Origin of the sequence: Paraburkholderia sp. A1RI-2L (assembly GCF_048957375.1) — a bacterium.
Classification (GTDB): Bacteria; Pseudomonadota; Gammaproteobacteria; order Burkholderiales; family Burkholderiaceae; genus Paraburkholderia.
This window is the reverse complement of sequence record NZ_JARBTA010000002.1, coordinates 631,699-688,177: the sequence shown is the minus strand read 5'-3', so window position 1 is coordinate 688,177 and position 56,479 is coordinate 631,699. Positions and strand designations below refer to the sequence as shown.

Below are 56,479 nucleotides of genomic sequence, written 5' to 3'. Positions count from 1 at the left end.
TGACGCCGACCGTCGCATCGGTGTTGAGGTCAGTCGTCATGAAGGTCACGAAAGCGAGCGGCGCGCCGTTCTGGCGCACCAGCAGCACGTGTTGCGCGGCGAGGTAGTCGTCGTCGAAGGCGGCCACCGAGAAGCTCTTCTCGCGCACGTCGCGCTCCTCGAGCCACGCGTCGGAGATCGCGCGCAGCACCGGCAGGCTGTCGCTCATGCGCGCAGGATCGATGTGCTCGAACGTAAAGCCGTCGCGTTCGCCGCGCTTGAGCGCATAGCGCAGATGGGCGCGCTGCGGTCCCTTGAGATCGAACTCCTGGAGCATCACGCGCGCTTCCTCGCCGAGCTTCATCAGCGTGAGGCCGGCGTCGAGATAGAGCGGCAGGGCGTCGGCGCGAACCTGATAGAACGCGGCGCGGCCGCCGTGCGCGTGTGCGAGCGAGACGAACTCGCGAATCAGCGCGGGCCATTCATTGCGCGGGCCCACCGGATCGTGCAGCGCGGCCCACGTGCGCCCGCGCTTCGCATACATGAGGAACGCGTTGCGCGAGGACGAGAACAGGAAGCTCTTGTCGCCCATGAGCGCGAGGCCTGCGTCGCTGCGTTCCTGCGCGCGCACGATGCGCGCGGCTTCGGCCAGATCCTCGCTCGCGGGAATCACGAAGCGGCCTGCGGCCGGACGCAGCAGTTGCCACGACGCGAGCGCCGCTGCGAACACGCCCGCGCCGAGCGTCGCGCGCAGCGCGCGCGGCGCGCGTTCGTCGAACGCGAATTGCCACCAGAGATGCTGCGAATACTCGACATCGCGGAAGGCGAAGAACAGCACCCACACGGCGAGCGCGATCACGCAGCCCACCGAGGCGAGCCAGGCGGGTGTGAAGGGTTCGGCGAACAGCGACGAATGACGGTTGAAGCGGCGGCGCGTGGTGAGCAACAGCGCGATCAGCACGCACAGCACGCCGGCTTCGACGAACGCGAGGCCCTTGGTGAGCGAGAGCGCGAGGTTGGCCACCGCGAGCATGAGAGCGAGCCACCAGGCGGCGTCGAGTCGGCGCAGCAGGCCGCGCGCGACGAACAGCAGCAGCACGCCGAACAGGCTGCCGAGCAGTTGCGAGCTTTCGAGCACCCAGAGCGGGATGAAATTCTGCAGGAGTTCTATGCGCTTGGTGAACGCGGGCGTGGCGCCCGAGATCACGAGCATGCTGCCGGTCACGAAGGTGACGATGGCGAGGAACAGCGGGGCGAGCTGCGAGACGCCATGGACGCCGCGCCTCGCGAAGTCCGTGTTGAGCGGATTCTTGAGCGCGCGGCCTTCGAACGCGGCGAGCAGCGCAGCCGAGAGCGCGAGCGGCGCGCCGAAATAGATCGCGCGATAGGCGAGCAAGGCAGCGAACACTTTGGGGCCCGGCACGCTCTCGCCGAGTGCGAACACCATCGCCGCCTCGAACACGCCGATGCCGCCGGGCGTGTGGCCGATCAGGCCGAGCAGCATGGCGACGCTGTAGACGGTGAGGAAGTCGGCAAAGCCGATATGTGCGTGCGGCATCACCGACCACAGCGCGAGGCCCGCGCCGAGCACGTCGAGCGCTGCGAGCAGCAATTGTGCGACGAGGTCGCGCCGCGCGGGGACGGTGAAGCGCAGCCAGGCGCGCTTGAACGGCGCGGCTTCGCGCGCCTCGCTGGGGCAGGCCGCGATGAGCCCCGCGCCGAGCGCGAGCACCACGCCGCCGATCCAGCGCAGCGCTTCGGGCGAGAGGTGCAGCAGGCCCGTGAGCGTGTCGGCGGCGCCGACCATGCCGAGCGCGCTCATGAGCGCGAGGGCGAGCGCGAGCGTGACGCTCGTGAACACCGTCATGCGGCCGACTTGCGCCGCCGTGACGCCCGCGCCGCCGTAGACGCGGCAGCGCACGGCGCCGCCCGTGAGCGCGCCGAAGCCCGTTACGTTGCCGAGCGCCGAGCCGGCGATGGCGCCTACCCACAGCGCACCGCGCGAGGCGCGCGCGCCGAGGTAGCGCAGGCCGACCGCGTCGCGGCCCACGAGCGCGACGAAGCTGATGGCGGTGGCGCCGAGCGCGCCGGTCCATTGCGCCGGGCTCAGGTGCCAGAGCTGGCGAATGACCGAGCGGTAGTCGACGGACTGCGAGAGGTGCTGAAACACCAGCAGCAGCAGCGCGCAGATGCCGATGGCGAAGGCTGGCGCCACGAAGCGCTGCAGGCGCAACGCGCGGGCGCGGCGGCGCAACGCCACGGCGGCGGGGCGCGCAATGCGCGAAGGGGGCGATCCAAACATGGGTTGACCTGGCGATTCTCCGATGCCGCGCGGGCGCCGTGGTTGGCGTCTTCAGGGCGGCATCGCATAGTGTTTGTCGATGGGTCCGGCGGTTGCGCGTTGCCGCGGCAGGCAGCGCAAGGGGCCGTGGGGCTGGCCTTTACGGCGAGCCAAAACGTAAACGTTTGGTAAATGACTGGTAAAAATACAAACGCGCGGAGTGACCTGATGGTTGACCCTGTGCCCGAGAAACATCGAGGGAAGCCTCAAAGGGCCGGATAACCCAAAGAGCGGAGCGGGGCATTGTATCGTCCGCAACCCAATGATGTTTACGGCCGGATTGGGTCCTTTCTGAAACCACTGTGACCAATTCGAGACACGCTTTTTAATTCTTTTACTTCGGGTGTCGGTGGAGGTAGTCTGATTCGGTCACCTGCTGTTTGACTGCGGAAGTTCGACTGCGTCGGCGTTGCATGGGGCCTGAGTGAGTGCTTCAGCACATACTCAGGCCGACAGGAGAAAGACGTGAAACGACTCGCCCTGACTTCGCTTTCGTTCGTCGCGCTCGGCGCCGCCGGCGTCGCGCATGCGCAGACCAGCGTGACGCTGTACGGCACCCTCGACACGTCCATTACCTACGTCAATCACGCCAACGGCAACAAGAATCTCTGGGCGCTCGGCAACAGCAGCTACGGCAATCTGTCGGGTTCGCGCTGGGGCCTCAAGGGCGCCGAGGATCTCGGCGGCGGCCTCAAAGCCATCTTTCAGTTGGAGAGCGGCTTTAATCCGTCGACGGGGGCGTTGGGCCAGGGCGGCCGCCTGTTCGGCCGCCAGGCATACGTGGGCCTGACGGCAGCGCAGTACGGCTCGCTCACGCTCGGACGCCAATATGACCCGGTGATCGACCTTGTTCAGGGCATCACCGAGGACAACTACCTGGGTTCCGTATTCGCGACGCCCGGCGACGTTGACAACTATGACAACAGCTTCCGCGTCAACAACGCCGTCAAATACACCACGCCAGTCTGGAACGGCCTGCAGGCCGCCGCCATGTATTCGTTCGGCGGCATCGCCGGCTCGACCGGGGCCGAACAATCGTATTCGGCGGCGGTGGCGTACAACCGCGGACCTGTCTCGCTCGCGGGTGGCTACTTCTACGCGGCCAACAGCCAGGCGGGCAGCGGCATCCGGACCACCGGATGGAGCAGCACCTCGGACGGCACCTTCGACAGTTCCATCAACCGCGGCTATGTGAGCGCTCACTCGCTTTCCATTGCACGCGCGGCGGCGCAATACTCGCTCGGCCAATTCACCTTCGGGCTCGGCTACAGCAACGCGCAATACGCGCCGGACGGCAGCTCGGTATTCCACGGCACCGAGAAGTACAACACGGGGCAGGGCTTCATGAACTATCACCTGACACCGGTGCTCCTGCTCGGCCTCGGCTATGCCTATACGCATGCCAATGGCGACACGAACGCGAATTACCACCAGGTGTCGATCGGCGCGGATTACAGCCTTTCTAAGCGCACCGACATCTACATGACGGCGGGCTGGCAGCACGCAAGCGGCGACCAGGGCGACGGCCTGGGCGGCTCGATGCCAGCCGAGGCGTCGATTGGCTCGTACGGCTATAACGGCACGGCGACGCAGACCATGTTCAATCTGGGCCTGCGGCACAAGTTCTGACGCGTCACGGTGCTTGATGAAGGTCGGGAGCGCTGCATGGGCGGCGCGTCCGGCCTTTTTTCATGGTGGCTGCGGCGGGCTCGATGCGGCGTCCACCCATACTGCGGCGGGCGCCGGCGCCCGCCGGACTTGTCGAGGCCGCTAACGGGCAAGACGGCGTGCCGTGAGCAATGCGAACCAGTTGACGCAACGCCCGGCGGCGCTCCGCACCGTTGCAAACGGCGGCCGCCATGCGCTCGTGAGCGTCACGCACGCAGCGGCGCCCGGCGCGGCGGCGCCCGGCGCAGCGGCGCTTGGTGCGGCGGAGTTTCCGGCGTCTACGCTAAGCCAGAGGCGTTCGCCGCGATAGACCCGCAGCGTTTCGCCCGGATTCAGCCAATAGTCGTAAGGCGAGCGTGCGCGCGTGAGCCAGATACGCGCGCCGCGGACGTGCAGTGTCCCGTCCGCGCGCACGCGCCATGTGAATGTGCTGGCCTCGGGCACGGCAAAGTGGATTGACAGGGCTGGCAGCACCTCATCGTGCGCGAAGGCGGCGAAGGGAGTGAAAGCACGGAAAGCACCAGAAGCGCCTTCCCGATCGGCCTGCTGCGAAGCGGAATCCATCGTGTTCTCCATGATGAGAAGCCGACGGACGGGACACAGTCACACACAAAACAACAGCCCCGTCGATGCCGGCGGGGCTGTGATTTGCGTACGACAGACTGGACTACCCGGATTGCTCGTCCGCACACATTCCCCATGCCATGCCTTTGGGCATATGCCACGGGTGATTCATCGCGTTCGCGTGGATGAAGTTGACGAATGTGTGCATGGGTCGAGTGTGCGGGGGGCACGCTTGCACTGTCAACAAGATTTGTAGGACAAGTCGTACTCGACGGTAGAGAATCGATGTTCGCAACCGCTTCGCCTGGTTCCCGGTCCGTCGTCGCGCCCCTTGTCGCGCGCGCCGGTTTCCGTCAGGATGGGCTCTTTTCTCATGCGGAACGATTTTGGCGGTCTGAGGACTCGGAGAGACGTGCCGCGAAAAGACAATAGAGTGAATATTTGTATCTGATATACCACATACGAAATATTGATTTTTGTGGCGCCGCAGCATATGATTGAGTCATTCGATGATTCAATCTTGTGGAGCTTCAAATGGATTTCATATCTCTCGCAGTCTTCGGTTTGTCAGTTGTCGGCTTAGGCGCGGCGGCAACGGTTATGATCGCCAAATGGCTGCCGCGGGCGGCCATCGAGCAGGCGGCCGAGCATGGCCGTTTTGTCGGCCTCGGCCTCGGCCTCGGCGTGGCGCCGCGCGCGAAGCTGGACTTGCATGCGGAGCGCCGCCCGCTGGTCGGCGTGCGAGTTGTTAAAGAGGCAATGAATGTCGTCAGAACACACTGAAGCAGTCGCTACCCGGGAAGCCGCGTCGCTCAAGCTGGCGCTGCAGCCCATCAATGCCACGCTGAGCCTGCGCGATCAGGCTTACGCGATGTTGCGCCAGGCCATCGCCGACGCGGATATCTACCAGACACGCGAAGAAATCCGGCTGGACGAGCGCGTGCTGAGCGAGACGCTTGGCGTGAGCCGCACGCCGGTGCGCGAGGCCATGACGCTGCTGGAGCAAGAAGGCTTCCTGCGCATGGTGCCGCGTCGCGGCATCTATATCGTGCGCAAGAGCAAGCGCGAGATCGTCGAGATGATCCAGATGTGGGCCGCGCTCGAAAGCATGGCGGCGCGCCTCGCGACGATCCACGCAACGGACGCGGAAATCGCGAAGCTGCGCCACATGTTCGACAATTTCCGCGACAGCACGCCGGCCGAGCATATCGCCGAGTATTCGGACGCCAACATCGCGTTCCATCAGGCCATCGTCGAGCTTTCGAAGTCGCAGTTGATCCTCGATACGATCAAGAACATCTTCGTGCACGTGCGCGCTATCCGGCGCATGACGATCTCGCAGAGCGACCGGGCATCGCGCTCGATCGTCGATCATCTGCGCATTATCGAGGCTCTCGAAAAGCGCGATACCGAGCTTGCAGAGCGGCTCGTGCGCCAGCATTCGCTCGATCTTGCGGCTTACGTCGAGAAGCATTGCGATTTTCTGGACTGAGCGCAGCAGGGCAGTCATTCACTTGAAAAAGGCGGGCGACCATAAGGTCGCCCGCCTTTTTTTGCTTGGGCACCGGTCATCGTGGGAGAGGAAGGCGAGGAGGCCTGCCGGCGAGACTTTATGCGCATCAAGGCAGGAGGCCCAATCCCGCGCACGGAATCTGAAATATCTCGGCACTATCGACTCGGGGTTTTCCCTTGCTCCTTGTACGCCAAAACTGCATAAATTCCTTCAAAGCCTTGCCAGGTAAGGACTTCGGCTGATTCAACCTGCATTTGCACGCGGTAAAATCCCCTCTTGCTTCGTTGTGATATATCACATACTGTATTGAACAAGGACGCAGCAAAGCAGCAACTGCGGACGCCCAGGCGCTCCCGCAGTCCACCGATTTTTCGAAACTCGCCCGGCCACGACTAACCAAGGGAGACATGACATGGGCAAGGCACTGGATGGGGTGCGCATTCTCGATTTCACGCATGTGCAATCGGGCCCGACCTGCACGCAATTGCTTGCATGGTTCGGCGCCGACGTCATCAAGGTAGAGCGCGCCGGCGCTGGCGACATCACGCGCGAGCAGCTGCGGGACATCCCCGACGCGGACAGCCTGTACTTCACGATGCTCAACGGCAACAAGCGTTCGGTCACGCTCGACACGAAGAATCCGCAAGGCAAGCGCGTGCTCGAGCGGATGATCCGCGATTGCGACGTGCTCGTCGAGAATTTCGCGCCCGGCGCACTGGAGCGCATGGGCTTCAGCTGGGAGCATATCCAGACCCTCAACCCGCGCATGATCGTGGCTTCGGTGAAGGGCTTCGGCCCGGGCCCCTACGAGGACTGCAAGGTCTACGAGAACGTCGCGCAGTGCGTGGGCGGCGCCGCCTCCACCACGGGCTTCGACGACGGCCCGCCGGTCGTCTCCGGCGCGCAGATCGGCGACAGCGGCACGGGCCTGCATCTCGCGCTCGGCATCGTCACGGCGCTGTATCAACGCACTCACACCGGGCGCGGGCAGAAGGTGCTGGCCGCCATGCAGGACGGAGTGCTCAACCTGTGCCGCGTGAAGTTGCGCGACCAGCAGCGGCTCGATCGCGATGGCGTCATGAAGGAGTACCCGCAGTACCCGAACGAGAGCTTCGGCGACGCCGTGCCGCGCGCGGGCAACGCCTCGGGCGGCGGCCAGCCGGGCTGGATTCTCAAATGCAAGGGCTGGGAGACCGATCCGAACGCGTATATCTATTTCATCGCGCAGGCGCCCGTGTGGGACCGCATCTGCAAGCTGATCGGCCGCGAGGAATGGATCGACGATCCGCTTTACGCCACGGCCAGCGCACGCCTGCCGCATCTCAAGGAGATCTTCGCCGAGATCGAGCGCTGGACCATGCATCGCACCAAGTTCGAAGCGATGGCGGTGCTCAATCGCCAGCACATTCCGTGCGGCCCGATTCTATCGATGAAGGAGATTGCCGCCGACGAATCGCTGCGCGCAACCGGCACGATCGTCGAGGTCGACCATCCGGTGCGCGGCAAGTACCTCACGGTCGGCAACCCGATCAAGCTCTCGGACAGCGCCACCGAGGTCACGCGCTCGCCGCTGCTGGGCGAGCACACGGACGAAGTGCTCGCCGAATTCGGCTACAGCGAGGCGGATATCCGTTCGCTGCGCGCTTCGGGCGCGATCTGAACTGCCGGTATGTGAAGCAGCACGCGAAGATCGATGCGGGCGCAACGATGCGCCCGTGCCCATGAACGACTGAATCTTTGAACCGACGGACCGCGCGCCGCCAGCGTGCCGCGCGCCACGCAACGATGGAGCGAAGCATGGACACATGGATGCGCTTGATGGCGAACGACGGCAGTATCGTGTTCGGCCGCGTAGAGGACGGTTATCTGCATGAATACGAAGGGCTCGATCAACCGGTGCCCACCGGCGCAGTGCTCTCGCTGCGCACGCTCACGCCGCTCGCCCCCTGCACGCCGGGCAAGGTCGTGGCGCTCTGGAACAATTTTCATGCGCTTGCGTTGAAGCTCGAAAAGCCGGTTCCGGAGCATCCTCTCTTTCTGATCAAGCCGAAGGAGTCGGTGATCGGATCGGGCGTGCCGATTCGCCGGCCCGCTCACTATGCGGGAAAAATCGTCTTCGAAGGCGAACTGGGCATCGTGATCGGCAAGCGTTGCCGCAATGCGAGTCTTGCCGAGGCAGAGGACGCGATCTTCGGCTACACGATCGTCAACGACGTGACCGCGGCGGGCCTGCTCGCGGAAAATCCGCACTTCCCGCAATGGTGCCGCGCTAAAGGTTTCGATACATTCTGTTGCCTGGGGCCTGCGATCGTTTCGGGTTTCGACTGGCGCAGCGCGCGCGTCGTGACGCGGCTCGATGGCGTGGAGCGGCAGAACTATCCGCTCGACGACATGGTGTTCACGCCCGCGCAGCAAGTGAGCCTGATTTCGCAGGACCTCACGCTCGAACCCGGCGACGTGATTGCGTGCGGGACATCGTTGGGCGTGGGCTCGATCGGCGATGGCGCGACGGTCGAGGTCGCGATTGAAGGCATCGGCACGCTGGTGAACGCCTTGGGTGCGAAAGCCGGCGCCGCGCAGGATCCGGCGCACGCGGGCCGCGAGGCGATAACGGCGGCATAGCCGGACAACCAGTCCGGGACCAGCAGGAGAACGCTCGCGCGTGTCGCGCGATGCACGACATGATGCATTGCGCGACGAGACGAACGATTGGGTCGCAACGAAAGGCGCGCCGCAAGCAGGCATTCGAAGCGCGAACGGATTACGTGCGCGGCATGAGTGCCGCGTGCGAGGAGGAGAGATGCCGGAGCAACTGGCAGGCGACGTGGCATGGCTTGGCGGCAGCCTGCTGTACGCGTGGCTTGCATGTGTATTTGCACAATTGGCGGCGCTCGCGCCGGCATGGGCGCGGCGCGCGCCCGAGCGCGCGAAGCCGCGCTGCAAGCATGCGCGCGAGGTGGCGCCACGGGTGCGCACCGCGCTCGCCATATCGTTCGTACTGCTACTGACGGTGCCGCCGGGCTTGCTGGCGGCGCTGGTTGCGTACCGGCCCGATGCGGTGGGCGCTGCGGAATGCGGCGTGCTTGCCGGTTTATGGCTGGGTGCGCGGCACAACCTCGCGAAGCGCGCGCGGGCCACCGCAGTGGCGGGCTGCGTGGTGGGCGCGGTGTCCATGGGCATCTGCCTTGTCAGCTTCCTGATGATGCCGGCGCTGTCCACGTCGGGGCGCGCTGCGCTTTACGTCACGGCAACGCTGGGCGCGCTGCTCGCTGGCGCGGCCGCGAGCGCGTTCGCATATGGCGCAAGTGTTGGCATGAGCGGCGGCGCAGGCATGAACGAGCGCCGCCGCTTGCCGTTCCGGCCGGGCGATCGTGTGGTGCATGCGATTGCGTTCGTTCTGTTCGCGATACTGGGCTACGGCTTTGCGGCGGTGCGCATTCTGGCCTCCGCTGAATTAGGGCTTTCCGTGCTGGTGGCCGCCTGCGTGCTGGCCGCCGCATTCGGCGTGCGTCTCATGGGCGGCGCGCGCCGCCCGATTGCGCCGCGTCCGGGCATCGTGCGTGCGTCTGCCGGTGAGCAGGCCGACGCGGACGCGCGGATCGCGTCGAAACCGCCTGCTCGAGCCCGCTTCGCAGGCGTGCCCAGTGCCTGGCTCGCGGCGGCTTGCGGCCGCTGCGCGCTCGAACCCGCGAGTCTCGACCTCTGGCTGGCGGACTGCGAACCACCGTTCGAAACGCCACGCACGCTGCACCACGCCTCGCAGGATTTGCCGCGCCGCAGACGCAATCGCAGCCGCGAGGGCGCGCTCAGGCTGCGCCAGGGGCTGCACCACGGATTGCACTGAGGCAACCCGTTCAACAATTCGGGGGAAAGGAGCAAACGATCAGGCTTGCCTGATGGATGCCCATTGACCCATCACGTCTTACTTATGCAGTGACGACTCGGACACCCGGGTGATGTCTTCGATGAGCTGTTTGCCTTCCTCCAGCAGGAAGCGCTTGAAGGCGAGCGCGACCGGCGGCAGGCGCTTGTTCTTGCGGTGCACGAGGTACCAGTTGAGCATGACCGGGAAGCCCTCGACGTCGAGCACCGTGAGGTGTCCGACCTGCAATTCGAGGCTGACCGTGTGCGCCGAGAGAAACGCGATGCCCATGCCGGCGATCACGGCCTGCTTGATCGTCTCGGTGCTCTGGATCTCCATTGCGATCTTCAGGTTCGTGATCTTGCCCGCAAACCCTTCCTCCATCGAATTCCACGTATCCGAGCCGCGCTCGCGCACGATGAACGCTTCGTTCGCGAGTGTGCTCAGCTTGATGTTGCGCTTGTTCGCCAGCGGGTGCGAGGGCGCCGCCACGATCACGTAGGGGTGCGGGGCGAAGGCTTCGTTGATGGCATCGGTCGTGTGCGGCGGGCGCACCATGACCGCCAGATCGGTCTGGTTGGTCGAAAGCTGCTGCAGCAATTGCTCGCGGTTGTGCACCGAGAGATTGAGCTGCACGCCCTTGTAGCGGCGCGTGAATTCGGCGAGCAGGCGAGGAAAGAAGTAGTCGCCCGCGCTGATCACGGCCACGTTGAGCTTGCCGCCGGAGATGCCCTTCAGCTGGCTCATGGCCTCGTCGACTTCATGGAACTGCTGAATGATCGCGCGGCTGTAGTGCAGCATTTCGGAGCCGGCAGGCGTGAGATAGATCTTCTTGCCGAGCTGCTCGAACAGCGGCAGGCCCGCGTGCTCCTCGAGCTGCTTGACCTGCGTGGAAACCGCCGGTTGCGTGAGATGAAGCTCCTCGGCGGCACGCGAAAAACTGAGGTGGCGCGCCACGGTCTCGAAGACTTTCAACTGGCGCAGCGTGGCGTTTCGCATGGTCATGGCTGAACCATAAAGGATACTGAATCAACATAATAACAAACTTTAATTATGAGTAATCGAGTAATCACCCTAGCATGAGTTGAAAGGCGTTCGAATGCCGTGCTTTGACATGCGGGTTAACGCCTGGAAAAGCGATAAATAGCGGGAAAACCCGTAATAAAAGGCTGGCTGGACGGACTTTTCAGGCATTTTATGAATTCGAGGAATGAAAGGGGAATTACGTATTTTCATTCGAATTTTTATGTGCCGATGAGAATAGGAATAAGCGGCAAATCAGGGTGGATTCGAAGTCTATAAGTGGATGTTTATGCAAGCCGGAAAAGCGGCTGCAATTCTTGATCGGATAGTGGAGACAACCGAGATGAATGCAATCAGTCAAAGGAGCGAAGGTGGTCCGTTTTGGACGAACCGCTGGGGTCAACTGGTGGTGGGCATGCTATGCATGGCGCTCGTTGCCAACCTGCAGTACGCGTGGACGCTCTTCGTCGCGCCCATGAACGCGCGCCATCATTGGGGCGAAGCCTCGATTCAGCTGGCGTTCTCGATCTTCATCCTGACTGAAACCTGGCTCGTGCCGATCGAAGGCTGGCTCGTCGACAAGTTCGGCCCCCGCCCGGTCGTCATGGGCGGCGCGGTGTGCGCAGGCCTCGCATGGGTGCTTTACTCGTATGCGACCACGCTGCCGATGCTCTATGCAGGCTCGGTGCTCGCGGGCATCGGCGCGGGCGGCGTGTATGGCACCTGCGTGGGCAACGCGCTCAAGTGGTTCCCGGACCGTCGGGGTCTCGCAGCGGGCCTGACCGCGGCGGGCTTTGGCGCGGGTGCGGCCGTCACCGTGATCCCTATTGCGAACATGATTTCGCGTTCGGGCTACGAGCACACGTTCTTCTTCTTCGGCATCCTGCAGGGCGTGGCGATTCTCGTGCTCGCGCTGCTGCTTGTGAAGCCCGCTCCGCGCGCCGCCATGGCAGCGGGCCGCCGCCTCGTCTCGCGCGTCGACTACACGCCGGGGCAGATGGTCAAGCAGCCGGTATTCTGGGTAATCTACGTGGCGTTCGTTGCCGTTGCCGCAGGCGGCCTGATGGCGACCGCGCAGATCGGGCCGATCGCGAAGGACTGGGGTCTTGCGCGCATGCCGATGACCGTGTTCGGCGCGACGCTGCCGCTGCTCACGCTCACGCTGTCGATCGACAACATCTGCAATGGCTTCACGCGTCCGCTGTGCGGCTTCATCTCCGACAAGATCGGCCGTGAGAACGCCATGTTCTTCATCTTCGTGGGTGAAGGCCTCGCGCTGCTCGGCATGATGGAGTACGGCACGAACCCGTATGCGTTCATCACGTTCGCCGCGCTCATCTTCCTGTTCTGGGGTGAGATCTTCTCGATCTTCCCGGCAATCTGCGCCGACACCTTCGGCAGCAAGTACGCCGCCGCCAACGCAGGCACGCTCTATACCGCGAAGGGCACGGCCGCACTGCTCGTGCCGGTGGCCTCGGTGCTCTCGGCAGCGGGTGGCTGGAGCGCGGTGTTCATCGCAGCGGCGATCATCACGATCGCAGCGGGCATCGGCGCGAAGTTCATCCTCGCGCCCATGCGCCATCGCCTGATCGAGCGCAGCGACGAGCATTCGGCCTCGCTCTCGGCAAATCCGGCTGGCCTGCAGACCGGCGAATGAGCCGCGAATATACGCTGACACGGGCCAGACCATGTCGATGAACGTTTCGCTGCAGCAACTCAAGGTATTCGTCGCGGTCGCGCGTGAGCGCAGTTTCACGCGTGCCGCGCGCGAATTCGGGCTCACGCAGTCGGCGGTGAGCCGCTGCGTGCGCGATCTCGAAGAGGCCATCGATCTGAAGCTGTTCGATCGCACGACGCGCCAGGTCGAACTCACGCTCGCGGGCAGTGGGTTCGAGCGGCGCATCGGGCGCTTGCTCGACGAGATCGAAATGGCGTTGAACGAAGGCCGCGACGCGCATCATGAATATAGCGGCGTCGTACTCGTGGCGAGCAATCCAGCGCTGTCCTCAGGTTGGGTTCCCGCCGCGTTCGCACGTTGTGCAGCGGCGTTTCCTTCGTTGACGCTGCAATTGCGGGACTTGCCGCAAGCCGCCGTTTTGCAGGCCGTCGAGCAGGGCGAAGCCGATTTCGGCGTGATCGCCGAAGCCATGCCGTTCACGAGCGCCAACTTCGAGATGCAACCGCTTGCCGCCACGCCGTTGTGTGCCGTGCTGCCCTCGCATCATCCGCTCGCGCTGCAAGGAGCGCTGCGCTGGGACGAACTCGCGCGCGAGCCGCTTTTCACGCTCAATCGCGATGCAGGCTGCCATGGTGCGGTGATGCGCGCGCTCCAGGGGCTGCGGCCCGAGGGACGTCCGGTCCAGGAGCTTGCGCATGTCGAAGGCGTCGCGCGCATGGCGCAACTGGGCATGGGCATCGGCATTCTGCCCATCAGCGACGACGGCGCGCGCGCGAAGCACGGCGACGCATCGGGCGCGGCGTGCCATTGGCCGGTGCCGGCGGGACCGCTCGTCGCGCGCGTGCTGCAGCCGGTCGTGATGGTGAGCACGATGCTCGTGCGGCGCCGCAATCGCTCGTTGCGTCCTTGCGCTCAAGCCGCGTGGTCACAGTTCGCCGCGGACGGCCAGATTGCAGAAGACCACGCCGCCACCGCATCGACGCATGTCACGCACGACGCCCGCGTCGCGCCGCGTTTCGAACGCGAAACCGCCGTGCTCGCGCGCATCGGCTGACTTCTTTCGGGCGCTCCTCGCGAGCGCTTTGCCTTTCTCTTTCGTGTTTCAAATGCAAAACGGGCCGCGCTTTTCGAGCGCGGCCCGTTTATTTCACGCTACTTATTTTCAGGCCGCCCGTTGCGCCATGCGTTCGCGCTGCTTGATGAGCGCGAGCACAGTGTCGATGGCCGGCGTGGCTTCGCCCACGAGTTGCCCCATCTCCTGCACGACGGTCAGCAACGGATCGATTTCCATCGGCCGGCGCTGTTCCAGATCGACGAGCATCGAGGTCTTGTGCGCGCCCACCGCGCCCGCACCGTTGATGCGCCGCTCAACGTCGACGCGGAAATTCACGCCGAACCGCTCGGCAATGCGCTGTGCTTCGAGCATCATCGTGCGCGCGACGGCGCGCGTGGCCGGGTCTTCGGTGATGATGTCGAGCGTGGCGTGCGTGAGCGCGCTGATCGGATTGAAGCAGAGATTGCCCCACAGCTTGAGCCAGATTTCGTCGCGGATGTTCTCGCGGATCGGCGCGTCGAAGCCGGCGGCCGTCATGACTTCGTGCAGTTGCACGATGCGCGAGGTCCGCTCGCCCGAAGGCTCGCCGATCGGAAACTTCTTGCCGTACACGTGACGGATCACACCCGGTTCTTCGATTTCGGCGGCAGGATAGAGCACGCAGCCAATCGCGCGCTCGGGCCCGAGGCGCGTCCATTGCGAGCCGTCCGGGTCGATGCTTTCGAGCCGCGAGCCCTCGAACTTGCCGCCGTGGCGGTAGAAGTACCAGTAGGGAATGCCGTTGGTGCCCGTCACGATGGCAGTGTGCTTGCCGATGAGCGGCTGCATCGAATCGATCACGCCCGCCACCGAATGCGCCTTGAGCGTGATGATCACTACGTCCTGCACGCCCAGCTCGCGCGGATCGTTCGTACAACGGACCTTGGCGACGTACTCCTCGCCGTCCATCAACAGACGTGCGCCGCGTTCGCGCATGGCGGCCAGATGCGGGCCGCGTGCGACGAAGCTCACGTCGGCGCCCGCGCGGGCCATCTGCACGCCCATCATGGCGCCAATGGCGCCCGCTCCAAAGATGCAGATCTTCATGGATTCCCCCCAATGACGTTGAAAACCGCGTGCCCGCGCGCGATGCGAGTGACAGGGTGATTCAGGCCACTCGCCGCACGCGCAGGCGATGGTTCGAGCATAGGGGCTGCCGTCGATTAACGACAGTTAAAGTTTGTCGGCGCAATCATCAGGAAAACATTATGGACTACGTGTTTTCCCGGGGTTTGCAGCGATTTCGCGAGATCAGCAGGGATTGGGGCGGGCGTGGATCAGGAACGGCGGACCAGCAGGAAGCTCATGCCAATGATGCCCAGAAACGCGCCGCACGCGCGATTGAACCAGCGGCGCACGCTCGCGCGCGTGAGCCAGCGGCCCAGGTACATGCCTGCGAGCGAGTAGAGCGCGATGGCCACGCATTCAAGCACGAGAAAGCTCGCGCCCAGCACGGCGAATTGCGGCAGCATAGGCTTGGCGACGTTGACGAATTGCGGCAAGAACGCGGTGAACACGAGGATCGCCTTCGGGTTGCCCGCCGCCACGAGGCACTCGCGCCGGGCGATGCGCGCAAGCGTGGCATCGCCGTCGAGCTTCATGCCGATCGGGGCGGCGTCGCTGCGCCAAAGCTGCACGGCGAGCCACACCAGGTAGGCCGCGCCCGCGAGCTTGATCGCGAAGAAAATGGCTTCCGACGCGCGCAGCACGAACGCGAGCCCGGTTGCCGCGAGCCCGATCATCGCGGCGAATGCGACCAGCCGGCCCGTGCCGCCCACGAGCGCGCGCATGAAGCCGTGGCGCGCGGCCACGTTGATCGACAGGAGGTTGTTTGGCCCCGGCGCCATATTGAGCGCGAAGCAGGCGGGCAGGAAAAAGAGCCAGGCAGTGAGGGACATGATCGGGATTCGGCACGGTGCGCGCGCCCAGTGGCGCATTGCGCGATTCTAGCGCGAAGCGTATCCGCCACGGGCCGCGAAATCGCGCGCCGGTCCGCTTGCGCAAAAAAGGGCCGCACGCTTAAACACGCCAGTCGCGTGCGGCCTTGCTGAGCGGCCGGTGCGGAGTGCATCCACGAACATCCCCGAGAACTGGAGCCGTTCATGAATGGAAAGACCGTTGCCGAGCGCGAAGCGGCTGGCCGCGCCGCGCGCGAACGCGCCAAACGCTCGAGCCACAAGCAGGTGGGCGAGCTCAAGCGCGACCCGGTCGCGCTGCTCAAACAGAGCAGCGGGGGGCGCGTGCCCAATCTCGTGCCGCTGCGCTACGGGCGCATGATCGTCTCGCCCTTCACGTTCTTTCGCGGCAGCGCGATCCTGCAGGCTCACGATCTCGCCCATGTGCCTGACACGGGCATGGCCATGCCGATATGCGGCGACGGCCATCTGCTCAACTTCGGCGGCTTCGCCACGCCCGAGCGCCAGCTCGCGTTCGATCTCAACGATTTCGACGAGGTGGCTTCCGGCCCTTGGGAGTGGGACCTCAAGCGCCTCGTGGCGAGTTTCGTGGTGGCCGCGCGTCATCTGCGCTTTTCGCGCGGCGTGGCCGAAGATCTCGTCATGGCGACGGTGAACACGTATCGCGACCGCATGCGCGAGTACGCGAATTTTGGCGCACTGGAACTCTGGTACGACAAGATCACGTTCGACCGCATGGTGGAGACCGCGCTCACGCCCGAGGGCCGGCGCCTGATTCGCCGCGGCATGGAGAAGGCCGCGGGCCGCACCCACGAGAGCATGCTGGAAAAGCTCGCTGATCGTCACGGTCGCAGCGATCCGGGCAATGGTGAAAGCAGCGAAGCGCCCGCCGCCCCGCACTGGACGATCCGCGACGCCCCGCCCGCGCTCTTTCACGTGCACGGCCCGAACTCGCTTTACGAGCACGAGGACAACTGGCTCACGCACAGCGATTGGCGCTCGATGATCATGCCGACCTACGAGGCTTATCTGAAGACGCTCGCGCCCGACCGCCGCGAACTGCTCGAAAACTTCGCGATCCAGGATCTCGTCTTCAGGGTGGTGGGCGTGGGCAGCGTCGGCACGCGCTGTCTCGTGATGCTGCTCGTCGATCATCACGACAAGCCGCTTTTCCTGCAGTTGAAAGAGGCGCGCCAATCCGTGATTTCCCGGTATTTCAAGGGGCCCGGATTCAAGCACGAGGGCACGCGCGTGGTGCAGGGGCAGCGTTTGCTGCAGGCCGCGAGCGATCTGTTTCTCGGCTGGTCCACAGGCCCCTCGGGACGCCATTTCTACTTTCGCCAGTTGCGCGACATGAAGCTCTCGGTGGACCTCGAGTTGCTCGACAGCACGTTGCTCGCGGGCTACGCGCGGCTGGGCGATGGCGCGTGCGCACGCGAAGTCGGGCAATGCGGCCATCGAGATCGCCTCATACATCGGTCGCGGCGACGCGTTCGCCGAAGCGCTCGCGGGCTATGCGGCCAGCTACGCGGATCAGGTGGAGCGCGACTACGAAGCGTTCGTCAAGGCCGCGCGCAGCGGCGAGATCGTGGCGCGCAGCGACGAGGACATGGCCGCCGATTTCCGCGTCTGAATTTGGCGGGCCTGGGGGCTGGCGCGCCGAATCCGTCGAGTTCAGGGCTGATGCGGTCCCGCACGCGCGTTCGCATGGTCCCGTATACTGGGCGTGCCGAATTGCCACATCGCCACGCATTCATGCATTTGCCTTCCCATTCCGAGGACGATCCGCGTCCATCGCCGCCCGAACGGCCCAATGATGAAGACTGCTGCCAGAGCGGCTGCAGTCCCTGCATCTTCGATCTCTACTATGAAGAGATGGACCGTTGGCGCGCCGCGATGAAGGCCTGGGAGGCGCGCGAGGCCGCGCGCCGGCCGCCTGATCGCTGATCCCGTACCCCCGCCAGACCATCATGTTCGATCCCGCTTTGCCGCTTGCTGCCAGCCAGCCCGACTCCGCCGCGCTTGACGCGCTGCACGCGTTCGCGGAACGTCACCCGCGCCTGTTCGTGCTGACCGGCGCGGGCATCAGCACGGACTCGGGCATTCCCGGCTACCGCGATGAAAACGGTGCGTGGAAGCGCTCGCCGCCCATCACGCTGCAGGAATTCCTGGGCTCCGAAAACGCGCGCCGGCGTTATTGGGCGCGCAGCATGATCGGCTGGCCGACCGTCGGCCTTGCGCAGCCCAACGGCGCGCATCGCGCGCTTGCGCAACTCGGCGCGGCGCAGCGGATCGCCGCGCTCGTCACGCAGAATGTCGACGGCCTGCATCAGCGTGCGGGCAGTTCCGATGTGATCGAGCTGCATGGCAGCATCGGCCACGTGCATTGCCTCGATTGCGGGGCGCGATACACGCGCGCGTCGTTACAGCCGCGTCTCGAAGCCGGCAATCCGGCACTGGCGGACGCCTACGCCGAGCCCGCCGCCGATGGCGACGCGCATCTCGACTTCGACGGCGAGCAGGCCTTCGATATTCCCGCCTGCGAGGCGTGCGGCGGCGTGCTCAAGCCGTCGGTGGTGTTCTTCGGCGAGAACGTGCCGCGCGAGCGCGTGGCGGCGGCCTCGGCGGCCCTCGACGAGGCGGATGCGGTGCTGGTGGTCGGTTCGACGCTGATGGTGTATTCGGGCTATCGCTTCTGCGCGTGGGCGCAGCAGCGCGGCAAGCCCGTGGCGGCGATCAACCTCGGCAAGACACGCGCCGATCCGCTGCTCGCGCTCAAAGTGGCGGCGCCGTGCGCGGCCACGCTCGAAGCGCTGGCCGCGCGCCTGAATGCGGCATAGGCGCCACGATTAGCGCCACGATTTCAGGCAGTGCGCGAGGGGCATCAGCATCGCAGCACCATGAAGCCGTCGCGAAGCAGCGACACGGCCATAAAGCAGCCACAAGGAAGCCACAAGGAAGCCCTATGCCGAACACGATCGCGGAACTCGAAGCCTACTACGGCGCGCCGAACGAGCGCTCGCTGCGCAAGGAAATCGATCATGTGAACGCGGACTACCGCCGCTTCATCGAACTGTCGCCGTTCGTGGTGCTCGCGACAGGCGGCCCCGAAGGCCTCGACTGCTCCCCGCGCGGCGACGCGCCCGGCTTCGTGCGCATCCTCGATTCGCGCACCCTGGCCTTGCCCGACCGTCCCGGCAACAACCGCGTCGATAGCCTGCGCAACGTGGTGGCCGCGCCGCAGGTCGGCCTTCTGTTCATGGTGCCGGGCGTGGGCGAGACGCTGCGCGTGAACGGCCGCGCACGCGTGAGCCTCGACCCCGATCTGCTCGCGAGCTTTGCCGTGGATGGCAAGCCGCCGCGCTCGGTGCTGCTGATCGACGTGCAGAGCGTGTACTTCCACTGCGCGAAGGCGATCGTGCGCTCGAACCTCTGGGATCCGGCGCGCCGTGTCGAGCGCTCGCAGCTGCCGAGCGCGGGCGACATGCTGCGGCGCGTGAACGCCGAGCAATACGGCGAGACCTTCGACGTCGAACGCTACGAGGCCGACCTTGCCGAGCGCATGAAGAAGAGCCTGTACTGACCGATCCACGCAATTCCACGCATATCCACGCAACCCGAATCCACGACACGATGAACGATCCCGAGGATCACGATATCCACCGCCTTACGGCGCCCGCCGCCGCGCGCAACGCCGCGCCGATCCTCGACGTATTGCGCAGCGCGCTGCCCGCGCGCGGCACCGTGCTGGAGATCGCGAGCGGCACGGGCCAGCACGCCGCGCATTTCGCGGCTGCGCTGCCCGGCATCGAGTGGCAGCCGAGCGACGCCGATCCGCGCGCCCGCCTGTCCATCGCCGCGTGGCGCGCGCATGCGGGCCTCGCGAACCTGCGCGAGCCGCTCGATCTCGACGTGCGCCGCGAGCCCTGGCCCGTGAATGCCGTGGACGCCATCGTCTGCATCAACATGATTCACATCGCGCCCTGGGAGGCGGCTGTTGCGTTGATGAAGGGCGCGGGCGCGCGCGTTCCTGCGGGCGGCGCGCTGGTGCTCTATGGTCCGTACCGGCGCGGCGGCGTGCACACGGCACCCTCGAACGAGGCCTTCGATGCCGATTTGCGCGCGCGCGATCCGTCGTGGGGCGTGCGCGACCTCGAAGCCGTCGAAGTGCTCGCGCAGGCCGAAGGTTTTACCTGCGAGGCCGTGGTGCCGATGCCGGCCAATAACTTCAGCGTGGTCTTTCGCAAGCAGGCGGCTACGGCGAGCCAGTAGGCGATGGCCGCACTCTTGCGCGCTCCGGCACGCCGCGGGGAGGAGGATTCCCTTATCCTTGCACGATCGATGCCGCGCAGCATTGTCCGATCGAAGCCGCGCGGCATTGCCCCAATCGATTGAAGTGGAGATTCAACATGAGCAAACAGCCAATCGGCGTGGTGGGTCTGGCCGTGATGGGGCGCAATCTCGCGCTCAACATCGAGAGCCGCGGTCATGCGGTGTCGGTGTTCAACCGCACCCGCGAGAAAACCGACGAGCTGATCGCTGAGTACCCCGAGCGCAGGCTCGTGCCGACCTACACGCTCGAAGAGTTCGTCGCGTCGCTCGAAAGGCCGCGCCGCATCCTGATGATGGTGAAGGCCGGCGAGCCCACCGACGCCACCATCGCCGCGCTCAAGCCGCTGCTGGACCCGGGCGACATCCTGATCGACGGCGGCAACACGCATTTCACCGACACCATCCGCCGCAACCAGGAGCTCGCGAAGGCGGGCCTGCACTTTATCGGCACGGGTGTCTCGGGCGGCGAGGAAGGCGCGCTCAAGGGCCCGTCGATCATGCCGGGCGGCCCGCGCGACGCCTACGATCTGGTTGCGCCGATCCTCACCGAGATCGCCGCGAAGGCGCCCGATGGCGAGCCGTGCGTCGCGTACATGGGTCCGGACGGTGCGGGCCACTACGTGAAGATGGTCCACAACGGCATCGAATACGGCGACATGCAGTTGATCGCCGAAAGCTACGCGGTGCTCAAGCAGGTGCTCGGGCTCTCGAACGAGGAGCTGGGCCAGGTCTACACGGAATGGAACCAGGGCGAGCTCGACAGCTACCTGATCGAAATCACCTCGAAGATCTTCGGCAAGAAGGACGAGGAGACGGGTCAGTATCTCGTCGACGTGATTCTGGACCGCGCCGCGCAAAAGGGCACCGGCAAATGGACGAGCCAGAACGCGCTCGACGTGGGCGCGCCGCTGCCGCTCATCACGGAAGCCGTGTTCGCGCGCGTGCTCTCGTCGCTCAAGACGCAGCGCGTGGCCGCGAGCAAGGTGCTCGCGGGCCCGGACGCCAAGCCGTTCCCGGGTGAGCGCAAGGCGTTCGTCGAAGCGGTGCGCCGCGCGCTGTACTTCTCGAAGGTGATCTCGTATGCGCAGGGCTTCGCGCAACTGCGCGCGGCCTCGGACGAGTACAAGTGGGATCTGCAGTACGGCACGATCGCGAAGATCTTCCGCGCGGGCTGCATCATCCGCGCGCGCTTCCTGCAGAAGATCATGGACGCCTATGCGAAGGCCCCGCAGCTCGACAATCTGCTGCTCGATCCTTATTTCCGCGACGTCGCCGCGAACTACCAGGCGGCGCTGCGCGAAGTGGTGGTTCAGGCGGTGAACTCGGGCGTGCCGGTGCCGGCGTTCTCGTCGGCGATCGCGTACTTCGACGGCTATCGCTCGGCGCGCGTGCCCGCGAACCTCGTGCAGGCGCAACGCGACTTCTTCGGCGCGCATACCTTCGAGCGGGTGGACAAGCCTGGCAACTTCCACGCCGACTGGTCATGAGGCGCACAAGGGCTAACGCTTGCTGAACGCTGTTGAGAAAAAAAGGGAACCATCGGGTTCCCTTTTTTATTGACATTTATGCAACGATGTTTTGCGTAATTGGGGTTTACCCTGGTACGGGTAAACGCCTAGACTTACATCAAACGCTGACGAACAAAGAGTTCGAAGCGGACACAAAACCAGATGGAGGTCAAATCATGAAAAAGTTCTTCCCTGCAGTTGTGTTGGCCGCAGCACTCGCTATCCCGGCCGTTTCGTTTGCACAGTCGAGCCAGCAAGGTTTGACCCGCGCCCAGGTGCGCGCAGAGCTCGTCGAACTCGAACAGGCCGGTTACAACCCGGCGGATAACCAGGTGAACTATCCGCAGAATCTGCAGGCCGCGCAGGCCCGCGTGACCCAGGAAAAACTCGCGCGTGGCGATACCAGCGGTTACGGCGCGCCGGCTGTGGGCACCTCGCAGGCGGGCGGCCCGGCAGTGCAGCCGCGGCAAGTCGCCCCGTCGCAATCGGTTTATTTCGGTCACTAAGTGGTTAGTGGCCGCAGGTTGCAAGCGAAGTCGCGCAGAGTGGCTTCGCGCAGGTGGCGGTTGGAAAGTGTAGTGCGTAGTAGAAGTTGTTTTATGCAGCAGGTAGTGGAAGTGGTAGTACGCAAGAAGAAGGTGTAGCAAGCAAAGAGGTGTTGTAGTTGGCAGTTGGAGTAAGCAGTACGTAGTAGATGTTGTTTTACGCAGCAGTCAGCAGTGGAAGTTGCAGTGCGCAGTAGAAGGTGCAGTTAGCAAAGAGGTGTAGTTGGCAGTTGCAGTACGCAGCAGGCAGTAGCAACACGTAGTCAGCAGTAGAAGGTGCAGTTAGCAAAGAGGTTGCATTAGCAGTTGCAGTACGTAGCACGAAGTTGCAGTACGCAGTAGCAGTATGCAGTCCCAGCGCGGCCCGGTATTTTTCCGGCCCGCGCTTTTCTTTTGGGCATGCGGTTCATGCGATTGGCAGGAAGGCTTCAACGGCCCGGCAGATGCGGCACGCCTTCGTTGCTCGCCACGCTCAGTTGATGGATCGTTCGGTGCGCCTTGTTCAGCTGCGCCTGGGCGGCGATGCGTTGCGCTTCGAGCTGCGCCACGTCCTTGCGCACCTGATGCTGGCGTGCGCTCACGCGGTGCTCCTGCTCCGCATGGCGCTGCAGGTCCACGCGCAGTCGTTCGGCCTGCGTTTCCGCCTGCTCGATCTGCTTTGTGAGCATCGCGTTTTGCGCCGCCAGTTGGGCGAGACGAGTTTCACCACCGGCAAGGCGCGTGGCCTGGTCTTCGAGATGATGAAACGCCGCGCTGGCCGAATCGAGATCGGCGGCCCGCAAGGCGTGCCAGAGCGTATTGTCCTGATGCAGGGTCACGAAGTAAGAGAGCGTGGGGCCATGAAACAGCAGTGTCACGACATAGTCGAAGCTGCGGAACACGCGGAAAGTGATGAGTTCGCCGGCGGCTGCGAGCGCTTCGAACGAAGCGCCCTCTGCTACTTGCACGGGCCGGTTGCTCAGATGTGCGGGCACGGCCGGCACCGCGTGCAGCGTGGAGACCGGGCGCGCCATCGGGCCGGCATCGGGCGAGTTCGGAGCAAGCGTTTCGGCGCCGCTGGGCGCGCCATCGTCGATGACGACGCCTCCACCGGCGGCGTGCGCAGCATCGCTCTCGGGTGCGGCTTCGGGTGGCGTGCCGGGTTCGACGGCGACGAGATGCGAGGCGCCGTTGGAGAGCCCGGCGCTGCGGCGATTCAGGAACGATTTCACGGCGTTTCCCCCAAAATGTCACGTCACGCTTCGTGGCGCGCGGCCGGGGTGGCCTGCGCTACGCGCCGCTCAATGCAGCAGGCGACGCTGGCGTGCAATATCGTCGAAAAGCGTGTGGCCGGGTTCGAGCGCTAACAGCCAGGTTTCGTCATAACCGCTCAGAGTGTCGAGCGCGTCGCGCAGGCGCTCGACCACGATGGCCGGAATTTCGACCGTGGCTTCCAGGCCGCCGGAAAGCCGCGCGATACTGGCGTGCTGGATCAGTTCGTCGGCGGCTTCCGCGACGTCGGCAGCAAAGACGAGATGGTTATTCAGCAATTCGACGAGGCCAGGCGAGGCGGCGACGTCTTCGACATTGATCTGCACGGAAAGGAAAGTGGCTTTATTCATCCTGGTGTTCCTCACGGACGTTGCACCACAGCGAGAGGCCTTTCGCTTAATTGTCTGATTGTCTGATGAGAGCAGCAGGACCCAGTATAGGCGAGCACGCAAGCGAATGGGCCGGGCGTGCGCGAGCCTGGGCGGGCAGCGCCGCTGCCCATGCGCGGCGCTCGCGGCTGCGCGCGAAAGAAGAGCGCCACGCATGGGACGATATAATGGGGGCCGTTCGCCAATTCCGGCTTCGCAGGGTATCGCAGGCGAACGCCAGCGGCCCCACGCGCATCCCGGATACGTATCCGCGCCGTACGTGGCGTGGAAACAGCGAGGAACCAGCGAGGTACAGCAAGATGAATCGACAACGGCGAAACCCGGGCGCGTACGCGGCATTGGCCGCGCTCACGCTAGCCTGTAGCGCCTGCAGCACGGTCATGCCCCCTTGGGAGAGCAATACGACTCCGGCACCCCCCGTGACCTCCACCGGCGTGCCGGCCGGCTACTACCGCGTCAACCCCGGCGACACGCTTTCGCGTATCGCCAGCGCTTATGGCCAGCGTCCGCAAGACCTCGCGAGCTGGAATCAAATGCCGCCGAACGCGCAAGTGCTGCCGGGCCAGGTGCTGCGCGTCGCGCCCCCGCCGGGCTACACCAACGCGGCTCCCCAGCCGCCCGCTTACACCAGCGCCGCGCCCGCGGCCGCCGGCGTTGCTGCACCTTCGCCCGCACCGGCTGCGCTCGCGCTGGCGTGGCCCGTGCGCGGCCCGATCCTGCAGCGTTTCTCGCCGGGCAAGTCCAACGGCATCGTGATCGGCGGCAGCCAGGGCGAGCAGGTCAGGGCCGCCGCCGCGGGCCGCGTGGTCTACGCGGGCTCGGGCATCGAGGCCTATGGCCCGCTCGTCATCATCAAGCACAACGACCAGACCGTGACGGCGTACGGCCGCAACGGCAGGCTGCTCGTGAAGGAAGACGACGTCGTTTCGCAAGGCCAGCCGATCGCCGAAATGGGCGTCGACAACGACGGCATTCCGGGCGTGGTGTTCGAAGTGCGCAGCGACGGCAAGCCGGTCGATCCGCTGCAACTGCTGCCGCGCTAGGCACGCGGCGGGCGGACCATTGCACACCGGGGCCATGCGCCCCGGTTTCGTTTCAGGCTTCCGTGTTTCAGGCTTCCTTCGCAAGCCGTTTGAAAATACACTCGATGGTTTCCACGCCGCGCAAGGCGGCGGAACGCGCCGTGCGCGCACGGCCATTATGAGGAACCCATCCGCATGATCGATCTGCGTAGCGACACCGTTACCCGCCCGAGCGCCGCCATGCTTGCCGCCATGACCAGCGCCGAAACCGGCGACGACGTCTGGGGCGACGATCCCACCGTCCTGCGCCTGCAGGCGCGCGTGGCCGAGGAAGCCGGCAAGGAGGCGGGCCTGTTCTTTCCCAGCGGCACCCAGAGCAACCTTGCCGCGCTGATGGCGCATTGCGCGCGCGGCGACGAATACATCGTTGGCCAGGCGGCTCACACGTACAAATACGAAGGCGGCGGTGCGGCGGTGCTCGGCAGCATCCAGCCGCAGCCGCTCGACAATGCCGAGGACGGCACGATCCCGCTTGAGCGCGTCGCCGCAGCGATCAAGCCAATCGACGATCACTTCGCGCGCACGCGCCTGTTCGCGCTCGAGAACACCATCGGCGGGAAGGTGCTGCCCGCGGCCTATGTCGCCGAGGCCACGCAGTTCGCGCATGGCCGCGGGCTTGCCACGCACCTCGACGGCGCGCGCGTGTTCAATGCGGTGGTTGCCTCGAACCAGTCGCTCGAGGCGCTGACCGAGGGCTTCGATTCGGTGTCGATCTGCTTTTCGAAGGGTCTGGGCACGCCGGTCGGTTCGGTGCTGGCGGGCAGCAAGGCGCTGATCGATTCGGCGCACCGCTGGCGCAAGATGCTGGGCGGCGGCATGCGCCAGGCGGGCGTGCTCGCGGCGGCATGCCTCTACGCGCTCGATCACAACGTGGCGCGCCTCGCCGACGACCACGCAAACGCCGCGCGCCTCGCGGCCGGGCTCGCGCAGATCGATGAAGTGAAGGTGGCGTCGCAGGCTACCAACATGGTGTTCGCGCAGTTCCCACAGGCCGATTGCGCGCCGCTGGAGGCGTGGCTCAAGGAGCGCGGCATCCTCACGCAAATGCTTTATGCGTCGCGCTTCGTGACGCACCTCGACGTGAGCGCCGCCGATATCGATACGTTCGTTGCGGCGGTGAAGGGTTACTTCACGCGCTGAAAGCCAAAGCGAAGCGCGCCGCGCCGGCGGCGCGGCCGCCGCTCACCGCGGCTCCTCATCGCTTGATCGCGCGGTGCGACGGCGCGAACAGCCGCAACCCGCTCGCCACGCTCGCCGCCGCGGCGAATATGGCGCCGAGGCCCAGCGCCAGCGTGGGCCCGTGCGCGCCCGCCACGCCGAAGCACAACGCCACGAGCGCCGCGCCCGTCGCTTGTCCGAGCAGGCGCGAGACCGCGATGGTGCCGCTCGCGCCGCCGCTGCGCTCGGGCGGCGCGGACGACATGATCGCCTTCAGGTTCGGCGACTGGAAGAAGCCAAAGCCCGCGCCGCAGATCGACATGCGGATCACGATGTCGAGCACGTTCGGATGCGCGGGCAGCATCGCCAGCGACGCCATGCCGGCCGCGAGGATCGCGAGGCCGACCGCGCCCAGCAGGCCCGGCGGATAGCGGTCGGAAAGCCGTCCCGCAATGGGCGCGGCGGCGGCCACCACCACCGACCACGGTGTCATCAGGAAGCCGGTCTCCACCTGGCTGCGCATCAGCACGGTTTCGAAATAGAACGGCAGCGAGACGAACGCAAGCCCCTGGGCCGCGAACGCGCACATGGCCGTAATCGAAGAGAGCGCGAACACGGGGCGCTTGAAGAGATCCACGGGCAGCATCGGCGCGGGATGGCCGGCCTCGCGGCGGATCAGCAGCGCGCCGAACCCGAGCGCGGTGAGCGCCGCCACGATCACTTCTTTTGCCGGCGCGCGCTGCGCTGCTTCGCCGAGCGCGAAGATCAGCGCGGAGAAGGTCACGAGATTGAGCAGAGCGGCGAGCGGGTCGAACGCGTGCTTGCCGCGTTCCGTGTGCGGCAGCGCGGGCAGCGCGAACACGAGCGCGACCGCGCCGAGCGGCACGTTGATCGCGAACAGCCATGGCCAGGTGCCCGCCGAAAGGATGATCGAGGCGACGGTCGGCCCCACGGCGAACGAAACCCCCACGACCAGCGCGTTCATGCCCACCCCGCGCCCGAGTCGGTGCGGCGGGTACAGGAAGCGGATCAGCGCCGTGTTGACGCTCATGATCGCGCTCGCGCCGACGCCCTGCAGCACGCGTGCGCCCGCGAGCGCCGTGAGCGTGGGCGCGAGCGCGCAGGCGAGCGAGGCTACCGTGAAGATGGCGAGCCCGCTGATATAGATGCGCCGATGGCCGATGATGTCGCCGAGCGCGGCGAGCGGCAGCAGCGTCGCCACCATCGCGAGCTGGTAGGCGTTGATGATCCAGACCGAGGCGGCGGGCGCCGCGTGCAGATCGGTGGCGATGGCGGGCAGCGCGGTGTTGGCGATGGCGGTGTCTAGCGTCGCGAGCGCGACGGCAAGCATGATGGCGGCCATCGCGCGGCGGTTTTGGGGCGACATAGGCGCGTCGGCGCGCTCGATGAGGCTTTGCGCGGTGCGGGTATCGGACACGGCGGGTCACGGGCGATGCGAAGCTGGGGCAGGGAAATACGCGGACGCAGCAGGCGCGGCGCGCGCAAATTGGCGATTGTTGCAGACCCTGCGCGATTCTGCAGCGGATGCTTCAAAGGGGACAGGGCCGGGAGGCATCGCCGGTAGCAATGCAACTAACTGCCAAGTATGCGCAATCCGCGCGAGCCGCCGCCACGCTGCGCATTCACGCGCGCCGCGGCGCGCGAAGCCAATGGCGCAGCGCCGCACGCTACCCAAAAATGTCCTACTCTGCAAACTGACTCGTGGCGGTCGGGCTGCTGCATTGACGTCAGCATTTGCCCTGTCCGCCTCCGCTCCGCCCGCCGTTTTACGGGAGACATTCGATGACAGCAGTGGGTCTTGAATTCGACCAATTGAAGAGCAGTGCCGACGCCCTGCGCCGCTCCGTGTCGAACCGCCTGATGTACGGCGTCGGCAAGGACGCCGTGACCGCGCGTCCGCACGACTGGCTGCATGCCGCCGCGCTGGCCGTGCGCGACCGCCTCGTCGAGCGCTGGATGGTGACCACGCGCAGCCAGTACGACCAGGACGCCAAGCGCGTCTACTACCTGTCGATGGAGTTCCTCATTGGCCGCACCTTCTCCAACGCGCTGCTCGCGCTCGGCATTTACGAGCCGATGAAAGAGGCGCTCGCGAGTCTCGGCGTGGACATGGAGGCGCTCATCGACCTGGAGCCCGACGCCGCGCTCGGCAACGGCGGCCTCGGGCGGCTAGCCGCGTGCTTTCTCGATTCTATGGCCACGCTCGGCATTCCGGGCTTCGGCTACGGCATCCGCTACGACTACGGCATGTTTCGCCAGCAGATCGTCAACGGCGAGCAGGTGGAGGAGCCCGACTACTGGCTGCGCTCGGGCAACCCATGGGAGTTTCCGCGCCCCGAGGTGCAGTACCCCGTGCACTTCGGCGGGCGCACCGTGCAGCGCAACGGCACCGTCGAATGGATCGAGACGCACACCGTGAACGCGATGGCCTACGACACCATCATTCCAGGCTATGCGACGAGCGCGACCAACACGCTGCGCCTGTGGTCCGCGCGCGCCTGCGAAGAACTCGATCTTTCCGCGTTCAACCAGGGCGACTATCAACGCGCGGTAGAGGCGCGCAACGTCTCCGAGAACGTCTCGCGCCTGCTCTATCCCGACGACTCGACCATGGCGGGCCGCGAGTTGCGCCTGCGCCAGGAGTACTTCTTCGTCTCGGCGACGATGCAGGATCTGATCCGCCGCTATCTGCGCACGCACAGCACGTTCGGCCGCTTTTCGGACAAGGTCGCGGTGCACCTGAACGATACGCACCCGGTGCTGGCGATTCCCGAACTGGTTCGCCTGTTCGTGGATGTCCACCACATGCCCTGGGAAGAAGCGATGGGCCATATCAAGCGCGTGTTCTCGTACACGAATCACACGCTGATGCCCGAAGCGCTGGAAACCTGGGATGTCGAACTATTGGCGCGCCTGCTGCCGCGCCACCTCGAAATCATCTTCGACATCAACGCCGCGTTTCTGCGCGAGGCGAGCGAGAAAGGCCCGCACGATCTCGACTTCATCCGCAGCATTTCGCTCGTGGACGAATACGGCCAGCGGCGCGTGCGCATGGCCTATCTCGCGATTGTCGCGAGCCACAAGGTGAACGGCGTCTCGAAGCTGCATTCCCAGTTGATGACGCGCGATATCTTCGCTGACTTCGCGCGGCTCTATCCCGAGCGCTTCACGAACGTGACCAACGGCATCACGCCGCGGCGCTGGCTCGCCCAGGCGAGCCCGCCGCTCGCGCGGCTCGTGGACGAGACTATCGGCACGCAGTGGCGCAAGGATCTGTTCGAGCTCGGCGCGCTGCGCAAGTTGGCTGGCGACGCTGCGTTCGAAGCGGCATTTCGCGCGGCCAAGCGCGAGAACAAAGTGCGCCTCATCAGGCGCATGACCGCGCGCACCGGCCTCGCGTTCAACCCCGACGCGTTGTTCGACATGCAGGTCAAGCGCATCCACGAGTACAAGCGGCAATTGCTCAACGTGCTTCATGTGATCACGCGCTACAACCGCATCGTGCAGTCGCCCGAACAGGACTGGGTGCCGCGCGTCGTGCTGTTCGCGGGCAAGGCGGCCTCGGCGTACCGCATGGCCAAGACCATCATTCGCCTCATCAACGATGTGGCCGCGAAGGTGAATCACGACCCCGTCGTGGGCGATCGTCTCAAGGTGGTGTTCGTGCCGAATTACGGCGTGAGCGTAGCCGAACTGCTGATTCCTGCCGCCGATCTTTCCGAGCAGATCTCGACAGCGGGCACCGAGGCGTCAGGCACCGGCAACATGAAGCTCGCGCTCAATGGCGCGCTCACGATGGGCACGCTGGACGGCGCGAACATCGAGATCGGCGAGGCCGTGGGCGCCGACAACATCTTCATCTTCGGCAATACGGCCGATCAGGTCGACGCGCTGCGCGGCGCGGGCTATCGGCCGCGTCAGATCTACGAGGAGAATGCCGAGTTGCGCATGGCGCTCGACCAGATCCGCCGCGGCTTTTTCGCGCCCGACGATCCGGCGCGCTACCAGGAGATCTTCCACACGCTCGTGGACTGGGGCGATCACTACATGGTGCTGGCCGACTACGCCGCGTTTGTTCAGGCCCAGGAGGCCGCGGACCGGCGCTTCATCGACATGCACAGCTGGACCGCGAGCGCGATCGAGAACGTGGCGGGCATGGGCATGTTCTCATCGGATCGTGCGATTGCGGAGTACGCGAGGGAGATCTGGCGCACGAAGCCGGTTGAAATGGGGCGCTGATTTGCGCCCCTGATTTGCGCCGCCGAACTGACGACGCGCCGTGCAGGCGGTGGATTTACTGTGTGGCGGGGCGCGACGCGCTGGCCTGGGCGCCGGGATTGCCGGCGGCGCTTGCGGCTTTCGCCGAGCGCACGGCCTGCTCGACGCGTTCGAGGAAGACGATATCGGCGCTCCAGACCGCTTCACGGGATTCGCCGCCCGTCACCACGATCAACTGATGCCGGGCCTCCTGCCAGATCCACGCGAGCCAGCCCACCACCACCAGCATCACGCCGCATGCGAGTCCGGCACCCGAGCCGAATGCGCCGCCCACCGCCGCGAGCGCCACGCCGATCAGCGACAGCGCGATGGGCACGGTGCGCTTGCGCTGTCCGGGGACGATGCGCAAGTCGTCGATGTCGCGCAGCGGAAAGACTTGGCCAGCAGCAGAGAGTGCGGTGCGCGTGACCGAGACGCCAGCTTCGTTGAAAGGGAGTTCCATCGATTCGATCGCTGCGAGGGGAAAGGGCGCAGCGTACCAGAAGCGCGCGCGAAGCGGCAGCCAGCATGGCGCCGCACGGAGCTGGCGCTTGCCTGGAGCTTGTGGCGAATGCCGAGGCGCACGGCCACCGGGTTCTGCGAACCGCTGCCCGACGGCGCGCAGATGCTCGACGCCGAGTCGCCGATCTGCGCGTAACGCTTCGTTCAGAGTGACAGCAGCGACCCCGTGCGAATCGGCCTGTCGCCGGCAATGCGTGCGACCTCCATGCCGGCCGTGGCGAAGCGCGCGCTATGCCGCGCGTACATCACGCCGCTCACGCCCGCGTGCAGCGTGGTCAAGGTGTCGGTGAGCGGGTCCACGATGTCGGCAACCGGCGCGCCCGCTTCGATCCATGCACCACATTCGGCGCGGAACACGATTACGCCGCTGGCGGGCGCGACGATCGGCTCCGTGCCTGCGAGCGGCGTGGCCGGATGCGCGAGCGGCGGCAGCGGGGCCGCCGCGCCGTCGATCACGCCATAGCCGGTCAGATACTCGACGATGGCCTGTGCGTCGTGCTCGGCGAATTCGTGCGAGACGTCGCGCTGGCTGCGCAATTCCACCGTCACGGAAATCGAGCTGTGCGGAATCGGAAAGCGCTGGCCGAAGCGCTCGCGCAGCTCCGACCAGCAGAAGCTGTGAATCTCGTCGAACGGATTGCCGATCGAGTTGAGCGCGAGCAGCGACGCCTTGGCGTCCAGATAGCGCGCGAGCGGCTCGACCTCGGGCCAGAGTTCGGGGTTCGTGTAGATGTGCAGCGCGGCTTCCCAGTCGCAATGCAGGTCCAGCACGATGTCGGCGTCGTAAGAGAGGCGTTGCAGCGCGAGGCGCTGCGATTCGATTTCGGTTTTCGGCGTTTGCGTCGCGAGCGCCTCGCCCATCGCGGCGCGAATGGTGTCGCGGTTCGCATCGGCGTCGGGCCCGAGGCGCGACTCGATGCGCGGCAGCACGAGCGCCGTGAGATCGTAGAAGTTGCGGTTGAAGTTCTGCGCGGTGTTCGACTCGAAGCGGCCGATGAGATGGCCGAGCCAATGCTGGTTCAAACCGATCGGGTTCGCTACCGGAACCACGACCACTTCTCCGCGCAACTTGCCCGCCGCCTCGAGCGCGGCCAGCTTGCGCCGCAGCGCCCAGGCCGTGAGCATGCCAGGCAACTCGTCGGCATGCAGCGACGCTTGCACGTACACCTTCTTGCCGCCGGGCTGGCCATAGTGGAAGCTCGTGATCTGGCGCGCGGTGCCGAGGGCGGGCGCTATCAACGGGTGGTGGTGAGTTTGCATGATGGGCTCGCGCGGCGCGTGGGGGCGCGCGACGCGTTCAGTGTGAGGGTAGGGAGGGCCCGCTGGCGGGCCGGTGCCCATGATCTTAGCCGATCTGGACAGCGGGCTGAAAGCTGGCGTTTGCCAGCGCGGGCGCACCTGATGAGGGCGGGCCGGCCAGAAAAACAAAAGCCCGGCGCAAAGGCCGGGCTCTCTACCATCATCGTTCAGCCGAAGCGCGCTTTCACGCGGCACCGGCTTTTGCGCAGGGCGTGCGGGGCTTAGCTGCCGTACACGTCGAAGTCGAAGTACTTCGCTTCGATCTTCTTGTACGTGCCGTCCTTGATCATGTCGGCGATGGCCTTGTCGATCTTCGCCTTCAGATCGGCGTCTTCCTTGCGCAGGCCGATGGCGGCGGCGCCGGTCGGGATTTCCTTGCCGGCGAACTGGAAGCCCGCGCCGCGCGGCGTCTTCAGGAAGCCGAGGTCGGCTTGCACTTCATCCTGCAGCGCTGCGTCGAGGCGCCCCGAGAGCAGGTCGGCATAGACCTGGTCCTGGTTCTGGTAAGGCACCACGTTCACGCCCTTCGGCGCCCAGTTTTCCTTCGCGTAGGTTTCCTGGATCGTGCCCTGCTCGACGCCCACCGACTTGCCCTTGAGCGCGTCGGCCGTCGGCTGGAGGGCGGTGCCCTTCTTGGCGACGAGGCGTGTGGGCGTGTTGAACAGCTTCGCCGAGAAGGCGATCTGCTCGGAGCGCTGCGGGGTGATCGTCATCGACGAGAGCACGCCGTCGAACTTCTTCGCCTTCAGGCCCGGGATCATGCCGTCGAAGTCCTGCTCGACCCACACGCACTTGGCGTTCAGGCGCTTGCAGATTTCGTTGCCGAGGTCGATGTCGAAGCCGACGAGCTTGCCATCGGGTGCCTTCGATTCGAACGGCGCGTAGCTCGCGTCGACGCCGAAGCGCACGGTGGACCAATCCTTCGCGTGGGCGACGCCGGCCGAGACCGCGAGCAGGGCAACCGACAGGGTGGCAAGCAGTTTTTTCACTATGTGGACTCCTCGTATGGTTCAGGGCGCGCAGCGGGCGGTTGTGCCGTCGCCGCACATGGCTCCGGCGCGGCTCGCGCAGGAACTCTGTTGGGCTCGCTGGCTTGAAAGCGAGCGGCGGCGCAAAGCTTACCCAGGTCAAAATTGCTGCGTGGCTAGTGTTATACCGGATGGCGGGATTCGAAGCGCGCTAACGAACGTTCGCGCACTGTTGCGGAACAGCGCAAAGCCTTGTGGGGCAAGGCATTCGGGGCGCGGACCGGGCGCTGCGCACAGCACCGGTGAGGGCCAGGTCGCGATGCAGCGCCGCAACAGTCGGAAGAATGCGCGGCGTGGCATGGAGGGCGTGCAGGCGTATGTCGGCGAGTTGAAAAAGAAACGATGGCCTGCTGTTGGTTTGCGTGTAAGGGGCGAGTGATATGAGCGCCTGAATCAGACCACGCGCGTGCCCGCGCGGTACGTCGCGCGCGGCACCGGCAGCGTGTCGAGCATCGCCACGCGCACAAAGTCGGCGCGCAGGCCGGGCGCGATCGCGCCGCGGTCCGCGAGACCCGCCTTGTGCGCCGGCTCCCACGAGACCGTGGCGAGCGCGCGCGGCAGCGTCCAGTCGGCCCCGGTCACGAGATCGAAGGCGGCGGTGAGCAGGCTCGACGGCACGTAGTCCGACGAAAGAATGTCGAGCAGGCCGGCCTGCGCGAGTTCGAGCGCGGAGACGTTGCCCGAATGCGAGCCGCCGCGCACCACGTTCGGCGCGCCCATGATCGTGGCAATGCCGCGCTTTTTCGCCTCGGCCGCCGCCGCGCGCGTGGTCGGAAATTCGGCGAGCACGATGCCTTCGCGCGCGGCTTGCTCGACGTGCTCGACGAGCGTGTCGTCGTGGCTCGCGAGCGGAATGCGGCGCGCGCGGCAGCGCTCGACGATCGCATGGCGATGCGCTTCGGCGTAGCGCTCCTGCTCGGTGGCCATCTCGGTGAGCATGGTGGCGGCCTGTTCGTCGGTCCATTTGCCGTGGCGCTCCTGGAAGCGCCGCCATTGCGTGCGGTCGTGCCACTGGCGCTGGCCCGGCGTATGGTCCATCACCGAGGCGAGGCGCAGCAGCGGATGCTCGCTCAGCGTGTCGAACAGCTCGATCACGTCTTCGGTCGCGACTTCGCAGCGAAGGTGCAGAAAGTGCTCGGCGCGCAGCAGCTTGCGCTCCGAGAAGCGCGTGAGCGCGGCAGCGCTGGCGAGCTGCACCTCGCGGCCGCGCACGCCCACGGCTGCGCGCGTGCCGATGGCGAGCGCGTCGAACACCGTGGTGATGCCGGCGGCGGCGATCTGCGCATCGTGGATCACGAAGGCGGCGTCGGTGTTCCAGTGCACGCCGGGACGCGGCGCGAGGTGTTTTTCGAGGTTGTCGGTGTGCAGCTCGACCAGCCCCGGCAACAGGAAGTCGCCTTCCCAGTCCACGGCCTCGGGCGCGGCGGTCGTGCCGCGCGAAAGCTCGCGGATCGCGCCGTCTTCGATACGCAGCGTACCGGTGAATAGTTCGTCTCGCGTCACGATGCGCGCGTTCTTGATCAACATCGTCAGGCTCCGGAGTTCAAACGTGAGTGTGCCTGACGCAAATGACAGGCCACGACTTTTCAAGGCACTTTCAGGCCATTTCAGCGACAGCTGCGCTCGCGTGGGGTGCGCTCAGCGCCAGCACGCGCGTGGCCACGCGGCCGCGCGTGTCCTCGTCGTGAAAGACGCCGACGATTGCCGCGCCGCGCTCGCGCGCTTCAACGATCAGGCTCGCGACCACGGCGCGGTTTTCGGCGTCGAGCGATGCCGTGGGCTCGTCGAGCAGCAGCACGCGATGCTGCGCGATCAGGCCGCGCGCGATGTTCACGCGCTGCTGCTCGCCGCCCGAAAAAGTGGCGGGCGCAAGCGTCCAGAGGCGCCGCGGCACGTTCAGGCGCGCGAGCAGCGCGGCGGCCCGCTCGCGTGCCTCGTCTTCGTTCACGCCGCGCGAGACGAGCGGCGCGGCCACGATATCGATCGTACTCACGCGTGGAATCACGCGCAGAAACTGGCTCACGTAGCCCACCACGCTGCGGCGCAGGCGCAGCACGTCGTGCGGCTTTGCGCCGGTGATTTCGAGGTGCTGGTCGGGCGCCGCGTCGTCGCGGATGGCGATCGAGCCGCCGCTCGCGAGATAGTTGCCGTACAGGCAGCGCAGAAACGTGCTCTTGCCCGCGCCCGAAGGTCCGACCAGCATCACGCATTCGCCGCGCTCCACGTCGAGCGAGACGCCCGCGAGCGCTTCGATGCCGATGCCGCCCTGAGCGTGCAGCGTGAAGGTCTTGCGCACGTCCTCCGCGCGCAGCATCAGGGCGGGGCGCTCGCCGAACGCGCGCGCAATCGAGGGATCCGGAGTCATGGCTCGTCCTATGCAGGCAGCACCGAGGCCACCAGCGTTTGTGTGTAGGGATGCTGAGGATCGTCGAGCACCTGGTCGGTCAGACCCGCTTCGACCACGGCGCCGCCCTGCATCACCATCAGGCGGTGCGCGAGCAGGCGCGCGACGCCGATGTCGTGCGTGACGATCAGCACCGAGAGATGCAGCGTCGTGGTGAGCGTGCGCAGCAGGTCGAGCAGCCGGGCCTGCACGGAAACATCGAGGCCGGCGGTGGGTTCGTCCATGAACACGAGGCGCGGGCCCGTGACGAGATTGCGCGCGATTTGCAGGCGTTGCTGCATGCCGCCCGAGAACGCGGCGGGCAATTCGTCGATGCGCGCGGCGTCGAGCTCGACGCGCTGCATCCACTGCTGCGCGGTCTGGCGAATGCGCCCGTAGTGGCGCGCGCCCACGGCCATCAGCGGCTCGCCGATATTGGCCCCCGCCGAGACCCCGGCACGCAGCCCGTCGCGCGGGTTTTGCTGCACGAAGCCCCATTCGGTGCGCGCGAGCAAGCGTCGGCGCGGCTCGGAAAGCGTGAGCAGGTCGAGCGATTCGCCGTTCGTGTTCACGTAGTCGAGCGCGCCCGCATCGGCTTCGGTGCGCAGCGCGAGCGTGTTGAGCAGCGTGGTCTTGCCCGAGCCCGATTCGCCGACAATGCACAGCACTTCGCCGGAATACAAATCGAAGCTCACGTCGCGGCAGCCATTGCGGCCGCCGTATTGCTTCGTGAGATGGCGGGCGCGAAGCAGAGGCGCGAAACCCGGCGTCATGCGTGTTCTCCCGATGGCTTCGTTTGCGAACTCGCCTGGTTATCCTGACTTTCCCTCCGCTCGTGGCAATAATCGCTGTCCGAGCAGACGAACATGCGCTTGCCCGCATCGTCGACGATCATTTCGTCGAGGAAGCTCTCGCGCGAACCGCACAGCGCGCACGCGTGATCCCAGCGCTGAACCTCGAACGGGTGATCGTCGAAGTCGAGGCTTTTCACCGGCGTATAAGGCGGAATCGCATAGATGCGGCGCTCGCGGCCCGCGCCGAACAATTGCAGCGCAGGATTCATATGGAGCTTGGGATTGTCGAACTTCGGAATCGGCGAGGGCGAGGTGAGATAGCGGCCATTCACCGTGACCGGGTAGTCGTAGGTCGTGGCGATGCTGCCGTGCTGCACGATGTCTTCGTAAAGCTTCACGCTGATGAGCCCGTAATCGGCGAGCGCGTGCAGCTTCCTGCACTCGGCTACACGGGGTTCTAAACGGAACAGCGGTTCCGGCATCGGCACCTGGTAGACGAGGATCTGCTTCTCGGTGAGCGGCGTCTCGGGAATGCGGTGACGCGTCTGCACGATCGTCGCATCGCGGGTGCGCCGCGTGGTGGCCACGCCGGCCGTGCGCGCGAAGAAGCGGCGAATGTTGACGGCGTTGGTGGTGTCGTCGGAGCCCTGGTCGATCACCTTGAGCGTGTCGTTCGCGCCGATGATGGCCGCCGTCACCTGGATGCCGCCCGTGCCCCAGCCATACGGCAGCGGCATTTCGCGCGAGGCGAAAGGCACTTGATAGCCGGGCACGGCCACCGCCTTGAGCAGCGCGCGGCGGATCATGCGCTTGGTCTGCTCGTCGAGATACGCGAAGTTGTAGCCACCGGCAGCCTGCGTTTCATGCGAGGTGAGCGCGGCTTCGAAAGTATCGGGTGCGTTCATGCGGCCTCCCCGGAGGGCTGATCTCCGCACGCGTGCTGCGCACGCAAGCGGCGCACGAGTTCGAGTTCCGCCTGGAAATCCACGTAATGCGGCAGCTTCAGATGCTGCACGAAGCCCGAGGCTTCCACGTTGTCGCTGTGCGAGAGCATGAATTCGATGTCCTGGGTGGGCGAGGCCAGCGTTTCGCCGAGTTCCGCGGCGCGTAGCGCGCGGTCGACGAGCGCCATCGCCATCGTCTTGCGCTCCGCGTGGCCGAATGCGAGGCCGTAGCCCTGCGTGAAGGCGGGCGGCGCATCCTTGCTGCCCGCGAACTGGTTGATCATCTGGCACTCGGTCAATTCGATCTCGCCGATCTCGACCGCTTCGCCCAGTTCGTCGAGCACCATTTCCACGGCCACCGAGCCAAAGCGGATCTCGCCCGCGAACGGATGCGAATGCGCATAGCCGCGCTGCGTGGCATAGCCCATCGCGAGCAGGAAGCCTTCGTCGCCGCGCGCGAGGTTTTGCAGGCGCACGTTGCGGTCTGCGGGAAATGCGAGGGGTTCGCGCGAGAGGTCGCCAGGTTCGCGTGCCTCGCTCGATGGTGTTTCCTGCTCGATCAGGCCTTCCTTGTCGAGCAGCGTGACCACGCGCGGCATGGACTCCGGTTCGTCCTGCGTGCCGTGTTGCAAGCGTGGCCTGTTAGACGATTCGAGATCCGAATCATTGTCGCCCTCTGCTAGCAGTGCGAAATCCAGCAGGCGTTGCGTATAGTCGTAGGTCGCTCCCAGCACCTGGCCGCCGGGCACGTCCTTGAACGTGGCGGAGATGCGGCGTTCGACGGCCATCTGCCCGGTTTCCACCGGCAGCGTGTAGCCGAAGCGCGGCAGTGTCGTGCGATACGCGCGCAGCAGAAAGATCGCCTCCACGAGATCGCCAGCGGCCTGCTTGATTGCGAGCGCGGCAAGTTCTTCGTCGTAGACCGAGCCTTCGGCCATCACGCGCGCCACGGCCAAACGCATCTGTTCGCGGATCTGCGTGACGGAGAGTTCGGGCACACGCGTATCGCCCCGGCGGGCTTGATCGAGCAGGCGCCACGATGCTTCGATCGCGCGCTCGCCTCCTTTGACGGCGACATACATCAGTTCACCTCCACACGAGTCGTGCGCGGCAGGCCCATGATGCGGGCGCCGCAAACGAAGTAGAAGTCGATGCCGCACGGAAAGAGCGGCGCGAGTTCCGCGCGTTCTTGCCAGAAGCGCGCGGGCAGGCCGGCGGGCGCGCCGGTGCACGCCGATTCGATGCCGGGGCCGCGCAGCGTGACCGGCGGGCCGTCGGCCAGGGCATCGACGCACACGAACACGGTGGCCGATTGCTCCGGCGACTCGGGCGTGCCGCACGCGAATGCGTCGAGCGGCGGCAGCGCGGCGGCGTCGTGCACGTAGGCGAAGACCGCTTCGCCTGGCGTGCCCGCGAGCGGCGCGTCCGCGTGAAAGCGCAGCGCGGCTGCCAGTGCGGCGTCGGGCCGCGCAAGCCATACGGGCGTGGCGTAGTCGCAGAGCGTGAGCAGCGCGGCAAAGGCCGCCCGGCTCGCGCGCGGCGCGTCGTGCGCCGCGGCATTCGTCGCGTTGTATGCCGATTCGGCCGCGGGCAGAGGCGTCTCGATCGTGGCGATCGTGCCCGGGCGCGAGAGCGCGCCGAGCAGCGTGCGAAATACGGTCTGCGTGTCGTGGACCGGATCGGCGAAACCGGGTGCGAGCGTACCGAGCGCCTCGTGCAGGGCGGTGCTGTTGCGTTGTTCGTTCATGCGTCGCCTCGAACCATCGTGAAGAACTCGACCTTTGTGCTGGCGGTCGCCTCGCGTTGCGCCGCGCGTTGCGCTGCCAGACGCGCCGCGAGCGGCTCGATCAACAGCGCGTGGAGCCGGTCGTGGCGCTCCGGCTGTTGCAGCAGCGCGTCGGCGAGCGCGGCCAGTTCGGCGCGGCGCTTGTCGCGGCCCAGATGGCACGCCACGCCCACGGTCGCGCCTGTGCCGCTCGGTGCGCGCAGTCGCAGCGTCGCGCGCGTCACCGTGGCTTCGCCGAAATTGAAGGCGTTGCCGGTGCCGCCGACGCGCCCGCGCACCATCGCGAGCCCGGTCTGGGGCGCGCGCAGCCACTCGAAAGCCGGCATGCACTCGCCGCCCAGAGCGGCGGCGAGCGCCGTTTCGAGCTCGGCACGCGGCGTGCGCGCGAGAACCGCCATCCAGGCGCGGCGCGCATCGGGCGCGGCGGCGGGCGGGACCGAAGATGCGTTCATCGGAGTTCCTGTGTCGTGACCGGAGATGTACATTGAAGCATCTACTCATCTAAACGTCTAGACGTTTATGCGGACAGTGATCGCGTGGGTGCAACGTAGAACGTTTTCATATTTCCATCACGCCGTGCGCACTACAATGCGCAAGCTACAGCCGATATTGAACCCCGGAGGAATGACAGCACCATGACATCGAACGACGAGGCCCCGCACAGCACGCTCGAGCGCGGCGCAGGCGTGGCGGTGTGGCGGCAGATCGAGCAGATTCTCGCGGCCGAGATCGCGGCAAAGGGCTTTGGCGAGGACGGCCGGCTGCCGAGCGAAGGCGAACTGGCACGGCGCTTCGACGTGAACCGCCACACGGTGCGGCGCGCCATGCTGGGGCTTGCCGCGCTCGGTCTCGTGAGCGTGGAGCAGGGGCGCGGCACCTTCGTGCAGCCCGGCGCGATCGATTACACCATCGGCAAGCGCACGCGCTTCACCGAGAATTTGCAGCGTCATCAGCATTCTGCGGTTGGCAAGCTGCTCGCGTCGTCGCGCGTGAAGGCCGATCCGGGCGTGGCGAAGGCGCTTGCCATGCGTGCCGGCGCGTTCGTGTATCGGCTCGAAACACTGCACGAGTCGGAAGGCGTGCCGCTCACTTATGCGCGCAGCTGGTATCCCGCCGCGCGCTTCGCCGATTTGCCCGCGGTCATGGCGCGCGTGGACAGCACCTCGAAGGCGCTCGCCGAATTCGGCGTGAGCGACTATCTGCGCAAGTGGAGCCGCATCGGCAGCGTGCTGCCCGAGCCCGAAGTGGCGCGGCGGCTGAATATCAACCGGCAGCAGCCGGTGCTGTGGGTCGAGAACGTCGATGTCGATCTCGATGGCGTGCCCATCAAGTACGGCATCACGCATTTCGCGGCGGACCGCGTGCAGTTGATGGTGGAGCACGACGTATGAGCGCGCCGCATGAAGACTGGAGCGAGGCGACGCGCTTCGCGCTCTATTACGCGCCGCCGCGCGCCTCGGCGTGGTGGCGGGCCGGCTGCGCCTGGCTTGGCCGCGACCCGGAAAGCGGCGAAATGCTCGCACCGCCGCAGCCGGCCGGGCTCGCGCCGCCGCTCGATGCGCTCACCGGCGCGCCGCGCCGTTACGGCTGGCATGGCACGCTCGTGCCGCCATTCCGGCTTGCGGCAGGCGTGACGCCGCAAACGCTCGTGGCTGCCGCGCAGGCGTGGGCGGCGGGCCGCGCGCGCTTCGAAGTCGCGGTGGAGGCGGCCATGCTCGGGCGCTTCGTCGCGCTGCGGGCCGCCGACGAAAACGGCGCGCGGGCGTTGCGCGAACTCGCCGCCGACGCCCTGCGCACGCTCGGCCACCTGCGCGCCGCGCAGACCGCCGACGAGCTTGCGAAGCGGCTCGATGGGCCGCTCACGCCGCGCCAGCGCGCCTATGTCGAAGAGTGGGGCTATCCGTATGTCTTCGACGAATTCCGCTTCCACATGACGCTCTCCGATTCGCTCGACGACGCAGCCGTGTGCGCCGCGCTCGCGCACGCATGGAATGCCCAGATGCGCGATGCGGGCATGCTGCCCGTGGAGGGCGTCGCGTTATACGTCGAGCCGCGTCCGGGCGAACCGTTCTCGTTGTGGCAACGGGTGGATTTTCCCGCCGACCAACCGGCGCACATGCAGGCACGGGAGCACGCATGACCACCGGAGCGACAACGGACACGACATCGCGCCTGATCTACGTGATGGGCCCCTCGGGCGCGGGCAAGGACTCGCTGCTCGGCTTTGCGCGTGCGCGGCTCGCATCCGATGGCGTGCTGTTCGCGCACCGCTATATCACGCGCGATGTGGACGGCGGCGAGAACCACATCGCGCTCACCGGCGCCGAATTCGAGGCGCGCTCGCGCCTTGGTCTGTTCGCGCTGCAATGGCGCAGCCACGCGCTGAGGTATGGCATCGGCGTGGAGATCGACCAGTGGCTCGCGCTCGGCTGCACGGTGGTGCTGAACGGCTCGCGTGCGTACGTGAACGAGGCGCTGGCGCGCTATCCGCAGATGACGCTCGTGCATGTGAACGCCGCGCAGCACGTGCTGGCCGCGCGGCTTGCCTCGCGCGCCCGGGAGACGCCGGAGCAGATCGCCGCGCGCCTTGCGCGGCGCGCGTCGTTCGAGGTGCCGGCGGGGGCGTCGCTCACGCACATCGACAACTCGGGGCGGCTGGAGGATGCGGGGCTGGCTTTCATAGAGACGGTGCAGCGTGTAGCGGCAGCAGGCAGGTGACCCAAAGCCCCTCTCCCTAATAGGGAGAGGGGTTGGGGAGAGGGTGGGGATCAGGTGCGCCGCGCCACCATCTCCGAGACGCGTTGGGCGGCCTGCTGGAGCGGTTCGAGGAAGGCCTTGACCATCTGCTTCGCCGAGGTGCGCTGGGCATTGCCGCTGATGTTCATGGCGGCGATCACGCGTCCCTGGCGGTTGCGGATCGGCGCTGCGATCGAGATGAGTCCGCCCTCCAGCTCCTGGTCGATGATGGACCAGCCCTGCTGGCGCACCTGCGCAATGATCCTCTTGAGCTCGTCCTTGTCGGTGACGGTGCGCGGCGTGTGCGCATAGAGCGGCGTCGCGCCGAGCGTGGCGTCGAGCGTCGGCTCGTCGAGCGCCGAGAGCAGCACGCGGCCCATGGAGGTGCAGTAGGCGGGCAGACGGCTGCCGATCGAGAGGTTGATCGTCATGATCTTGTGCGTGGGCACGCGCAGCACATAAACGATCTCGGTGCGGTCGAGCACGGCGGCCGAGCAGCTTTCGTGCACCTCGGCCGAGAGTTGCTCCATGACCGGCTCGGCCAGATTCCAGAACGGCATCGACGTGAGATACGCGAAGCCAAGGTCGAGAATCTTGGGCGTAAGCCGGAACAGGCGCCCTTCGGCCTCTACATAGCCGAGCGTTTGCAGCGTGAGCAGGATGCGGCGCGCGCCGGCGCGCGTGAGGCCAGTGGCCGCTGCGACGTCGGTGAGCGTCTGCTCGGGGCGCTCGGCATTGAACGCGCGAATCACGGAAAGCCCGCGCGCGAACGACTGCACGTAGGAGTCGCCCGGTTTTTCGGGGGACTCCGGCTGCTCGTCGGAAGGGGCGTGCGAAGCGCGGCTGGCGGGGTTCATGGCGTCGTGGCGTCGGATCAAGGGCGGGAGGCGGCGCGTAAGGAACCCATGACGATAGCGCAAGCGCATGGATTCGCCAACCGGTGCACGGCGAACTACGCCGGTCGAGACGGAAAAATTCAAGTTGTTCGCAGGTTTTATCGCTTCATATTTGATTTTCCGCAATTCGCCAGCGTTATATTGGTATTGACATAAATATTGAAGTGGTGAAGGTGCCTTGAATAAGGCTGAGCCTCTTTATCAGATTATTTTCCATTGGACTAGTCGAATAGTACTGTCGGACTCAGGCCGGGATTGTCTGATTCCCCTTTTTTCGATGCTCTGTCTCAGCGCGCGTTTTCACATTGCCGGAAATTCGTCATACGCGAGAAGCCCACTGTGCGGGGCTGTGTGCACATCTGAAGGGCGGATGAAAGTTAATTGCGTCTTTCCGTCGCGCTTGTGCGGGATAGCTTTGTCGCAAGCAGAAAACCTTAGCTTGGATCAAATTTTCGGATAACGCCTTTCCGTAGAATTTCGCCAAACACGTAAGGGGTGTATTTTGCGTCTGCATTTTTGCGATGGAAATACATGAAAGCGTCCAGGTAGTTAAACGAAAACGCAGGCAAACATGAAGAGAAAAGCCTTCAAAAGGTGGTTAATCCCCCTCGGCAGCGGGCTGCTCGCCTCCCTCGCGGGGTGCAGCGAGCTGACCGTGCTCGATCCCAAGGGCAGCATCGGCGTGGCCGAAAAGCACCTCATCGCCACCGCCACATGGGCCATGCTGCTCGTGGTGGTGCCAGTGATCCTGCTCACGCTCATTTTTGCCTGGCGCTACCGCGCGTCCAATCGCAATGCCACCTACGCCCCCAAATGGGCGCATTCCACCGCGATCGAAGTAGTCGTCTGGAGCATTCCGGCCGTCATCATCCTGTTCCTCGCGATCCTCACCTGGAAGACCTCTCACGAGCTCGACCCGTACAAGCCGATCGAATCGAACGTCAAGCCCATCAATGTCGAGGTCGTCGCGCTCGACTGGAAGTGGCTCTTCATCTACCCGGACCTCGGCATCGCCACGGTGAACCAGCTCGCGGTACCGGTGGGCACGCCGGTCAATTTCCGCATTACGTCGGATTCGGTGATGAACTCGTTCTTCATTCCGCAACTGGGCACCCAGGTCTACGCGATGGCGGGCATGCAAACGCGCCTGCACCTCATCGCCGACCATGCCGGCGACTATGCGGGCATCTCAGCTAACTACAGCGGCAAGGGCTTTTCGGACATGAAGTTCCGCACGCTCGCCACCAGCCAGCAGGACTTCGACACCTGGGTCCAGAAGGTGAAGGCGTCGCAAACCGCGCTGTCGATGGACCAGTACGCGAAGGTTTTGGAGCCCAGCGAGAAGGCGCCGGTCGAGTACTTCTCGACGGTCGATCCGAAGCTCTTCAACAACATCATTGGGAAGTACAACAACGGCCACGTCACGGATTTCACCGACCCGTCGTGCGTGACCAAGGGGTAAGCGGCATGTTCGGCAAACTTACATTAGAGGCAGTTCCGTTCGATCAGCCGATCATCATGGGCGCCGCGGCATTCATGGCGCTGATCGTGATCGGCGTGCTCGGTCTCGTCACTGTGACGGGCAAGTGGAAGTACATCTGGAGCGAGTGGATCACGAGCGTGGACCACAAGCGCATTGGCGTCATGTACATGATCGTGGCCGTGCTCATGCTCGTGCGCGGCTTTGCCGACGCCGTCATGATGCGCATCCAGCAGGCCATCGCGCTCGACGCGCCGGGCTACCTGCCGCCGCATCACTACGACCAGATCTTCTCGGCGCACGGCGTCATCATGATCTTCTTCATGGCGATGGCGCTCATGGTCGGCTTGTTCAACCTCGTCGTGCCGCTGCAGATCGGCGCGCGCGACGTGGCGTTCCCGTTCCTGAACTCGCTGTCGTTCTGGATGACGGCCATCAGCGCGATTCTCATCAACGTCTCGCTCGTGATCGGCGAGTTCGCGCAGGTGGGCTGGCTCGCTTATCCGCCGCTGTCCGAGTTGCAGTTCAGTCCAGGCGTCGGGGTCGACTACTACATCTGGGCCGTGCAGCTTTCGGGCGTTGGCACGCTCATTACCGGCATCAACTTCTTCGTGACCATCATCAAGATGCGCGCGCCGGGCATGAGCCTCATGAAGATGCCGGTGTTCACGTGGACGGCGCTGTGCTCGAACGTGCTCATCATGGCCACGTTCCCGATCCTCACGATCGCCGTTGCGCTGCTGGGCTTCGACCGCTACCTCGGCATGCACTTCTTCACGAACGACGGTGGCGGCAACATGATGCTGTACCTGAACCTGATCTGGGCGTGGGGCCACCCCGAGGTGTACATCCTCGTGCTGCCCGCGTTCGGCATCTATTCGGAAGTCATGGCCACGTTCTGCAAGAAGCCGCTGTTCGGCTACAAGACGATGGTCTATGCGTCGTGCGCCATCATGATTCTTGCGTTCCTCGTGTGGGCGCACCACTTCTTCACGATGGGCTCCGGCGCCAACGTCAACGCGTTCTTCGGCATCGCCACCATGATCATCGCGATCCCCACGGGCGTGAAGATCTTCAACTGGCTGTTCACCATGTATCGCGGGCGTGTGCATTTCACCGCGCCGGTGCTCTGGACGATCGGCTTCATGGTCACGTTCTCGATCGGCGGCATGACCGGCGTGATGATGGCTATTCCGGGCGCGGACTTCGTGCTCCACAACTCGCTCTTCCTGATTGCGCACTTCCATAACGCCATCATCGGCGGCGTGGTGTTCGGTTACCTCGCAGGCCTCCATTACTGGTTCCCGAAGGTGTTCGGCATCAAGCCCAGCGAAAAGCTCGGCAAGGCGTCGTTCTGGTGCTGGTTCGTGGGCTTCTACGTGGCATTCGTGCCGATCTACGTGCTCGGCTTCATGGGCGCAACGCGTCGTCTGAACCACTACGACAACCCCGCATGGCAGCCGTATTTCATCGTGGCCGCCATCGGCGTAGCCATCATCGCAGTTGGCGTGGTGTTCCAGGTGCTGCAGTGGGTGATGGCGTTCGTGAATCGCAACAAGGCGGAGTGCCACGACGTCACGGGCGATCCGTGGGATGGCCGCACCCTCGAATGGGCGACTTCGTCGCCGCCGCCGGTCTATAACTTTGCGCTCATCCCGCAGGTGCAGGAGCTCGACGCCTTTACACACATGAAGGAAACGGGCCGTGGCATGGGCCTCGCCGCGAAGTACAAGGACATTCACATGCCGTCGAATACGTCGGCTGGCTTCTTCATCGGCGCGTTCAGCTTGTTGCTGGGTTTCGCGGGTGTCTGGCATATCACGTGGCTCGGCGTGCTCGCCTTTATCGCCATCGTCGTTACCGTTGCTGTACGCAGCTTTAGCGACGACGACGGCTACTACATTCCGGCCGCGAAGGTTCGCGAGATCGAAGAGAAGCGCCATCGCGCGGCGGTTGCCGCCGAGCGCGAGATGGAAGCTGTGGAGGCTTAATCGATGTTACAAAAAACCAATGCGGCAACGCTTGCCGATTTCGATCACGACGATCACCCGCCGTCGCATTCCGTGTTCGGGTTCTGGGTCTACCTGATGACGGACTGCGTCCTGTTCGCGGCGCTGTTCGCGACGTTCGGCGTGCTCGGGCATCAGTTCGCGGGCGGCCCAACGGGCAAGGACCTGTTCAACATCAGCGACGTTGCAGTCGAGACCGCGGTGCTGCTGGTTTCCAGCATCACCTACGGCTTCGCCATGCTCGGTGCGCAGCAGCGCAAGAGCGGCGCGGTTGTCGGCTGGCTGGCCGTGACCTTTGTTCTGGGGGCGCTGTTTCTCGTGCTGGAGCTGCGCGAGTTCTCGCACCTGATTGCCGAGGGCGCGGGCCCGCAGCGCAGCGCGTTCCTCTCGTCGTTCTTCGTGCTGGTCAGCACGCACGGTCTGCACGTCTTCTTTGGCCTCGTCTGGATGGCGGTGCTGATGATGCAGGTAATCCGCCGTCCGGAACTGGACGAGCGGGAAGTGCGCCGCCTCACGTGCCTGAGCCTTTTCTGGCACTTCCTCGACGTGGTGTGGATCTGCGTGTTTACCTTTGTCTATCTCGGGAGCGTGATTTAAATGGCGCATTCTCATAGCGAAGCCCATGGCAGCCTCGGCAGCTATGTGGCGGGCTTTATTCTCGCGGTGCTGTTGACCGCCGGCGCGTTCGGCATCGTCATACACGGCACAATGGCGCCGAACACCATGATGGTCGTGCTCGCCGTGCTTGCCTTCGTGCAGGTGGTCGTGCACCTCGTGTTCTTCCTGCATCTGAACACGTCGTCGGGACAGGGCTGGAACGTGCTCTCGCTCGCCTATACTGTGCTGGCCGCTGCGTTCCTGATCTTCGGCACGATCTGGGTCATGCACAACGTCGGCATGAACATGATGTCACGGTAATTCACGGGTTCTGCATGGCGCCTCGGGAAGCTTCTCCCGGGTGCTTGGTCCGGAGGGTGACGGCCGCACAGACACTGGTTCTGTGCGGCCGTTTTCATTTCATATGATGGAATTTTCCTCGCCGATCAGGAGAGATGCCAGCTTGACACCCGCACAACGCGACGCATATTATGGATGCCAATTGTTCGTTTATCGATCATGAGTTCGAATAACGAACAAACTGCATCTGAACCTGGAGACTCTCATGACGGAAGCATTCATCTGCGACGCGATACGCACGCCGATCGGCCGCTACGCGGGCGCCCTTGCGCAGGTTCGCGCCGACGACCTCGGCGCGGTGCCGCTCAAGGCGCTCATGGAGCGCAACAAGGAGGTGGACTGGGCAGTAATCGACGATGTGATCTACGGCTGCGCGAACCAGGCGGGCGAAGACAACCGTAACGTTGCCCGCATGTCGTCGTTGCTGGCGGGCCTGCCGCAGGCCGTGCCGGGTTCGACGGTGAACCGCCTCTGCGGCTCGGGCATGGACGCCGTGGGCATTGCCGCGCGTGCGCTCAAGTCGGGCGAGACTGGCCTGATGATCGCGGGCGGCGTGGAGAGCATGAGCCGCGCGCCGTTCGTGATGGGCAAGGCGGCAAGCGCCTTCGCCCGCGACGCCGCGATCTACGACACGACCATCGGCTGGCGCTTCGTCAACAAGCTGATGAAGCAGCAGTACGGGGTGGACTCGATGCCTGAGACCGCCGAGAACGTCGCTGTCGATTACGGCGTGAGCCGCGCCGATCAGGACGCGTTCGCGCTGCGCAGCCAGCAGAAGGCTGCGCGCGCGCAGGCAGACGGCACGCTCGCGCAGGAAATCGTTGCGGTGACGATCGCGCAGAAGAAGGGCGATCCGCTCGTGGTGTCGCGCGACGAGCATCCGCGCGAGACGAGTCTCGAGACGCTGGCGAAGCTCAAGGGCGTCGTGAGCCCGGATGGTTCGGTCACCGCGGGCAATGCGTCGGGCGTGAACGACGGCGCGTGCGCGCTGCTGCTCGCGAACGAGACCAATGCGAAGCGTTTCGCTCTCACGCCGCGTGCGCGCGTGCTCGGCATCGCGACCGCGGGCGTGGCGCCGCGCGTGATGGGCATCGGACCGGCGCCCGCCACGCAGAAGCTGCTCGCGAACCTGAACATGACCATCGACCAGTTCGACGTGATCGAGCTCAACGAAGCGTTCGCTTCGCAGGGCCTGGCTGTGCTGCGCATGCTCGGCGTGGCCGACGACGATCCCCGCGTCAACCCGAACGGCGGCGCAATCGCGCTGGGTCACCCGCTGGGCATGAGCGGCGCACGTCTCGTGACCACGGCGATGTATCAGCTGCACCGCACGCAAGGGCGCTATGCGCTGTGCACGATGTGCATCGGCGTGGGCCAGGGCATCGCTATCGCCATCGAGCGCGTTTAATGTCGATCAGGCGGTTGAAGCAAGCTTGAGCCGCCGCTTCGCCAAGGCGTTACCCAAGCCGCGAATCTTCGGATTCGCGGCTTTTTTTCATCCTGCGAGGCAAGGCGACGTTTCAAGATCGGAAAAAATTGTCGGTATTGTTTCGCGATGCAGATCAATGGCGCGTTGATTTTTGTTATACGTTCTGCTTAATCTGATACGGCTTGTGGCCATCCACTAGTCGGTTTTCGCGCGGCACGCGTAGAATCGTCAGACTTCGGCGCAAGCCGTTGCAGAGAAAGTGCCCCCCGACTTTTGAGGAGAATACGGATGATGAAGGCAACAGCGTTGGCGGCAGTTGTGCTTGGCATGGCGTTCGCGCAAGCGGCATCGGCGCAAACGGAGCAGCCGGCGTCAGCGCCCCAGGCCCAATCGGCGCTCGCGAGCGCGACGCAGAATCTCGTTGCGAATACACCGCCGGTTCACGTGCAAGTCAAGATCGTCGGCATCGACCGCGCATCGCGCGTGATCACGGTGCGTGGCCCGCGCGGCAACGAAGTCCAGATCGCCCTGAGCCAGCAAGTGAGCAACTTCGACCAGCTCAACGTAGGCGATACCGTCGACGTGCTCTACAAGAACGCGCTACTCGTGACGGCTGAAAAGGTGACGGGCAAGGACAAGGGCATTCGCAAGCGCGTCGACACGAATGTGTACCTCCCGGCGTCGTCGGGCTATGACGCGGCGCGCCAGGTCGAAGTCCAGGCCACCGTGCAGCACATCAACGCGAAGAAGCGCGAAGTGACGCTGCGCGGCGCGTATCAGACGGTCACGCTGGAAGCCACGCCCGACATCGACCTGAAGAAGCTAAAGGTGGGCGACACGATCCACGCCGTGTTCGTTTCCGCATACGCGACGCAGATCACGCCGGTTGGCGCTACGAACTAAGCAGTACAACCAGCTGCACCGGGCCGCGAGGCCCGGTCGCAAGCAGAAACGCAGGAACAAACAGAAACGCCGGCATATCGCGAATCCATCGCAATACGCCGGCGTTTCTGTTACGGGCGGGCGCCTTTGCGGCGCCCGTTTTTCGTCATGCTGAGTTTCTGGCGACGGCTTACATGCCGGCCATGCACATGTACTTGACGACGACGTAGTCATCCACGCCGTAGTGCGAGCCTTCGCGGCCGAGGCCCGACTGTTTCACGCCGCCGAACGGCGCGACTTCGTTCGAGATCAGGCCGGTGTTGATGCCCACCATGCCGTATTCGAGCGCTTCCGCCACTCGCCATACGCGACCGATGTCACGGCTGTAGAAGTAGGCGGCGAGGCCGAATTCGGTATCGTTCGCCATCCTGATCACTTCTTCGTCCGACGAGAAACGGAACAGCGGCGCGAGCGGGCCGAACGTTTCGTCGCGAGCGACCTTCATCGCGGGCGTGACGTTGGTGATCACGGTGGGCTCGAAGAAGCCGTGGCCGAGCGCGTGGCGCTTGCCGCCCGTGAGCACTTGCGCGCCCTTCGCGAGCGCGTCCTCGATGTGCGATTCCACCTTCAGCACGGCCGCTTCGTTGATGAGGGGGCCTTGCGTGACGCCGGCTTCGGTGCCGAGGCCGACCTTGAGCTTTTCCACGGCATCGCGCAGCTTCGCCGCGAACGTGTCGTACACGGCCTCGTGCACGTAGAAGCGGTTCGTGCACACGCAGGTCTGGCCGCTGTTGCGGTACTTGGAGATGATGGCGCCTGCCACTGCCGCGTCGATATCGGCGTCTTCGAAGACGATGAACGGTGCGTTGCCGCCCAGTTCGAGCGAGACCTTCTTGACCGTCGGCGCGCACTGGCCCATCAGCAGGCGGCCGACCGGCGTCGAGCCCGTGAACGAGAGCTTGCGCACCGTGGGATTGCTCGTGAGCTCGCCGCCGATGGCCTTCGGGTCGCCGGTGACGACGCTGAAGATGCCGGCAGGCACGCCCGCACGCTCGGCCAGTACGGCCAGCGCGAGCGCCGAGAGCGGCGTGGCTTCGGCGGGCTTCAGCACGATCGGGCAGCCGGCCGCGAGTGCGGGACCGACCTTGCGCGTGATCATCGCGGCGGGGAAGTTCCACGGCGTGATCGCGGCGCACACGCCCACGGGTTCCTTGGTCACGACGATGCGCTTGTCGCTGGCGACGGTCGGAATCGTGTCGCCGTAAATGCGCTTGCCTTCTTCGGCGAACCATTCGAGGAACGACGCGGCGTAGCCGATTTCACCCTTCGCCTCGGCGAGCGGCTTGCCTTGCTCGGTGGTGAGGATGAGCGCGAGGTCGTCGGCGTTGGCCATCATCAGGTCGTGCCACTTGCGCAGGATGACGCTGCGCTCCTTCGCAGTCTTGGCGCGCCATGCGGGCCATGCGGCGTTCGCGGCCGAAATCGCGCGGCGCGTTTCTGCGGCGCCCATGCGCGGCACCGTGCCGATCAGCGCGCCCGTGGCGGGGTTGGTCACGTCGAGCGTGGCGCCGTCTTCAGCGCCTTGCCATTCGCCGTTGATATAGGCCTTGCTTTGCAACAGCGATGCGTCTTTCAGGTTCATGCCTGAGCTCCCGATAACGTTGATTCGATTCGAAATCAATGCAGTAACAACGACTAACGGCACAGCGGCAAACGCCGGTGTGCCGTTTCGTGGACGGCCCGCGCGCGGCGGGCCGATGGACTTTGCCGAGGTTTTGCGGCGCAGGCTTACGCCGGCACGCCCACGGCTTCCTTGATCGACTCTTCGAGGATCGCGAGTGCTTCGTCGAACACGGTGTCCTGAATGGTCAGCGGGAACAGGAAGCGCACGACGTTCGAGTACACGCCGCAGACGAGCAGCAGCAGGCCACGGTTGAGCGCGGCGGTCTGCACGCGCTTGGTGAAGTCGGCGTCGGCCTCGCTCGTGCCCGGCTTGCAGAATTCCGCAGCGTTCATCGCGCCTGGGCCGCGCACGTCGGCGATTTGCGGCACGTCGGCCTTCATCGCGTTGAGCTTGGCCTTGAGCTTGTCGCCGAGCTTGGTGGCGCGCTCGCACAGCTTTTCTTCTTCGATGATCTCGATCACCGCGTGCGCCGAAGCGACAGCCAGCGGGTTGCCCGCGTAGGTGCCGCCGAGGCCGCCAGGCGCTGCCGCGTCCATGACTTCCGCACGGCCCACCACGCCCGACAGCGGCATGCCGCCGGCGAGGCTCTTGGCGATCGTCATGAGGTCCGGCGTGACGTCGTAGTGCTCCATCGCGAACAGCTTGCCGGTGCGCGCGAAGCCCGTTTGCACTTCGTCGGCGATCAGCAGGATGCCGTGCGCGTCGCAGATTTTGCGCAGGCCGCGCACGAAGTCGGCAGGCGCCTGGTAGAAGCCGCCTTCGCCCTGGACCGGTTCGAAGATGATCGCGGCGACGCGCTTCGGATCGATATCGGCCTTGAACAGCATCTCGATGTGCTTGAGCGAATCAGCCGTGCTGATGCCGTGGACCGAGTTGGGGTACGGAGCGTGGTAGACGTCGGCCGGGAACGGGCCGAACGCGAGCTTGTACGGAGCGACCTTGCCGGTGAGCGCCATGCCCATCAGCGTGCGGCCGTGGAAGCCGCCCGCGAAGGCGATCACGCCCGGACGGCCGGTATGGGCGCGGGCGATCTTGACGGCGTTCTCGACGGCTTCGGCGCCGGTCGTGAAGAACGCGGCCTTCTTGGCGAAGTTGCCCGGTGCGCGCTGGGCGACCTTCTCGGCCAGCGAGACATACGACTCGTAGGGGACGATCTGGTAGGCGGTGTGGGTGAAGTGGTCGAGTTGCGCCTTGATGGCGGCGACGATCTTCGGATGGCGGTGGCCCGTGTTGCACACGGCGATGCCGGCCGCGAAATCGATGAAACGGCGACCTTCGACGTCCCACAGTTCCGCGTTCTCGGCGCGCTCGGCGTAGAAGTCGCACATCACGCCCACGCCGCGCGGGGTAATGGCGTTTTTGCGGTTCTGCAGTTCGGCGTTCTTGCTCACGGTCGTCTCCTTCAAAAACGGTGTCGGATGCTGGTTGGATGGGCGGACCACTGTTGGGTCCATGCCGCGACTATACTCAGGTTTGGCTCTAAAATTCAGAGCCATTCAGATAAATTCATAGGAGCCAATTTCGTGCGAGCGAGTGTTCTGTCCGATTGGCTGGCCCAGCGGCTCGAGCGTGGCAGCGGGCAGCCAGTCTACCGGCAACTGCACCGTCTGCTGCAGCAGGCGATCCTCTCGCGCGAGCTGCCGGCGGGCGCGCGAGTGCCGTCGTCGCGGCTGCTGGCGGCCGAGTTGGGGATCGCGCGCAATACCGTCACGCAGGTGTACGAGCAGCTAGTGCTCGAAGGCTATGTGACTTCGGCGACGGGGCGCGGCACCTTTGTTGCCGATACGTCGCCCGACGAGATCGTTGGCGCGGCGGAAATTGGCTCTCTGCAAGGGGGCAGAAATGTCGCTAGATCTGGATCCGCGCCTTATTTTGGGCCGGCGTGCAGGGGCGGGGATCCGGGGGGCATCGCAACTAACAGCCTTGCAGGGCAGGCATGGGCGAGCTTGGGTGCGGCGCCGGCAGTGCCCTCCGCGCCGGCTGCGCAGATGGCCGCCACACCGAATCGTCGCGCCGATGCCTTGATCGGGCCCGTGCCGCTCGCGACCGAGGCCCAGCGCACGGCAGCCCGCGCGCTCTCCACGCGCGGCGCGCGCCTGATTGCGGGCGCGGGCGTCTCGAAGCGACAGGGCGGCGCATTCATGCCGGGCGTGCCTGATGTTTCGCGCTTCCCGGCGCGCATCTGGACGCGCCTGCACAACAAGTACTGGCGCAGCCTGCGCCCCGATCTGCTCACTTATGCGCCGGGCGGCGGCCTCGCGCTATTGCGCCACGTGCTGGCCGATTATCTGCGCACGTCGCGCTCGGTGCGCTGCTCGCCCGAGCAGATCATCATCACGACGGGCATTCACCAGTCGGTGGACCTGGCCGTGCGTCTGCTCTCCGACCCTGGCGACACGATCTGGACCGAAGACCCGTGCTATTGGGGCGTGCGCAGCGTGATGCAGGTCTCCGGCCTCAAGCCGCGCCCGATCGCGGTGGACAGCGAGGGCATCAACCCGTCGCCCGACGATTTCGCCGCCGCGCCGCCGAAGCTCATTCTCGTCACGCCCTCGCACCAGTACCCGCTCGGGATGGTGATGAGCCTCGCGCGCCGCCGCATGCTGCTCGAGTACGCGCGCCAGCACCAATGCTGGATCATCGAGGACGACTACGACAGCGAGTTCCGCTACGGCAGCCGGCCGCTCGCGTCGCTGCAGGGGCTCGACACGGCGGGGCAGGTGATCTACGTGGGCAGTTTCGGCAAGACGCTGTTTCCGGGGCTGCGCGTGGGCTATCTCGTCGCGCCGGAGCCGCTTGCCGAAAGCTTTGCGACCGCGAGCGCCGAGCTATATCGCGAGGGCCAGCTCTTGCAGCAGGCCGTGCTGGCGGAGTTCATCGCCGAAGGGCATTTCACCTCGCACATCCGCAAAATGCGCGCGCTGTATGGCCAGCGCCGCCAGGTGCTGCTCGATGCGGTCACACGCCGTTACGGCGACGCGCTGCCCGCGATGGGCGGCGACGCGGGCCTGCACGTGGTCATGCAGTTGCCCGAGGGCAGCGACGACCGCGCCGTGGCCGAGGCCGCGCTCGCGCGCAATATCGTCGTGCGGCCGCTTTCCGGCTATTACTCGGCGCGCGAGCGCGCGGCGTCGGGCTTGCTGGTCGGCTATGCGAGCGTGCCCGATGAGGAGATCGCGCCGGCGTTCGATACGCTTGCGGAGGCGATCGATGCGAGTTTGCCGGTGCTGGGGTGAAGCGCCGGCGGCATCGGCTCGATGCCTCGCTCGCGTCCGTTACATCCGGATCAACACCGCCCCGCACGTCACCAGCACGCAGGCAACCAGGCGGCGCGCCGTGAGTTTTTCGCGCATGAACAGCCACCCGATCAGCACCGCGAAGATCGACGACATCTCGCGCAGCGCGGACACCATCGCGATCGGCAGATAGCGGAACGCCTCGATTACGAGGCAATACGCGGTGAGCGCCAGCACGCCCGCGAGCATGCCGCGCACGGCGTTGCCCTTCGAAACGAACATTTGCGCCGCGCCGCCGCGCAGCTTGCACACCACGATGAACTGCGGGACGTTCCAGAGCAGATAGACCCACATGATGTAGCTGAGCGGGTTGCCGGCGAGGCGCGCGCCGAGGCCGTCGACGATCGAATAGGTTGCGATGAAGAAGCCCGTCGCCAGCGCCCAGGGCACGCTTTCACCCGAAAAGCGCATGCCGCGCCGGAACGCGAGCGACATGATGCCGAGCGAGACGAGCAGCACGCCGGTGGCGGCGAGCGCATGCAATTCCTCGTGCGCGAATACCAGCGCGCCCACGAACACGAGCAACGGCGAGAGGCCGCGCGCTATCGGGTAGATCTGCCCGAAGTCGCCGCTGCGGTAGGCGCGGATCAGCGCGAAGCAGTACGCGAATTCGAGCAGCGCCGATGCCGCGATATACGGCCAGCTCGCGGGATCGGGCGGCGGCAGCACGCATACGCCGACCGCGCTCACCAGCACATAAGGCACCGAGAACATGCCGAGCAGCCAGACGCGGTCGCCCGAGAGGTGAAGGAAGGCGTTCCAGCTCGCATGCATGAGCGCCGAAAGCAGAACCAGCAGGACCACGAAGCTTGCCATCGAACGAGCGCGAAGAATGGGGAGGAGGATGCGGTTGCGGCCGCAAGCAGCCGATTATTCCAGCGAATCTGCCGTAGCGCCAGAACGCCAGGCAGCGCCGCCCAAAAGAAAAAGCGCGGGCTGCACGACGGATGCCATGCAGCTCGCGCTTCGCCTCGCCCGCCGGCGATGAGCAGGGGATGCGCGCGGGCAGCGTCAGATCACGTGTGCGCGCAGCTTCGCCGAGACAAGGTCGATCACCGTGACCACGGCGATCACCATGATCAGCACCGCGCTCGTCTGCGCATAGTCGAACGAGCGGATCTCCTCATAGAGCACGACGCCGATGCCGCCCGCGCCCACCATGCCCACCACCATCGCCGAGCGCACGTTCGATTCGAACCGGTAAAGCGCGTACGAGATCCACAGCGGCATGACCTGGGGCAGCACGCCATAGATGATCTCGTCGAGCGGCGTGGCGCCGGTCGCGCGCACGCCCTCGGCGGGGCGCGGATCGATGGCTTCGACGGCTTCGGCGAAGAGCTTGGCAAGCACGCCCGTGGTGTGGACCCAGAGCGCCAGCACGCCTGCGAATGGCCCGAGGCCCACCGCGACGATGAAGAGCATCGCGAACACCATCTCGTTGATGGCGCGGCACGCGTCCATCAGGCGGCGCACCGGATGCAGGAGCCAGCGCGGCGCGAGATTGTGCGACGACATCAACCCGAAAGGGACCGCGCAGACGATCGCGAGCGCCGTGCCCCACAGCGCCACCGCCACGGTTATCCACATCTCGTGCACATAGGTGCGCCATTCGGTGAAGTCGGGCGGGAAGAAGCCGCGCGCGAAGGTGCCCATGTTTTGCGAGTCGGCGAAGAGTTCGAGCGGGCGCATGTCCGCGCCGCGCCACGCTGCGCCGAGCAGCACGAACACGAGCGCCCACAGCACGAGCGACGACCGGCTGCGCTTGCCAGCTGCGGCGGCTTGCGTTGCACCCTGCGTTGCGACCGCCGGATTGGACGCCGGTGGCGCGAGCCGCGATGCGTCGAAGTCCATCGTGCCCATTACGGCTTCGCGGCGTTCGAGAGCGCACCGATCTTCGCGTCGATGGCCGCGATCTGGCTCTTGCGGTCTGCGTCGGAGAGGTGCGTGTCGGCGGCGATCTTCTCTTTCTGGCGGGACAGCGCGACTTCGCGGATTGGCACCAGCTGGGCGTCGGAGGCGGGCGCGAAGCCTGCGTAGCCCGTGATGCCGGCCATGATCTGCTTCTCCTTCGGATCGGTTTTCGCATAGCGATAGAAGAAGTCGCGCAGCTTCTGTTTGGTCGCTTCGGGCAGATCCTTGCGCCACACGAGCGGATCGGTCGGAATCAGCGGCGA

At 65.4% G+C, this 56,479-nt stretch carries 51 protein-coding genes and 1 pseudogene (2 of these 52 running past the window's edge); 28 read left to right on the top strand and 24 right to left on the bottom strand.

Annotation, left to right across the window (positions count from 1 at the left end; translation table 11 throughout):
* On the bottom strand, window positions 1–2,281 hold the 5' portion of the coding sequence (gene mprF, locus PWP93_RS17975; protein ID WP_421045370.1) for a bifunctional lysylphosphatidylglycerol flippase/synthetase MprF. The gene continues 332 nt to the left of window position 1, outside the view; only the first 2,281 of its 2,613 coding nucleotides appear in the window; its start codon is at window positions 2,279–2,281; the stop codon falls past the left edge of the window.
* A 504-nt stretch (window positions 2,282–2,785) separates the two neighbouring features.
* Here mprF and PWP93_RS17970 point away from each other — a divergent pair.
* On the top strand, window positions 2,786–3,949 hold the full coding sequence (locus PWP93_RS17970; RefSeq protein ID WP_421026176.1) for a porin: 1,164 nt from the start codon (window positions 2,786–2,788) through the stop codon (window positions 3,947–3,949).
* Window positions 3,950–4,090: 141 nt separating this feature from the next.
* On the opposite strand, the gene PWP93_RS17965 is transcribed toward PWP93_RS17970, so the two are convergent.
* Entirely contained in the window at window positions 4,091–4,552 is a 462-nt protein-coding gene (locus tag PWP93_RS17965) for a DUF2917 domain-containing protein (protein ID WP_421045369.1), read from the bottom strand.
* Between the two features lie 534 nt (window positions 4,553–5,086).
* Between PWP93_RS17965 and PWP93_RS17960 the strand changes: the two genes are divergently transcribed.
* The 5 genes from PWP93_RS17960 to PWP93_RS17940 all read left to right on the top strand — a co-directional run bounded on the left by PWP93_RS17960 (window position 5,087) and on the right by PWP93_RS17940 (window position 9,909).
* Window positions 5,087–5,335: a hypothetical protein gene (locus PWP93_RS17960; RefSeq protein WP_421045368.1), complete on the top strand. Its 249-nt coding sequence runs from the start codon at window positions 5,087–5,089 to the stop codon at window positions 5,333–5,335.
* On the top strand, window positions 5,316–6,044 hold the full coding sequence (locus tag PWP93_RS17955) for a GntR family transcriptional regulator (RefSeq protein WP_421026173.1): 729 nt from the start codon (window positions 5,316–5,318) through the stop codon (window positions 6,042–6,044). Before PWP93_RS17960 ends, PWP93_RS17955 begins: the two co-directional genes overlap by 20 nt.
* A gap of 433 nt (window positions 6,045–6,477) precedes the next feature.
* A complete protein-coding gene (frc, locus tag PWP93_RS17950) occupies window positions 6,478–7,725 on the top strand; it encodes a formyl-CoA transferase (protein ID WP_421026172.1) in 1,248 nt (415 codons plus the stop codon).
* A 137-nt stretch (window positions 7,726–7,862) separates the two neighbouring features.
* The gene (locus tag PWP93_RS17945; protein ID WP_421045367.1) at window positions 7,863–8,687 is read left to right on the top strand and encodes a fumarylacetoacetate hydrolase family protein; all 825 of its coding nucleotides are present in this window, start codon (window positions 7,863–7,865) and stop codon (window positions 8,685–8,687) included.
* 178 nt (window positions 8,688–8,865) lie between these two features.
* Window positions 8,866–9,909 (top strand): hypothetical protein, encoded by a 1,044-nt coding sequence (locus PWP93_RS17940; RefSeq protein WP_421045366.1) that lies wholly within the window; start codon window positions 8,866–8,868, stop codon window positions 9,907–9,909.
* Window positions 9,910–9,987: 78 nt separating this feature from the next.
* On the opposite strand, the gene PWP93_RS17935 is transcribed toward PWP93_RS17940, so the two are convergent.
* Entirely contained in the window at window positions 9,988–10,932 is a 945-nt protein-coding gene (locus PWP93_RS17935) for a LysR family transcriptional regulator (RefSeq protein WP_421045365.1), read from the bottom strand.
* 361 nt (window positions 10,933–11,293) lie between these two features.
* On the opposite strand from PWP93_RS17935, the gene oxlT reads away from it, so the two are divergent.
* Both oxlT and PWP93_RS17925 read left to right on the top strand, forming a co-directional pair.
* Window positions 11,294–12,607, top strand: a complete 1,314-nt coding sequence (oxlT, locus tag PWP93_RS17930) for an oxalate/formate MFS antiporter (protein WP_421026168.1) — start codon at window positions 11,294–11,296, stop codon at window positions 12,605–12,607.
* Between the two features lie 31 nt (window positions 12,608–12,638).
* The gene (locus tag PWP93_RS17925) at window positions 12,639–13,682 is read left to right on the top strand and encodes a LysR family transcriptional regulator (protein ID WP_421026167.1); all 1,044 of its coding nucleotides are present in this window, start codon (window positions 12,639–12,641) and stop codon (window positions 13,680–13,682) included.
* 108 nt (window positions 13,683–13,790) lie between these two features.
* Here PWP93_RS17925 and PWP93_RS17920 read toward each other — a convergent pair whose 3' ends face one another.
* Window positions 13,791–14,768 carry a 2-dehydropantoate 2-reductase gene (locus PWP93_RS17920; RefSeq protein WP_421026166.1) on the bottom strand — a complete coding sequence of 326 codons (978 nt, stop codon included), beginning with the start codon at window positions 14,766–14,768 and terminating at the stop codon, window positions 13,791–13,793.
* A gap of 230 nt (window positions 14,769–14,998) precedes the next feature.
* Window positions 14,999–15,619 carry a LysE family translocator gene (locus PWP93_RS17915; protein ID WP_421045364.1) on the bottom strand — a complete coding sequence of 207 codons (621 nt, stop codon included), beginning with the start codon at window positions 15,617–15,619 and terminating at the stop codon, window positions 14,999–15,001.
* 375 nt (window positions 15,620–15,994) lie between these two features.
* On the opposite strand from PWP93_RS17915, the pseudogene PWP93_RS17910 reads away from it, so the two are divergent.
* From PWP93_RS17910 to PWP93_RS17880, 7 genes and pseudogenes are all read left to right on the top strand, one after another.
* Window positions 15,995–17,270 (top strand): annotated as a pseudogene (locus tag PWP93_RS17910) (DUF2252 domain-containing protein).
* Window positions 17,271–17,392: 122 nt separating this feature from the next.
* On the top strand, window positions 17,393–17,584 hold the full coding sequence (locus PWP93_RS17905) for an oxidoreductase-like domain-containing protein (protein WP_421026163.1): 192 nt from the start codon (window positions 17,393–17,395) through the stop codon (window positions 17,582–17,584).
* Between the two features lie 23 nt (window positions 17,585–17,607).
* Window positions 17,608–18,477 (top strand): NAD-dependent protein deacetylase, encoded by an 870-nt coding sequence (locus PWP93_RS17900; protein ID WP_421045363.1) that lies wholly within the window; start codon window positions 17,608–17,610, stop codon window positions 18,475–18,477.
* A gap of 125 nt (window positions 18,478–18,602) precedes the next feature.
* The gene (locus tag PWP93_RS17895) at window positions 18,603–19,220 is read left to right on the top strand and encodes a pyridoxamine 5'-phosphate oxidase family protein (protein ID WP_421045362.1); all 618 of its coding nucleotides are present in this window, start codon (window positions 18,603–18,605) and stop codon (window positions 19,218–19,220) included.
* 50 nt (window positions 19,221–19,270) lie between these two features.
* The gene (locus PWP93_RS17890; protein WP_421045361.1) at window positions 19,271–19,909 is read left to right on the top strand and encodes a DUF938 domain-containing protein; all 639 of its coding nucleotides are present in this window, start codon (window positions 19,271–19,273) and stop codon (window positions 19,907–19,909) included.
* 137 nt (window positions 19,910–20,046) lie between these two features.
* The gene (gene gndA / locus PWP93_RS17885; protein WP_421045360.1) at window positions 20,047–21,456 is read left to right on the top strand and encodes an NADP-dependent phosphogluconate dehydrogenase; all 1,410 of its coding nucleotides are present in this window, start codon (window positions 20,047–20,049) and stop codon (window positions 21,454–21,456) included.
* Window positions 21,457–21,653: 197 nt separating this feature from the next.
* On the top strand, window positions 21,654–21,983 hold the full coding sequence (locus PWP93_RS17880; RefSeq protein ID WP_421045359.1) for a DUF4148 domain-containing protein: 330 nt from the start codon (window positions 21,654–21,656) through the stop codon (window positions 21,981–21,983).
* A 467-nt stretch (window positions 21,984–22,450) separates the two neighbouring features.
* Here the strand turns inward: PWP93_RS17880 and PWP93_RS17875 are convergent, their stop codons facing one another.
* Together PWP93_RS17875 and PWP93_RS17870 are read right to left on the bottom strand one after the other, a co-directional pair.
* The gene (locus PWP93_RS17875; protein WP_421045358.1) at window positions 22,451–23,233 is read right to left on the bottom strand and encodes a DUF2968 domain-containing protein; all 783 of its coding nucleotides are present in this window, start codon (window positions 23,231–23,233) and stop codon (window positions 22,451–22,453) included.
* 69 nt (window positions 23,234–23,302) lie between these two features.
* Window positions 23,303–23,623: a hypothetical protein gene (locus PWP93_RS17870; RefSeq protein ID WP_421045357.1), complete on the bottom strand. Its 321-nt coding sequence runs from the start codon at window positions 23,621–23,623 to the stop codon at window positions 23,303–23,305.
* Between the two features lie 338 nt (window positions 23,624–23,961).
* On the opposite strand from PWP93_RS17870, the gene PWP93_RS17865 reads away from it, so the two are divergent.
* Window positions 23,962–24,705: a peptidoglycan DD-metalloendopeptidase family protein gene (locus PWP93_RS17865; RefSeq protein ID WP_421045356.1), complete on the top strand. Its 744-nt coding sequence runs from the start codon at window positions 23,962–23,964 to the stop codon at window positions 24,703–24,705.
* Between the two features lie 174 nt (window positions 24,706–24,879).
* Entirely contained in the window at window positions 24,880–25,884 is a 1,005-nt protein-coding gene (gene ltaE / locus PWP93_RS17860) for a low-specificity L-threonine aldolase (protein ID WP_421045355.1), read from the top strand.
* A 55-nt stretch (window positions 25,885–25,939) separates the two neighbouring features.
* On the opposite strand, the gene PWP93_RS17855 is transcribed toward ltaE, so the two are convergent.
* The gene (locus tag PWP93_RS17855) at window positions 25,940–27,289 is read right to left on the bottom strand and encodes an MFS transporter (RefSeq protein WP_421046108.1); all 1,350 of its coding nucleotides are present in this window, start codon (window positions 27,287–27,289) and stop codon (window positions 25,940–25,942) included.
* Between the two features lie 416 nt (window positions 27,290–27,705).
* On the opposite strand from PWP93_RS17855, the gene PWP93_RS17850 reads away from it, so the two are divergent.
* On the top strand, window positions 27,706–30,162 hold the full coding sequence (locus PWP93_RS17850) for a glycogen/starch/alpha-glucan phosphorylase (RefSeq protein ID WP_421045354.1): 2,457 nt from the start codon (window positions 27,706–27,708) through the stop codon (window positions 30,160–30,162).
* Window positions 30,163–30,217: 55 nt separating this feature from the next.
* Here PWP93_RS17850 and PWP93_RS17845 read toward each other — a convergent pair whose 3' ends face one another.
* The 10 genes from PWP93_RS17845 to phnG all read right to left on the bottom strand — a co-directional run bounded on the left by PWP93_RS17845 (window position 30,218) and on the right by phnG (window position 39,388).
* On the bottom strand, window positions 30,218–30,643 hold the full coding sequence (locus PWP93_RS17845; protein WP_421045353.1) for a DUF6232 family protein: 426 nt from the start codon (window positions 30,641–30,643) through the stop codon (window positions 30,218–30,220).
* Between the two features lie 203 nt (window positions 30,644–30,846).
* Window positions 30,847–31,962, bottom strand: a complete 1,116-nt coding sequence (locus tag PWP93_RS17840) for a succinylglutamate desuccinylase/aspartoacylase family protein (protein WP_421045352.1) — start codon at window positions 31,960–31,962, stop codon at window positions 30,847–30,849.
* A 260-nt stretch (window positions 31,963–32,222) separates the two neighbouring features.
* Entirely contained in the window at window positions 32,223–32,990 is a 768-nt protein-coding gene (locus PWP93_RS17835; protein ID WP_421026150.1) for an ABC transporter substrate-binding protein, read from the bottom strand.
* 432 nt (window positions 32,991–33,422) lie between these two features.
* The gene (locus tag PWP93_RS17830; RefSeq protein WP_421045351.1) at window positions 33,423–34,556 is read right to left on the bottom strand and encodes an alpha-D-ribose 1-methylphosphonate 5-triphosphate diphosphatase; all 1,134 of its coding nucleotides are present in this window, start codon (window positions 34,554–34,556) and stop codon (window positions 33,423–33,425) included.
* A gap of 70 nt (window positions 34,557–34,626) precedes the next feature.
* Window positions 34,627–35,394: a phosphonate C-P lyase system protein PhnL gene (phnL, locus tag PWP93_RS17825; RefSeq protein ID WP_421045350.1), complete on the bottom strand. Its 768-nt coding sequence runs from the start codon at window positions 35,392–35,394 to the stop codon at window positions 34,627–34,629.
* Between the two features lie 8 nt (window positions 35,395–35,402).
* The gene (phnK, locus tag PWP93_RS17820; RefSeq protein ID WP_421045349.1) at window positions 35,403–36,185 is read right to left on the bottom strand and encodes a phosphonate C-P lyase system protein PhnK; all 783 of its coding nucleotides are present in this window, start codon (window positions 36,183–36,185) and stop codon (window positions 35,403–35,405) included.
* A complete protein-coding gene (locus tag PWP93_RS17815) occupies window positions 36,182–37,111 on the bottom strand; it encodes an alpha-D-ribose 1-methylphosphonate 5-phosphate C-P-lyase PhnJ (RefSeq protein ID WP_421045348.1) in 930 nt (309 codons plus the stop codon). Before PWP93_RS17815 ends, phnK begins: the two co-directional genes overlap by 4 nt.
* Window positions 37,108–38,232 carry a carbon-phosphorus lyase complex subunit PhnI gene (locus PWP93_RS17810; protein WP_421045347.1) on the bottom strand — a complete coding sequence of 375 codons (1,125 nt, stop codon included), beginning with the start codon at window positions 38,230–38,232 and terminating at the stop codon, window positions 37,108–37,110. The genes PWP93_RS17815 and PWP93_RS17810 overlap by 4 nt, the downstream gene beginning before the upstream one ends.
* On the bottom strand, window positions 38,232–38,897 hold the full coding sequence (gene phnH / locus PWP93_RS17805; RefSeq protein WP_421045346.1) for a phosphonate C-P lyase system protein PhnH: 666 nt from the start codon (window positions 38,895–38,897) through the stop codon (window positions 38,232–38,234). Before phnH ends, PWP93_RS17810 begins: the two co-directional genes overlap by 1 nt.
* Window positions 38,894–39,388 carry a phosphonate C-P lyase system protein PhnG gene (gene phnG, locus PWP93_RS17800; protein WP_421045345.1) on the bottom strand — a complete coding sequence of 165 codons (495 nt, stop codon included), beginning with the start codon at window positions 39,386–39,388 and terminating at the stop codon, window positions 38,894–38,896. The genes phnH and phnG overlap by 4 nt, the downstream gene beginning before the upstream one ends.
* Before the next feature lie 183 nt (window positions 39,389–39,571).
* Here phnG and phnF point away from each other — a divergent pair, with 183 nt between their 5' ends.
* The 3 genes from phnF to phnN are packed head-to-tail and all read left to right on the top strand — an operon-like array spanning window position 39,572 to window position 41,654.
* A complete protein-coding gene (gene phnF, locus PWP93_RS17795; protein ID WP_421045344.1) occupies window positions 39,572–40,327 on the top strand; it encodes a phosphonate metabolism transcriptional regulator PhnF in 756 nt (251 codons plus the stop codon).
* Complete coding sequence (locus tag PWP93_RS17790) at window positions 40,324–41,076, top strand: DUF1045 domain-containing protein (protein ID WP_421045343.1); 753 nt, start codon at window positions 40,324–40,326, stop codon at window positions 41,074–41,076. Before phnF ends, PWP93_RS17790 begins: the two co-directional genes overlap by 4 nt.
* Entirely contained in the window at window positions 41,073–41,654 is a 582-nt protein-coding gene (phnN, locus tag PWP93_RS17785) for a phosphonate metabolism protein/1,5-bisphosphokinase (PRPP-forming) PhnN (protein WP_421045342.1), read from the top strand. Before PWP93_RS17790 ends, phnN begins: the two co-directional genes overlap by 4 nt.
* A gap of 50 nt (window positions 41,655–41,704) precedes the next feature.
* Here the strand turns inward: phnN and PWP93_RS17780 are convergent, their stop codons facing one another.
* Entirely contained in the window at window positions 41,705–42,529 is an 825-nt protein-coding gene (locus PWP93_RS17780; RefSeq protein WP_421045341.1) for an IclR family transcriptional regulator, read from the bottom strand.
* Window positions 42,530–43,139: 610 nt separating this feature from the next.
* On the opposite strand from PWP93_RS17780, the gene cyoA reads away from it, so the two are divergent.
* The 6 genes from cyoA to PWP93_RS17750 all read left to right on the top strand — a co-directional run bounded on the left by cyoA (window position 43,140) and on the right by PWP93_RS17750 (window position 49,346).
* Window positions 43,140–44,030 (top strand): ubiquinol oxidase subunit II, encoded by an 891-nt coding sequence (gene cyoA, locus PWP93_RS17775; RefSeq protein WP_421045340.1) that lies wholly within the window; start codon window positions 43,140–43,142, stop codon window positions 44,028–44,030.
* Between the two features lie 5 nt (window positions 44,031–44,035).
* Window positions 44,036–46,039 carry a cytochrome o ubiquinol oxidase subunit I gene (gene cyoB / locus PWP93_RS17770; RefSeq protein ID WP_421045339.1) on the top strand — a complete coding sequence of 668 codons (2,004 nt, stop codon included), beginning with the start codon at window positions 44,036–44,038 and terminating at the stop codon, window positions 46,037–46,039.
* A 3-nt stretch (window positions 46,040–46,042) separates the two neighbouring features.
* Entirely contained in the window at window positions 46,043–46,654 is a 612-nt protein-coding gene (gene cyoC, locus PWP93_RS17765; RefSeq protein ID WP_421026137.1) for a cytochrome o ubiquinol oxidase subunit III, read from the top strand.
* On the top strand, window positions 46,655–46,975 hold the full coding sequence (cyoD, locus tag PWP93_RS17760) for a cytochrome o ubiquinol oxidase subunit IV (protein WP_213301166.1): 321 nt from the start codon (window positions 46,655–46,657) through the stop codon (window positions 46,973–46,975).
* Between the two features lie 244 nt (window positions 46,976–47,219).
* Window positions 47,220–48,422, top strand: coding sequence for a 3-oxoadipyl-CoA thiolase (pcaF, locus tag PWP93_RS17755; RefSeq protein WP_421045338.1), 1,203 nt, complete (start codon window positions 47,220–47,222; stop codon window positions 48,420–48,422).
* Window positions 48,423–48,734: 312 nt separating this feature from the next.
* Window positions 48,735–49,346 carry a hypothetical protein gene (locus tag PWP93_RS17750; RefSeq protein WP_421027043.1) on the top strand — a complete coding sequence of 204 codons (612 nt, stop codon included), beginning with the start codon at window positions 48,735–48,737 and terminating at the stop codon, window positions 49,344–49,346.
* Between the two features lie 169 nt (window positions 49,347–49,515).
* Here the strand turns inward: PWP93_RS17750 and gabD are convergent, their stop codons facing one another.
* Both gabD and gabT read right to left on the bottom strand, forming a co-directional pair.
* Window positions 49,516–50,967, bottom strand: a complete 1,452-nt coding sequence (gene gabD, locus PWP93_RS17745; RefSeq protein ID WP_421026134.1) for an NADP-dependent succinate-semialdehyde dehydrogenase — start codon at window positions 50,965–50,967, stop codon at window positions 49,516–49,518.
* Window positions 50,968–51,113: 146 nt separating this feature from the next.
* Window positions 51,114–52,400 (bottom strand): 4-aminobutyrate--2-oxoglutarate transaminase, encoded by a 1,287-nt coding sequence (gene gabT / locus PWP93_RS17740; protein ID WP_421045337.1) that lies wholly within the window; start codon window positions 52,398–52,400, stop codon window positions 51,114–51,116.
* A 132-nt stretch (window positions 52,401–52,532) separates the two neighbouring features.
* On the opposite strand from gabT, the gene PWP93_RS17735 reads away from it, so the two are divergent.
* A complete protein-coding gene (locus PWP93_RS17735; protein WP_421045336.1) occupies window positions 52,533–54,245 on the top strand; it encodes a PLP-dependent aminotransferase family protein in 1,713 nt (570 codons plus the stop codon).
* A gap of 39 nt (window positions 54,246–54,284) precedes the next feature.
* Here PWP93_RS17735 and PWP93_RS17730 read toward each other — a convergent pair whose 3' ends face one another.
* From PWP93_RS17730 to phnD, 3 genes are all read right to left on the bottom strand, one after another.
* A complete protein-coding gene (locus PWP93_RS17730) occupies window positions 54,285–55,121 on the bottom strand; it encodes an EamA family transporter (protein WP_421045335.1) in 837 nt (278 codons plus the stop codon).
* 195 nt (window positions 55,122–55,316) lie between these two features.
* Entirely contained in the window at window positions 55,317–56,165 is an 849-nt protein-coding gene (gene phnE, locus PWP93_RS17725; RefSeq protein WP_421045334.1) for a phosphonate ABC transporter, permease protein PhnE, read from the bottom strand.
* Window positions 56,165–56,479, bottom strand: the 3' end of a protein-coding gene (phnD, locus tag PWP93_RS17720; protein WP_421045333.1) for a phosphonate ABC transporter substrate-binding protein. Its footprint extends 672 nt past the window's final position; the window shows 315 of its 987 coding nt (coding positions 673–987); its start codon lies off the right edge, out of view; its stop codon occupies window positions 56,165–56,167. Before phnD ends, phnE begins: the two co-directional genes overlap by 1 nt.

Bases quoted from the DNA above. Each gene is read 5' to 3' on its own strand.
- PWP93_RS17865 (WP_421045356.1), top strand. From the start codon at position 23,962: ATGAATCGACAACGGCGAAACCCGGGCGCGTACGCGGCATTGGCCGCG.
- PWP93_RS17960 (WP_421045368.1), top strand. From the start codon at position 5,087: ATGGATTTCATATCTCTCGCAGTCTTCGGTTTGTCAGTTGTCGGCTTA.
- PWP93_RS17790 (WP_421045343.1), top strand. From the start codon at position 40,324: ATGAGCGCGCCGCATGAAGACTGGAGCGAGGCGACGCGCTTCGCGCTC.
- gabD (WP_421026134.1), bottom strand. From the start codon at position 50,967: ATGAACCTGAAAGACGCATCGCTGTTGCAAAGCAAGGCCTATATCAAC.
- PWP93_RS17935 (WP_421045365.1), bottom strand. From the start codon at position 10,932: ATGACCATGCGAAACGCCACGCTGCGCCAGTTGAAAGTCTTCGAGACC.
- PWP93_RS17890 (WP_421045361.1), top strand. From the start codon at position 19,271: ATGAACGATCCCGAGGATCACGATATCCACCGCCTTACGGCGCCCGCC.
- phnK (WP_421045349.1), bottom strand. From the start codon at position 36,185: ATGACGCCGGGTTTCGCGCCTCTGCTTCGCGCCCGCCATCTCACGAAG.
- PWP93_RS17920 (WP_421026166.1), bottom strand. From the start codon at position 14,768: ATGAAGATCTGCATCTTTGGAGCGGGCGCCATTGGCGCCATGATGGGC.
- phnH (WP_421045346.1), bottom strand. From the start codon at position 38,897: ATGAACGAACAACGCAACAGCACCGCCCTGCACGAGGCGCTCGGTACG.
- PWP93_RS17815 (WP_421045348.1), bottom strand. From the start codon at position 37,111: ATGAACGCACCCGATACTTTCGAAGCCGCGCTCACCTCGCATGAAACG.
- PWP93_RS17830 (WP_421045351.1), bottom strand. From the start codon at position 34,556: ATGTTGATCAAGAACGCGCGCATCGTGACGCGAGACGAACTATTCACC.
- PWP93_RS17810 (WP_421045347.1), bottom strand. From the start codon at position 38,232: ATGTATGTCGCCGTCAAAGGAGGCGAGCGCGCGATCGAAGCATCGTGG.
- PWP93_RS17850 (WP_421045354.1), top strand. From the start codon at position 27,706: ATGACAGCAGTGGGTCTTGAATTCGACCAATTGAAGAGCAGTGCCGAC.
- PWP93_RS17945 (WP_421045367.1), top strand. From the start codon at position 7,863: ATGGACACATGGATGCGCTTGATGGCGAACGACGGCAGTATCGTGTTC.
- PWP93_RS17955 (WP_421026173.1), top strand. From the start codon at position 5,316: ATGTCGTCAGAACACACTGAAGCAGTCGCTACCCGGGAAGCCGCGTCG.
- PWP93_RS17880 (WP_421045359.1), top strand. From the start codon at position 21,654: ATGAAAAAGTTCTTCCCTGCAGTTGTGTTGGCCGCAGCACTCGCTATC.
- PWP93_RS17750 (WP_421027043.1), top strand. From the start codon at position 48,735: ATGAAGGCAACAGCGTTGGCGGCAGTTGTGCTTGGCATGGCGTTCGCG.
- PWP93_RS17840 (WP_421045352.1), bottom strand. From the start codon at position 31,962: ATGCAAACTCACCACCACCCGTTGATAGCGCCCGCCCTCGGCACCGCG.
- cyoA (WP_421045340.1), top strand. From the start codon at position 43,140: ATGAAGAGAAAAGCCTTCAAAAGGTGGTTAATCCCCCTCGGCAGCGGG.
- phnE (WP_421045334.1), bottom strand. From the start codon at position 56,165: ATGGGCACGATGGACTTCGACGCATCGCGGCTCGCGCCACCGGCGTCC.
- pcaF (WP_421045338.1), top strand. From the start codon at position 47,220: ATGACGGAAGCATTCATCTGCGACGCGATACGCACGCCGATCGGCCGC.
- PWP93_RS17905 (WP_421026163.1), top strand. From the start codon at position 17,393: ATGCATTTGCCTTCCCATTCCGAGGACGATCCGCGTCCATCGCCGCCC.
- PWP93_RS17855 (WP_421046108.1), bottom strand. From the start codon at position 27,289: ATGTCGCCCCAAAACCGCCGCGCGATGGCCGCCATCATGCTTGCCGTC.
- PWP93_RS17900 (WP_421045363.1), top strand. From the start codon at position 17,608: ATGTTCGATCCCGCTTTGCCGCTTGCTGCCAGCCAGCCCGACTCCGCC.
- PWP93_RS17895 (WP_421045362.1), top strand. From the start codon at position 18,603: ATGCCGAACACGATCGCGGAACTCGAAGCCTACTACGGCGCGCCGAAC.
- frc (WP_421026172.1), top strand. From the start codon at position 6,478: ATGGGCAAGGCACTGGATGGGGTGCGCATTCTCGATTTCACGCATGTG.
- PWP93_RS17915 (WP_421045364.1), bottom strand. From the start codon at position 15,619: ATGTCCCTCACTGCCTGGCTCTTTTTCCTGCCCGCCTGCTTCGCGCTC.
- phnN (WP_421045342.1), top strand. From the start codon at position 41,073: ATGACCACCGGAGCGACAACGGACACGACATCGCGCCTGATCTACGTG.
- PWP93_RS17925 (WP_421026167.1), top strand. From the start codon at position 12,639: ATGTCGATGAACGTTTCGCTGCAGCAACTCAAGGTATTCGTCGCGGTC.
- PWP93_RS17965 (WP_421045369.1), bottom strand. From the start codon at position 4,552: ATGGATTCCGCTTCGCAGCAGGCCGATCGGGAAGGCGCTTCTGGTGCT.
- phnL (WP_421045350.1), bottom strand. From the start codon at position 35,394: ATGACTCCGGATCCCTCGATTGCGCGCGCGTTCGGCGAGCGCCCCGCC.
- PWP93_RS17780 (WP_421045341.1), bottom strand. From the start codon at position 42,529: ATGAACCCCGCCAGCCGCGCTTCGCACGCCCCTTCCGACGAGCAGCCG.
- phnG (WP_421045345.1), bottom strand. From the start codon at position 39,388: ATGAACGCATCTTCGGTCCCGCCCGCCGCCGCGCCCGATGCGCGCCGC.
- PWP93_RS17845 (WP_421045353.1), bottom strand. From the start codon at position 30,643: ATGGAACTCCCTTTCAACGAAGCTGGCGTCTCGGTCACGCGCACCGCA.
- PWP93_RS17870 (WP_421045357.1), bottom strand. From the start codon at position 23,623: ATGAATAAAGCCACTTTCCTTTCCGTGCAGATCAATGTCGAAGACGTC.
- ltaE (WP_421045355.1), top strand. From the start codon at position 24,880: ATGATCGATCTGCGTAGCGACACCGTTACCCGCCCGAGCGCCGCCATG.
- PWP93_RS17730 (WP_421045335.1), bottom strand. From the start codon at position 55,121: ATGGCAAGCTTCGTGGTCCTGCTGGTTCTGCTTTCGGCGCTCATGCAT.
- oxlT (WP_421026168.1), top strand. From the start codon at position 11,294: ATGAATGCAATCAGTCAAAGGAGCGAAGGTGGTCCGTTTTGGACGAAC.
- PWP93_RS17940 (WP_421045366.1), top strand. From the start codon at position 8,866: ATGCCGGAGCAACTGGCAGGCGACGTGGCATGGCTTGGCGGCAGCCTG.
- phnF (WP_421045344.1), top strand. From the start codon at position 39,572: ATGACATCGAACGACGAGGCCCCGCACAGCACGCTCGAGCGCGGCGCA.
- cyoD (WP_213301166.1), top strand. From the start codon at position 46,655: ATGGCGCATTCTCATAGCGAAGCCCATGGCAGCCTCGGCAGCTATGTG.
- cyoC (WP_421026137.1), top strand. From the start codon at position 46,043: ATGTTACAAAAAACCAATGCGGCAACGCTTGCCGATTTCGATCACGAC.
- cyoB (WP_421045339.1), top strand. From the start codon at position 44,036: ATGTTCGGCAAACTTACATTAGAGGCAGTTCCGTTCGATCAGCCGATC.
- gndA (WP_421045360.1), top strand. From the start codon at position 20,047: ATGAGCAAACAGCCAATCGGCGTGGTGGGTCTGGCCGTGATGGGGCGC.